52 protein-coding genes (1 of these 52 running past the window's edge) are annotated in these 56780 nt (G+C 68.9%); 35 read left to right on the top strand and 17 right to left on the bottom strand.

The features are described from left to right. The first annotated feature begins 41 nt into the window (after positions 1 to 41). Complete coding sequence (gene polA / locus HNR01_RS08200) at positions 42 to 3185, top strand: DNA polymerase I (RefSeq protein ID WP_183667323.1); 3144 nt, start codon at positions 42 to 44, stop codon at positions 3183 to 3185. A 282-nt stretch (positions 3186 to 3467) separates the two neighbouring features. Here polA and nfi read toward each other — a convergent pair whose 3' ends face one another. The 5 genes from nfi to HNR01_RS08175 form a co-directional block, all read right to left on the bottom strand. Then, on the bottom strand, positions 3468 to 4130 hold the full coding sequence (nfi, locus tag HNR01_RS08195) for a deoxyribonuclease V (RefSeq protein ID WP_183667322.1): 663 nt from the start codon (positions 4128 to 4130) through the stop codon (positions 3468 to 3470). A 12-nt stretch (positions 4131 to 4142) separates the two neighbouring features. Continuing rightward, positions 4143 to 5240: a redox-regulated ATPase YchF gene (ychF, locus tag HNR01_RS08190; RefSeq protein WP_012454294.1), complete on the bottom strand. Its 1098-nt coding sequence runs from the start codon at positions 5238 to 5240 to the stop codon at positions 4143 to 4145. Between the two features lie 79 nt (positions 5241 to 5319). Continuing rightward, positions 5320 to 5952, bottom strand: coding sequence for an aminoacyl-tRNA hydrolase (gene pth / locus HNR01_RS08185; protein WP_183667321.1), 633 nt, complete (start codon positions 5950 to 5952; stop codon positions 5320 to 5322). 103 nt (positions 5953 to 6055) lie between these two features. Then, positions 6056 to 6742 carry a 50S ribosomal protein L25/general stress protein Ctc gene (locus HNR01_RS08180; protein ID WP_096485431.1) on the bottom strand — a complete coding sequence of 229 codons (687 nt, stop codon included), beginning with the start codon at positions 6740 to 6742 and terminating at the stop codon, positions 6056 to 6058. A 170-nt stretch (positions 6743 to 6912) separates the two neighbouring features. Next, positions 6913 to 7395, bottom strand: a complete 483-nt coding sequence (locus HNR01_RS08175; protein ID WP_183667320.1) for a pilus assembly protein N-terminal domain-containing protein — start codon at positions 7393 to 7395, stop codon at positions 6913 to 6915. 374 nt (positions 7396 to 7769) lie between these two features. Between HNR01_RS08175 and HNR01_RS08170 the strand changes: the two genes are divergently transcribed. From HNR01_RS08170 to HNR01_RS08115, 12 genes are all read left to right on the top strand, one after another. Continuing rightward, the gene (locus HNR01_RS08170) at positions 7770 to 7964 is read left to right on the top strand and encodes a Flp family type IVb pilin (protein WP_026105712.1); all 195 of its coding nucleotides are present in this window, start codon (positions 7770 to 7772) and stop codon (positions 7962 to 7964) included. 237 nt (positions 7965 to 8201) lie between these two features. Next, positions 8202 to 8711, top strand: coding sequence for an A24 family peptidase (locus HNR01_RS08165; protein ID WP_017485750.1), 510 nt, complete (start codon positions 8202 to 8204; stop codon positions 8709 to 8711). A gap of 192 nt (positions 8712 to 8903) precedes the next feature. Next, on the top strand, positions 8904 to 9689 hold the full coding sequence (gene cpaB, locus HNR01_RS08160; RefSeq protein WP_183667319.1) for a Flp pilus assembly protein CpaB: 786 nt from the start codon (positions 8904 to 8906) through the stop codon (positions 9687 to 9689). Between the two features lie 11 nt (positions 9690 to 9700). Then, positions 9701 to 11200 (top strand): type II and III secretion system protein family protein, encoded by a 1500-nt coding sequence (locus HNR01_RS08155; RefSeq protein WP_017485752.1) that lies wholly within the window; start codon positions 9701 to 9703, stop codon positions 11198 to 11200. Between the two features lie 128 nt (positions 11201 to 11328). Continuing rightward, positions 11329 to 12075, top strand: coding sequence for a CpaD family pilus assembly protein (locus HNR01_RS08150; protein ID WP_183667318.1), 747 nt, complete (start codon positions 11329 to 11331; stop codon positions 12073 to 12075). 89 nt (positions 12076 to 12164) lie between these two features. After that, positions 12165 to 13409, top strand: coding sequence for a CpaE/TadZ family protein (locus HNR01_RS08145; protein ID WP_017485754.1), 1245 nt, complete (start codon positions 12165 to 12167; stop codon positions 13407 to 13409). A gap of 47 nt (positions 13410 to 13456) precedes the next feature. Further along, a complete protein-coding gene (locus HNR01_RS08140) occupies positions 13457 to 14905 on the top strand; it encodes a TadA family conjugal transfer-associated ATPase (RefSeq protein ID WP_183667317.1) in 1449 nt (482 codons plus the stop codon). Beyond that, on the top strand, positions 14902 to 15873 hold the full coding sequence (locus HNR01_RS08135; protein WP_183667316.1) for a type II secretion system F family protein: 972 nt from the start codon (positions 14902 to 14904) through the stop codon (positions 15871 to 15873). Before HNR01_RS08140 ends, HNR01_RS08135 begins: the two co-directional genes overlap by 4 nt. A 105-nt stretch (positions 15874 to 15978) precedes the next feature. Then, a complete protein-coding gene (locus tag HNR01_RS08130; protein ID WP_153875749.1) occupies positions 15979 to 16950 on the top strand; it encodes a type II secretion system F family protein in 972 nt (323 codons plus the stop codon). Positions 16951 to 17048: 98 nt separating this feature from the next. Then, the gene (locus tag HNR01_RS08125; protein WP_183667315.1) at positions 17049 to 18047 is read left to right on the top strand and encodes a MaoC family dehydratase; all 999 of its coding nucleotides are present in this window, start codon (positions 17049 to 17051) and stop codon (positions 18045 to 18047) included. Continuing rightward, a complete protein-coding gene (locus HNR01_RS08120; RefSeq protein WP_183667314.1) occupies positions 18044 to 19312 on the top strand; it encodes an MFS transporter in 1269 nt (422 codons plus the stop codon). The genes HNR01_RS08125 and HNR01_RS08120 overlap by 4 nt, the downstream gene beginning before the upstream one ends. Before the next feature lie 145 nt (positions 19313 to 19457). Then, positions 19458 to 19883, top strand: coding sequence for an organic hydroperoxide resistance protein (locus tag HNR01_RS08115; RefSeq protein WP_017485760.1), 426 nt, complete (start codon positions 19458 to 19460; stop codon positions 19881 to 19883). A gap of 55 nt (positions 19884 to 19938) precedes the next feature. Here HNR01_RS08115 and HNR01_RS08110 read toward each other — a convergent pair whose 3' ends face one another. Continuing rightward, positions 19939 to 20502 (bottom strand): CoA-binding protein, encoded by a 564-nt coding sequence (locus HNR01_RS08110; protein ID WP_183667349.1) that lies wholly within the window; start codon positions 20500 to 20502, stop codon positions 19939 to 19941. A 44-nt stretch (positions 20503 to 20546) separates the two neighbouring features. Between HNR01_RS08110 and HNR01_RS08105 the strand changes: the two genes are divergently transcribed. After that, on the top strand, positions 20547 to 20978 hold the full coding sequence (locus HNR01_RS08105; RefSeq protein WP_026105715.1) for a PaaI family thioesterase: 432 nt from the start codon (positions 20547 to 20549) through the stop codon (positions 20976 to 20978). 36 nt (positions 20979 to 21014) lie between these two features. Here HNR01_RS08105 and HNR01_RS08100 read toward each other — a convergent pair whose 3' ends face one another. Continuing rightward, entirely contained in the window at positions 21015 to 22343 is a 1329-nt protein-coding gene (locus HNR01_RS08100) for an MFS transporter (RefSeq protein WP_183667313.1), read from the bottom strand. A 372-nt stretch (positions 22344 to 22715) separates the two neighbouring features. On the opposite strand from HNR01_RS08100, the gene HNR01_RS08095 reads away from it, so the two are divergent. Further along, positions 22716 to 24308, top strand: coding sequence for a sensor domain-containing diguanylate cyclase (locus tag HNR01_RS08095; protein ID WP_246417432.1), 1593 nt, complete (start codon positions 22716 to 22718; stop codon positions 24306 to 24308). Between the two features lie 57 nt (positions 24309 to 24365). Here the strand turns inward: HNR01_RS08095 and HNR01_RS08090 are convergent, their stop codons facing one another. From HNR01_RS08090 to HNR01_RS08080, 3 genes are all read right to left on the bottom strand, one after another. Continuing rightward, positions 24366 to 24785, bottom strand: a complete 420-nt coding sequence (locus tag HNR01_RS08090; RefSeq protein ID WP_183667312.1) for a BA14K family protein — start codon at positions 24783 to 24785, stop codon at positions 24366 to 24368. Positions 24786 to 24943: 158 nt separating this feature from the next. Further along, a complete protein-coding gene (locus tag HNR01_RS08085) occupies positions 24944 to 25855 on the bottom strand; it encodes a PhnA-like protein (RefSeq protein WP_183667311.1) in 912 nt (303 codons plus the stop codon). 45 nt (positions 25856 to 25900) lie between these two features. Next, positions 25901 to 26233 (bottom strand): CsbD family protein, encoded by a 333-nt coding sequence (locus HNR01_RS08080; RefSeq protein WP_183667310.1) that lies wholly within the window; start codon positions 26231 to 26233, stop codon positions 25901 to 25903. 305 nt (positions 26234 to 26538) lie between these two features. On the opposite strand from HNR01_RS08080, the gene HNR01_RS08075 reads away from it, so the two are divergent. From HNR01_RS08075 to bchI, 10 genes are all read left to right on the top strand, one after another. Then, positions 26539 to 26904, top strand: coding sequence for a ComEA family DNA-binding protein (locus HNR01_RS08075; RefSeq protein WP_017485768.1), 366 nt, complete (start codon positions 26539 to 26541; stop codon positions 26902 to 26904). A 98-nt stretch (positions 26905 to 27002) separates the two neighbouring features. After that, on the top strand, positions 27003 to 27632 hold the full coding sequence (locus HNR01_RS08070; RefSeq protein WP_183667309.1) for a ribonuclease D: 630 nt from the start codon (positions 27003 to 27005) through the stop codon (positions 27630 to 27632). A gap of 270 nt (positions 27633 to 27902) precedes the next feature. Next, positions 27903 to 28661 (top strand): hypothetical protein, encoded by a 759-nt coding sequence (locus tag HNR01_RS08065; protein ID WP_017485770.1) that lies wholly within the window; start codon positions 27903 to 27905, stop codon positions 28659 to 28661. After that, the gene (locus tag HNR01_RS08060; protein WP_183667308.1) at positions 28658 to 29425 is read left to right on the top strand and encodes an LptA/OstA family protein; all 768 of its coding nucleotides are present in this window, start codon (positions 28658 to 28660) and stop codon (positions 29423 to 29425) included. The genes HNR01_RS08065 and HNR01_RS08060 overlap by 4 nt, the downstream gene beginning before the upstream one ends. 17 nt (positions 29426 to 29442) lie before the next feature. After that, positions 29443 to 30312, top strand: a complete 870-nt coding sequence (lptB, locus tag HNR01_RS08055) for an LPS export ABC transporter ATP-binding protein (RefSeq protein ID WP_183667307.1) — start codon at positions 29443 to 29445, stop codon at positions 30310 to 30312. 378 nt (positions 30313 to 30690) lie between these two features. After that, on the top strand, positions 30691 to 32226 hold the full coding sequence (gene rpoN, locus HNR01_RS08050; protein ID WP_183667306.1) for an RNA polymerase factor sigma-54: 1536 nt from the start codon (positions 30691 to 30693) through the stop codon (positions 32224 to 32226). 113 nt (positions 32227 to 32339) lie between these two features. Next, complete coding sequence (gene hpf, locus HNR01_RS08045) at positions 32340 to 32942, top strand: ribosome hibernation-promoting factor, HPF/YfiA family (protein WP_026105716.1); 603 nt, start codon at positions 32340 to 32342, stop codon at positions 32940 to 32942. 195 nt (positions 32943 to 33137) lie between these two features. After that, positions 33138 to 33605, top strand: coding sequence for a PTS IIA-like nitrogen regulatory protein PtsN (ptsN, locus tag HNR01_RS08040; protein ID WP_017485775.1), 468 nt, complete (start codon positions 33138 to 33140; stop codon positions 33603 to 33605). A 2-nt stretch (positions 33606 to 33607) separates the two neighbouring features. Then, a complete protein-coding gene (locus tag HNR01_RS08035; protein WP_017485776.1) occupies positions 33608 to 33937 on the top strand; it encodes a hypothetical protein in 330 nt (109 codons plus the stop codon). A 192-nt stretch (positions 33938 to 34129) separates the two neighbouring features. Next, the gene (gene bchI / locus HNR01_RS08030; protein ID WP_183667305.1) at positions 34130 to 35167 is read left to right on the top strand and encodes a magnesium chelatase ATPase subunit I; all 1038 of its coding nucleotides are present in this window, start codon (positions 34130 to 34132) and stop codon (positions 35165 to 35167) included. Between the two features lie 10 nt (positions 35168 to 35177). On the opposite strand, the gene HNR01_RS08025 is transcribed toward bchI, so the two are convergent. From HNR01_RS08025 to HNR01_RS08010, 4 genes are all read right to left on the bottom strand, one after another. Next, entirely contained in the window at positions 35178 to 35816 is a 639-nt protein-coding gene (locus HNR01_RS08025; protein WP_017485778.1) for a 2,3-bisphosphoglycerate-dependent phosphoglycerate mutase, read from the bottom strand. A gap of 143 nt (positions 35817 to 35959) precedes the next feature. Further along, positions 35960 to 36763, bottom strand: coding sequence for a 4-hydroxy-tetrahydrodipicolinate reductase (gene dapB / locus HNR01_RS08020; RefSeq protein ID WP_183667304.1), 804 nt, complete (start codon positions 36761 to 36763; stop codon positions 35960 to 35962). 81 nt (positions 36764 to 36844) lie between these two features. Continuing rightward, positions 36845 to 37534 (bottom strand): MarC family protein, encoded by a 690-nt coding sequence (locus tag HNR01_RS08015; RefSeq protein ID WP_017485780.1) that lies wholly within the window; start codon positions 37532 to 37534, stop codon positions 36845 to 36847. Positions 37535 to 37573: 39 nt separating this feature from the next. Beyond that, positions 37574 to 38308 carry a class I SAM-dependent methyltransferase gene (locus HNR01_RS08010; protein ID WP_017485781.1) on the bottom strand — a complete coding sequence of 245 codons (735 nt, stop codon included), beginning with the start codon at positions 38306 to 38308 and terminating at the stop codon, positions 37574 to 37576. 304 nt (positions 38309 to 38612) lie between these two features. Between HNR01_RS08010 and gloB the strand changes: the two genes are divergently transcribed. The 5 genes from gloB to HNR01_RS07985 all read left to right on the top strand — a co-directional run bounded on the left by gloB (position 38613) and on the right by HNR01_RS07985 (position 44439). Further along, positions 38613 to 39392 (top strand): hydroxyacylglutathione hydrolase, encoded by a 780-nt coding sequence (gloB, locus tag HNR01_RS08005; RefSeq protein ID WP_153875761.1) that lies wholly within the window; start codon positions 38613 to 38615, stop codon positions 39390 to 39392. Positions 39393 to 39559: 167 nt separating this feature from the next. Further along, on the top strand, positions 39560 to 39712 hold the full coding sequence (locus tag HNR01_RS08000) for a hypothetical protein (protein ID WP_017485783.1): 153 nt from the start codon (positions 39560 to 39562) through the stop codon (positions 39710 to 39712). Continuing rightward, on the top strand, positions 39709 to 40680 hold the full coding sequence (locus tag HNR01_RS07995) for a site-specific tyrosine recombinase XerD (RefSeq protein ID WP_017485784.1): 972 nt from the start codon (positions 39709 to 39711) through the stop codon (positions 40678 to 40680). Before HNR01_RS08000 ends, HNR01_RS07995 begins: the two co-directional genes overlap by 4 nt. Positions 40681 to 40868: 188 nt before the next feature. Further along, positions 40869 to 42080: a GGDEF domain-containing protein gene (locus HNR01_RS07990; RefSeq protein ID WP_183667347.1), complete on the top strand. Its 1212-nt coding sequence runs from the start codon at positions 40869 to 40871 to the stop codon at positions 42078 to 42080. Between the two features lie 130 nt (positions 42081 to 42210). Further along, positions 42211 to 44439, top strand: a complete 2229-nt coding sequence (locus HNR01_RS07985) for a glycoside hydrolase family 3 N-terminal domain-containing protein (RefSeq protein ID WP_183667303.1) — start codon at positions 42211 to 42213, stop codon at positions 44437 to 44439. 7 nt (positions 44440 to 44446) lie between these two features. Here the strand turns inward: HNR01_RS07985 and HNR01_RS07980 are convergent, their stop codons facing one another. From HNR01_RS07980 to HNR01_RS07970, 3 genes are all read right to left on the bottom strand, one after another. Next, on the bottom strand, positions 44447 to 45649 hold the full coding sequence (locus tag HNR01_RS07980; protein WP_183667302.1) for an ABC transporter permease: 1203 nt from the start codon (positions 45647 to 45649) through the stop codon (positions 44447 to 44449). Positions 45650 to 45686: 37 nt separating this feature from the next. Further along, positions 45687 to 46124, bottom strand: coding sequence for a DUF4112 domain-containing protein (locus HNR01_RS07975; RefSeq protein ID WP_017485788.1), 438 nt, complete (start codon positions 46122 to 46124; stop codon positions 45687 to 45689). Between the two features lie 77 nt (positions 46125 to 46201). Then, positions 46202 to 47386, bottom strand: a complete 1185-nt coding sequence (locus HNR01_RS07970) for an aminotransferase (protein WP_183667301.1) — start codon at positions 47384 to 47386, stop codon at positions 46202 to 46204. A gap of 435 nt (positions 47387 to 47821) precedes the next feature. Between HNR01_RS07970 and HNR01_RS07965 the strand changes: the two genes are divergently transcribed. The 5 genes from HNR01_RS07965 to HNR01_RS07945 all read left to right on the top strand — a co-directional run. Next, positions 47822 to 47995, top strand: a complete 174-nt coding sequence (locus HNR01_RS07965) for a hypothetical protein (RefSeq protein WP_017485790.1) — start codon at positions 47822 to 47824, stop codon at positions 47993 to 47995. Positions 47996 to 48151: 156 nt separating this feature from the next. Continuing rightward, positions 48152 to 49534, top strand: coding sequence for an MdtA/MuxA family multidrug efflux RND transporter periplasmic adaptor subunit (locus HNR01_RS07960; protein WP_183667300.1), 1383 nt, complete (start codon positions 48152 to 48154; stop codon positions 49532 to 49534). 12 nt (positions 49535 to 49546) lie between these two features. Continuing rightward, on the top strand, positions 49547 to 52684 hold the full coding sequence (locus HNR01_RS07955) for a multidrug efflux RND transporter permease subunit (RefSeq protein ID WP_183667299.1): 3138 nt from the start codon (positions 49547 to 49549) through the stop codon (positions 52682 to 52684). After that, positions 52681 to 55992 carry an efflux RND transporter permease subunit gene (locus HNR01_RS07950; protein ID WP_183667298.1) on the top strand — a complete coding sequence of 1104 codons (3312 nt, stop codon included), beginning with the start codon at positions 52681 to 52683 and terminating at the stop codon, positions 55990 to 55992. Before HNR01_RS07955 ends, HNR01_RS07950 begins: the two co-directional genes overlap by 4 nt. A gap of 73 nt (positions 55993 to 56065) precedes the next feature. Next, positions 56066 to 56780 carry the 5' portion of an efflux transporter outer membrane subunit gene (locus tag HNR01_RS07945; RefSeq protein WP_026105718.1) on the top strand. 773 nt of this gene lie beyond the right edge of the window, so only the first 715 of its 1488 coding nucleotides appear in the window; the start codon lies at positions 56066 to 56068; the stop codon falls past the right edge of the window.

Here is a 56780-nt window from a genome sequence, read left to right as displayed (position 1 = left end):
GCCCGCCTCCGGGTCTCCGCTCGCCGATGGCTGTTCGACCGATGACCGCTGAGACCCAACCGCAACCGGACAAGCCCGTCGGCGCCGAGGACCGGGTGATCCTCGTCGACGGCTCGTCCTTCATTTTCCGAGCGTACTTCCAGTCGATCAATCAGGACCAAAAGTACAACACGCGGCCCTCCGACGGACTGCCGACGGGTGCGGTACGCCTGTTCTGCACCAAGATCGCCCAGTTCCTTCAGGACGGCGCGGCGGGGGTGAAGCCGACCCATCTCGGCATCGTCTTCGACAAGTCCGAGGGCTCGTTCCGTAAGGAGCTGTTCCCGGACTACAAGGGCCATCGGCCCGACGCGCCCGACGACCTCAAGCGCCAGATGCCGCTGATGCGCGACGCGGTGCGCGCCTTCGGACTGCACGCGGTGGAGCTGGAGCGCTACGAGGCCGACGACCTGATCGCGACCTACGCGCGCCAAGCCGAGGCGCGGGGTGCCGAGGTCATCATCGTGTCCTCCGACAAGGACCTGATGCAGCTCGTCTCCGACAAGATCCGGTTCTACGATTTCGAGTCCGGCGCCAAGGGCAAGCCCGGCTACCGGCCCGAGCGCAACCTCGACCGCGAGGCGATCATTGCCAAGTGGGAGGGGCTGACTCCGGAGCAGATCGGCGACGCGCTGGCGCTGATCGGCGACACCTCCGACAACGTGCCGGGTGTGCCCGGCATCGGCCTGAAGACGGCCGCCGCCCTGATCAAGGAGTACGGCAGCCTGGCCCAGCTTCTGGAGCGTGCCGCCGAAATCAAGCAGCCCAAGCGCCGGGAGACACTGCTCGCCAACGTCGATCAGGCGAAACTCTCGCGTCGCCTCGTCGCGCTTGAGGAGAAGGTACCGGTACCTGTGCCGCTCGACGAACTGGGCGTGCCGCAGCCCGATCCGGAGAAGCTCGTCGGCTTTCTCAAGGCCATGGAGTTCAATACGCTCACGCGGCGCATCGCACAGATGCTGCACGTCGATCCGGAGGCCGTGAAGCCCGATCCGGCGCTGTTGCCGGGCGCACAGCCCCACGCCTACACCAACGCCGCCGGCGGCAGCGATGCCGTGCCGTTCTTCGGCGACGCCGTGCCGGTCGACCCCGAGACCGAGGCCGCCCCGGAGCGAACGGACGGCGCGGCCCCGCCCGAGGTTGATGAAGCCGATCCCTTCGCTGATCTCGGCCTGCCGGATCAGGCGCCGGCGAGAAAGCGCGCGCCGACCGAGCCAACGCCGGCCACGCTCGTGGCGGCCCGCGCCGCGGAGGCGGTCAAGCCGTTCGACACGGCGGCCTACGAAACGATCTCCACGGTCGAGCAGTTGGAGGCCTGGATCGCCGAGAGCTACGAGGCCGGCGTAATCGCGGTCGATACCGAGACCGACGCGCTCGACGCGGCCAAGGCCGGGCTCGTCGGCGTCTCGCTCGCTACCGCGCCGGGGCGCGCCGCCTACATCCCGCTCGCCCATGTGAAGCCCGAGGTGAAGGGCGGCGACCTGTTCGGCAACGGCGGCGCGGGCGCGGACGATTCCGACAAGCAGCCCGGCCAGATCGATTTCGACACGGCCCTGAAGCTGCTGAAGCCGCTGCTGGAGGATCCCGGCACGCTCAAGGTTGGGCAGAACCTGAAATACGACCTCTCGGTGCTGCACCGCTACGGCATCGACGTGGCGCCCTTCGACGACACGATGCTGATCTCCTACGTGCTCGATGCCGGCAAGGGCGGGCACGGCATGGACGAACTCGCCCGCCGCCATCTCGGCCACCAGCCGATCACCTTCGCCGACGTCGCCGGCACCGGGCGCAACAAGGTCACCTTCGATCGCGTCGCGATCGACAAGGCGACGGCCTACGCGGCGGAGGACGCCGACGTGACCCTGCGCCTGTGGCGGATGATGAAGCCGCGCCTCGTCGCCGAGCACCGGGTGACCGTCTACGAGACCCTGGAGCGTCCGCTCGTGCCGGTGCTGGCGCGGATGGAGCGGGCGGGCATCGCCATCGACCGCAACATGCTGAGCCGCCTCTCCGGCGACTTTTCGCAGATCCTGGCGCGCCTCGAAGAGGAGATCCAGGAGGACGCAGGCGAGAAATTCCAGGTCTCATCGCCGAAGCAGATCGGCGACGTGCTGTTCGGCAAGATGGGCCTGCCCGGCGCCAAGAAGACGCCGTCCGGCCAGTGGGCCACGCCCGCGACGTTGCTCGAAGAGCTGGCTCAGGCCGGCCACGACCTGCCGAAGAAGATCCTTAACTGGCGCCAGCTCTCCAAGCTGAAATCGACCTACACCGACTCGCTGCAGGAGCATGCCGACCGGGGGACCAACCGCGTCCACACCTCGTTCGCGCTCGCGGCCACGACGACCGGCCGGCTCTCCTCCTCGGACCCGAACCTGCAGAACATCCCGATCCGCACCGAGGAAGGGCGGCGCATCCGCCGCGCCTTCGTCGCGCCCGAGGGCAAGAAGCTGATCTCGGCGGATTACAGCCAGATCGAGCTGCGCCTGCTCGCCCACATCGCCGACATCCCGCAACTGCGCGAAGCGTTCGAGCAGGGACTCGACATTCACGCGGCGACCGCCTCCGCGATGTTCGGCGTGCCGCTCGACCAGATGACCGGCGACCTCCGGCGGCGCGCCAAGACCATCAATTTCGGTATCATCTACGGCATCTCGGCCTTCGGTCTGGCCGACCGCCTCGGCATCGGCCGCGAGGAGGCGTCCGCCTTCATCAAGCAGTATTTCGAGCGGTTTCCCGGCATTCGCGACTACATCGACACCACCAAGCGCTCTTGCCGCGAGAAGGGCTACGTCACGACCCTGTTCGGGCGCGTCTGCCACTATCCGCAGATCCGCTCGAACAATCCGTCCGAGCGGGCGAGCGTGGAACGCCAAGCCATCAACGCACCGATCCAGGGCACTGCCGCCGACATCATCCGCCGCGCCATGACGCGGATGGAGGACGCGCTCGACGCGCAGAAGCTCACCGCGCGGATGCTGCTGCAGGTGCACGACGAACTGGTGTTCGAGGTGCCGGACGACGAGGTGGAGGCGACGATCCCGGTGATCGCGCGCGTAATGGAGGAGGCGCCGGCGCCTGCCCTGTCACTCAGCGTGCCGCTGGTGGTCGAGGCGCGGGCGGCGGGGAACTGGGAAGAGGCGCACTGACCGCCGGTTCGGCTGCGCTGTCACGGCTGATACGGTCTCCGCTGGATCGCTTCGGCTTCGCCTCGCGATGACGGTGTCGGGCAAAAACTGAAGCGATCAACCGGAACCGGTATGACACGACAGTCCTCATGCTGAGGCGCTGCGTCAGCAGCCTCGAAGCACGCCGCGACGCTTCTCCCAGCAAAGGGGCGTCACGGACTCGACCGTTCCGGCGTGCTTCGAAGCCGAGCTTCCGCTCTGCGACTCAGCATGAGGAGCGTCGAGGTTACCAAAGTCGGTCGATCAAAAATCGCCCGCCGTCCTGTGCGCGAGCCGGATCGGCTCCGGCAGGCGGTATTTCGGCGAGCAGGCCAGCACCAATTCGACCGCGCTCGGGATGTCGGCGAGGTGGCCCGGCGAGATGAAAAGCGGGAGTGTGGCCGTGCGCGTACGGACCACGGCGCCGACGGTCTCGCCGCGGTCGATCAGGGGAACGTGCGCACCCTTCTCCTCGGAGAGCGGCGCATTGGTGCCGACGAGCCGGGTCTTGCCGACGCCGATGGTCGGGCGCTGCAGCCACAGGCCCATATGGCTGGCGATGCCGATGCGGCGGGGATGGGCGGTGCCCATGCCGTCGAACAGGAAGACGTCCGGCTCCGCCCGCAGGCGCCCGAACGCTTCTTCGAGAACCGGCCCTTCGCGGAAGCTGAGAAGGCCGGGAATGTAGGGGAAGGGCGTTGGCCGCTGGGCCACTGCCGTCTCGACGAGCAGGAACCCCGGAAAGGTCACGACGACGACGGCCGCGCGGGAACGCTCGTTCTTCACGCTGACATCGACGCCGGCCACCAGCCGCACCGCGCCGAGATCGATCGGCCGATCGGCCACGATCTCGGTGCGAAGCCGGCGCTGGAGCGCGACGGCCTCGGCCGGCGTCAGGTCCCAGGCATGGCGCGGGTGAAGCTCCATGCCCGGTCCTCGTCAGTTGGCGAAGCGGAAGTGCAGCACGTCGCCGTCCTGCACCACGTAGTCCTTGCCCTCCAACCGCAGCTTCCCGGCGTCGCGGGCGCCGGCCTCGCCGTTCAGCGCCGTATAGTCCTTGAAGGCGATGGTCTCGGCGCGGATGAAGCCCTTCTCGAAGTCGGTGTGGATCACGCCTGCCGCCGCCGGGGCGCGCGTCCCCTTGGTGATGGTCCAGGCGCGGGCCTCCTTCGGGCCGACGGTGAAGTAGGTCACGAGGCCGAGCAGGTCGTAGCCGGCGCGGATCACCCGGTTGAGGCCGGGCTCGGTCAGGCCCACGGCTTCCAGGAACTCGGTCTGGTCGGCCGGCGGCATCACCGCGATCTCGCTCTCGATCTTGGCCGAGACGACGACGGCGACCGCGCCCTCCGCCTTCGCCCGGTCGAACACCGCCTGCGACTTGGCGTTGCCCTTGTCGGCGTCGCCCTCGTCGACATTGCAGACGTAGAGCACGGGCTTGGCCGTCATCAGGCCGAGCTGCTGGAACAGCCGCTCCTCCTCGGGCTTGCGCTCCACGAGCCGGGCCGGCTTGCCGTCGCGCAGGAGCGGCAGGGCGCGGTTGACGAGGTCCAAAAACTCCTTGGCCTCCTTGTCGGAGCCCTTGGCGCGCTTCTCCAGGGCAACGACCCGCTTCTCCAGGCTGTCGAGATCGGCCAGCATCAGCTCCGTCTCGATCGTCTCGATATCGGCGATCGGATCGACCTTGCCCTCGACATGGGTGACGTCGCCGTCCTCGAAGCAGCGTACCACGTGGGCGATCGCATCGACCTCGCGGATATTGGCAAGGAACTGGTTGCCGAGGCCCTCGCCTTTCGATGCACCGCGCACGAGGCCGGCGATGTCGACGAAGGTCAGCCGCGTCGGGATGATCTCCTTCGAGGAGGCGATCTTGGCCAGCTCGTCGAGGCGCGGATCGGGCACCGCCACCTCGCCGACATTCGGCTCGATGGTGCAGAACGGGTAGTTCGCGGCTTGGGCCGCGGCGGTCTGCGTCAGCGCGTTGAAGAGGGTCGACTTGCCGACGTTCGGCAGGCCGACGATGCCGCATTTGAAGCCCATGGCTGGTCCTAGAAATCCGTTGTGATCGGTCGGGGGCCGCGCCCGGAAGCCCGCTCCATCGGGGTCCGGTGGGCTCGTGTCAATTCGCGTCGCGCGCTTTCGCCTTTCCGGCCTCCGCCGGCGTCTTCACCGCGTCCCAGCCGCGGCCGGCCATGGCCAGATGCACCTTGTTCTGGAAGCTCGCATCCTCGCCGGCCGCGAGCAGCGGCGCATGGTCGGCGGTGGCACGGCAGAGATCCTCGACCCAGGGCTCCTCCGACTTGGCGAAGTCGTTGAGGACATAGGCGTGCACCAGCGCCTTGTCGCCGGGATGCCCGATGCCGAGGCGGACCCGGCGGTAATCGTTGCCGCACAGAGCGGTGATCGAGCGCAGGCCGTTATGGCCGGCATTGCCGCCGCCGAGCTTCATCCGCAGCTTGGCCGGCGCAAGGTCGAGTTCGTCGTGCAGCACGATCACGTCGGCGAGCGGGATCTTGAAGAAGCGCTGCGCCTCGCCGACCGAGCGGCCGGATTCGTTCATGAAGGTCTGGGGCTTCAGCAGGATGGCGCGCTCGGAGCCGAGCAACACCTCGGCGGCCTCTCCCTGGAAGCGGCGCCGGAACGGGGCCGCCCGGTGGACGCGGGCGATCTCGTCCACGGCCATGAAGCCGATGTTGTGGCGGTTGCGCGCGTAGCGCTGCCCAGGATTTCCCAATCCGACGATGAGCCGCATGCGTGCTCCCGATACGATCCCCGACAAACGGAAAATGCCCCGGCCGGGCGGCCGGGGCATCGAGCGTTGCGCAAGACGGGTGCGCGCGGCACCCGCCCGTGGCTTACTCCTCGGTCTCGTTCTTTTCGTTGGTGGCCTCGGCCTCGGCTTCCGCCTTCTCCTCGGCGGCCTCGGCGGACTGCGCCTCGGCGATCGCGGCCTCCTCGGCCTCGACCTCGGCGCCGAGCACCGTCGGCGGCAGGATGTTGGCGACGGTGTCGGTCGGCTCGCCGGTATAGGTGCCGGCCGGCAGGCGCAGGTCGGAGGCGTGGATCACGTCACCGATCTCGCGGCCGGTGAGATCGACCTCAATCGCGTCGGGGATCTGGTCGGGCGCCACGTCGAGGGACACCGTGTGCAGCGCGACGTTGAGGGTGCCGCCCTTCTGCTTGATGCCCGGGGCCTTCTCGTCGTTCAAGAAGTGCACGGGAACGTCGACCGTGACGGTCTGGCCGGAGACGACGCGCAGGAAGTCGACGTGCAGCGGCACGCCGGAGACCGGGTCGAGCTGGTAGTCGCGCGGGATCGCGCGGGTCTTCTTGCCGCCGACGGTGATGTCGAACAGCGTGGTCTTGAAGCCGCCGGCGTAGATCAGCGTGCGGGTGCGGATGAGGTCGACGGCGATGGCTTCCGGGGCCTGGTTGCCGCCGTAGATGACGGCGGGAATCTGGCCCTGGCGACGAACGGCCCGGGCGGCCCCCTTGCCGACCCGGTCGCGTGCCACGGCCTCAAGCGTCTTGGTGGCGCTCATGGCGTGATCCTTTTGCAAAAAAATGGAGCCGGGCCAACGACAAAGGCCGCCCGAAGCGGACGGCCCAACCGTTTCCCAGCGCGCCCGTGCCTCCAAGGGTGTCTCAAGGGCGCGGGCGGGCCTTACACGCTTCGACGCCGCGTGGCAACGGCCGGCCGGGCAACGAGGGTCTACCGGTTCGCGGTCGCCATGCCGCGGCGGGCCTCGGCCTGCTTGCTGGTCTCGTCGAAATACTTGGTGGCATCGCCGAGCTGCACCGAGGGCTGGCAGTTCGGGGTGCAGGAATAGGATTCGCGGTCCAGGCCGCGCTGGACCGTGATGATCGAGGCCTGCGGCGCCTGCACGCTGATGGTCGATTCGGCGATCATCGCCCCCTTGCCGTCGAGCGCGATGAGATTGGTGGTGCCGAAGCTCTTGCCCGTGAGCACGACCACGCCGTTCTTCTGCAGGGTGATGTCGGCGATCATCGGATTGCCCACCACCACGGTCTGCGTCTTCTCCGGGAGGCGGATCACCTTGGCGTTGTCCACCTGCACCGAAACCGTGCCCTGTGGCACCGGCTCGTTCGCGTGAGCGGGCGCCGCCAGCACGAGGAGCGCGAGGACCGCCGGAATGGTGTGGAGCGACAAACGGTGGAGGCGCAGGCGGGGCATGGAGGGTCGGTCCGTTCGCGCGGAGTGCGGGACCTGCCGCCGGATGCCGTGCCGTATCCGCGGCACAGGTCCGGAGCGGGCGCATCTCCCGTCGCGGCACGGAACAGGAAACTGATGAAGGAAGCGCTAACCGTACTCGACGCGGGGGCCTTCACAGGCCCGTGCCGCGCCCCGCGCGACCCTGTGCGGATCATTCGAGCGATCTTTGCAATACGTCATTAACTGACCGCCGCAAACGCCGGGTCAGGGGCTTGGTTGGAAGATCGATTTAACGCAAATGCAACGCGTCGGGACTACATCTCGACCTGTCGCCGATCGGGGCCTCTACAGACTTCCGACGGTCGTCCATTAGATCAAGACAAGTGGAGATCATCGTGAAGAACATTGCCAAGCACTTCATCTCTGACGAGTCCGGAGCTACCGCGATCGAGTACGGTATGGTCGCGACCATGGTCGGTATCGCCATCGTCGGCATCTTCGCCAGCTTCGGCAGCAAGCTGTCGACGGCCTTCGCGACCCTCGGTGACGGCCTGAATACGCAGGCTACGAAGCTCGGCACGAAGAACTAATCTTTCAAAGAGGCGACAACTGCTCTCGGGAGCGTATCGGTCATTATCCATCCCGCTCTCCTGGCGGTGCCCCGTTCCAACGGGGCACCGTCGCCCGGCGTTGACCTCGGACGAAGTGATCCCGCCGACGAGTGATGTCCTTGGGATGTACCTGCCCCACAACCGGAATGCCGGATGGTCTGTGGGAGCTGATCAGGGCGACGAGCAGATCGCGAGGGAACCGTAACGGTGTCGGATATGGCGTCCTACCTTCTTCTGTGCGTCGTCTTCCCCTTTCTTATGGCCTACGCTGCCGCCAGCGATTTGCTGACGATGCGGATTTCGAACCGGATCACCGGTCTCGTCTTGGCGGGGTTCGTTCTCTACGCCTTCGCATCCGGAATGACCTGGGACGACTTGGTCTGGCATCTGGCGGCCGGTGTGCTCACTCTGGTCATCACCTTCGCCTTCTTCGCGCGGGGATGGATCGGCGGTGGCGATGCCAAGCTCGCCGCAGCGACCGCTCTCTGGATCGGGCTTGCGCATCTCCCGGAATACCTCGTCGTGGCTTCGATCCTCGGGGGGCCTCTGACGCTCTCGATCGTGTCGGCGCGCAAGTATCCGCTGCCGAAGCTGGCACACAAATTCCCGTTCGCGGTTCATCTGCACGACACGAAGACTGGCGTTCCCTATGGCATCGCCCTGGCCGCGGCCGCACTGCTCGTGCTGCCGAACGCCGTCGGTCTGGAGCAGCTTGCGTGGCCTTAAACGACGGTGACGAGTCGGATCGAACGAGCCGCCTTCACGGCGGCCTTTCTGTTTCGGAAAGTCAGGCGCGAATGTCTGCTGGGACAGCACTGAAAAATCCGCGGTGACGCTCGGTTAACCCTAACTTGACGAATCCCGGGCAAGTCTCGGAACCGGACGGCGCCGGAGCCGTCGCCACGGTTCCAAGCCCCCATGAAGCCAGCCCGTCTCGCCGTTCTGGGAATCGCACTCGTCGCGGGCTGCGGCGCTGCCCTGCTGATGCGGGGCGAGGAAAGGGCGCCCGAGCCTGCACCCGTCGCCAAGGCCGAACCCGTTGCGCCCATTGCGATGAGCGAGGTTCTGGTCGCCGCCGCCGAGCTGCCCATGGGTCAGACCCTCAAGCCCGAGGATCTGCGCTGGATGCCCTGGCCGGAACAGGCGCTGGCACCCGGCCTGATCGACCGCCGAGCGGCCCCGAAGGCGCTCGAGGACGCGGTCGGCGCGATCATTCGCACCGGGTTCTCGGCCAACGAGCCGATCCGGCCCGAGCGCCTCGTCAAGGCCGGCAGCGGGTTCATGTCGGCCATCCTGCCTCCGGGCATGCGGGCGGTGGCGATCACGACCGACACCCGCGGATCGAGTTCGGCCGGCGGTTTCATCCTGCCCAACGACCATGTCGACGTCATCAAGACCAGCAACGAGGGCAGCGAGCAATTCGCCGAGACCCTGCTGACGAATGTGCGCGTGCTCGCCGTCGGTCAGATCGTGCAGGAGAAGAACGGCGCCAACGTCGTCACGGCGGAGACGGCCACCCTGGCTCTCACGCCGGCCCAGGCCGAGACCGTCACGCTGGCGCAGAAGGTCGGGCAACTCTCGCTCGTCCTGCGCAGCATCCAGGATTCAGCGCGGACCGCCGCCATCTCCGATGAGGCGGACATGCCGCCCGAAGGCCCGTTGACCGTGGTGCGATTCGGCGTCGCCAAGCAGCAGCGCCGGTGAGGACAGGACCGATGACGACCCCCGCTCGCTTCCGCGGCTTCGCTGTCTCCCTGCTCGCGGGAGCCTGTCTCGCCTCGGCGCTCCTGTGCAACCCGGTTGCCGCCCAGCCCGGGCCCGTTGGCGCCTCCCCGGTCCTGACGATCGGGCCGAACGAGGCGGCGGTCTCCCGGCGCGTCGAGTTGAGCAAGGGCCGGTCGCTGATCGTCGACTTGCCCCGCGACGCCAAGGAGGTGTTCGTGGCCAACCCGGCGGTGGCGAACGCGGTCGTGCGGTCCAGCCGCAAGCTCTTCCTGATCGGCATCGACAACGGCGCCACCTCGATCTTCGTGATGGATGCCGAGGGGCGACAGATCGCGGCGCTCGACGTCACCATCGCCCGCGACATCAATGTCCTGCGCCAGTCGCTGCAGCAGAGCCTGCCCGGCGGCCGCTTCGACGTGAAGGCGGTGGGTGAATCACTCGTCCTCTCGGGCAGCGTGAGTTCCGCCTCGGAGGCGCAGCAGGCGCTCGACATCGCCAATGCCTTCGTTGGCCTTGCCGCCACTGGCGCCGTGGGAACACGCGGCGCCGTCATCAACAACCTGACGATCCGCAACAAGGATCAGGTGATGATCCGTGTTACCGTGGTCGAGGTGGCACGCACGGTTCTGAAGCAGTTCGGCATCAACGTCACCGGAAACTGGGCGGCGCTGAATCCCCTGGGTTCCTCTGGCAACGTTCTGACGAACAACACGCTGTTTCCGATCACCGGTGCCTACACGCCGGACGGCAACGCCCTGTCGGCCTCGATCCGTTCCGGCGGCGCCTCGCTCCAGGCGACGCTGCGCGCCTTCGAGCAGGCCGGCGTCTCCCGCATCCTTGCCGAGCCGACGCTGACGGCGATCTCGGGCGAGTCGGCCAAGTTCACGGCCGGCGGCGAGATCCCCGTTCCCTCGAACTGCGCCGCCGGTGTGACCGGCGCCGCCTGTACCGTCGCGCTCGAGTTCAAGCCCTACGGCGTGAGTCTCGCCTTCACGCCGGTAGTGCTGGCTGAGAACCGCATCTCGATCCGCGTCGCGACCGACGTGACCGAACTCGACCGGCAGAACAGCTACAGCTTCAACTTCCCCGGCTCGAACCGGGTCACGCCGGTGCCGGCCACGACGCGTCGCAGCTCCGAGACGACGGTGGAACTCGCCTCCGGCGCCACGATGATGACCGCCGGCCTGATCCAGCAGAAGAACCGGGCGGCGATCGGCGGCCTGCCCGGGCTGATGAACCTCCCGATCCTTGGCGCCCTTTTCCGCTCGCGCGACTACCAGCGCGACGAGACCGAGCTGATGATCATGGTCACGCCCTTCATCGCGCAGCCGATGGAGGCGCGGCAGGTGCAGCGGCCCGACGACGGCTTCGTCGATGCGCCGGACGGACAGGCGGTGCTGCTCGGACGCCTGAACAAGATCTACGGCACGGTCGGCGGCGGCACCCTGGGGCCGGCCTATCGCGGCCGGGTCGGATTCATCGCCGACTGAAGCAGACTGGGGCCGATCGCGACCGCACAGCGGGCGAGATCAGCCTCAGCACCGTGTTTGAACGCGCAGTTCCACGCCGGACCGCTGTCCATCCCGGCGATAGAGCGCTCCTGCAGGATCGAAGCCCGATGTCGTTCCCCGCTCGCAATCTCGTTTCCCGCACCCGGCCTATCGCCGCCGCCGTGCTGGTCGCCGCCCTGCTCGGCGCCTGCCGCGCCGATCGCGTCGCCACGACCGGCTCGACCTACCCGATCGATGTCCGCACCCGGCACCCGATCGTGCTGGCCGACGCCGACCGCAGCCTCGACATCTTCCCCACGGGAATCGGCCATGTCGATCCGCGCCAGCGCGCCGACCTCGAAGCCTTCTTCGTGGAGTATCGACGCTACGGGCGGGGTCTGCTCGTCGTCGAGGTACCGCGCGGCGTCGCGCCCGCGCTGGTCGGGCCCGTGGCGCAAACGGGCGAAGCGATCCGGCGCCTTGCGGCGGAGATGGGCGTCCCGCCCGGCGGCCTGCGCGTTGTCAGCTACCCGATCGCCAGCCCGACGCTCGCCTCGCCGCTGCGTCTGAGCTTCCAGCGCATGCAGGCGAAGGTTGCGGACAAGTGCGGGCTCTGGCCGCGCGACCTCGGCGTCAGCGATCTGCGCGCCGACTGGTCGAACGAGCCGACATGGAACCTCGGCTGCGCGATGCAGGCGAATGTCGCCGCCCAGGTCGCCGATCCGATCGACCTCGTGCGGGGCCGGCCCGAGGGCCGCATCGATACGATCCGGCGCACGCAGGATATCGGCCAGCTGCGCGAGGGCAAGGATCCGTCAACCCGTTGGCGTCAGGATGGAAAGGCGAATGTCAGCAGTGACGTGAAGAGCCAGTAGCCGCGCCGGCCCCCTGTTCGCTGCCCTCTCGAACCCCTCTCGATCACCGGCCGCGCCCTCCTCGGCACAAGAACCGGAAACCACGCACCATGCCGGACACTCACGAGGCCTCAGAGCGAACCATCGCCCCGGTGCCGCGCATCACGATCCAGGCCTTCTGCGAGACGCCGGAGACCGCGGCGATGATCGAGGGCACCGCGTCCGATCGGCGGATGCAGAAGGCCCACGTCAAGGTGCAGATGGGCGGGGGCGCGGCGGCCCTCGAGGCCTACCGGCACGCGCCGACGCCCAATGTCATCGTGATCGAGTTCGTGGGACTGAAGTCGCGGCCGCTCGAATGCCTCGACCAGCTCGCCGAGGTCTGCGACGAGGGCACCAAGGTACTGGTCATCGGACACGTCAACGACGTGCTGCTCTACCGGCAGTTCATTCAGCGCGGGGTCAGCGAATATCTGATGGCGCCGGTCGAGCCGGTCGATCTGATGGCCGCGATCTCCGATCTGTTCGCGGCGCCGGGGGCCAAGCCGGTCGGGCGCACCATCGCCGTCTACGGCGCGCGCGGCGGCGTCGGAAGCTCGACCATCGCTCACAACCTCGCCTGGACGGTGGCGCGGGAGCACGGCACCGCAACCGTGATCGCCGATCTCGACGTGGCCTTCGGCACGGCGGGCCTCAACTTCAATCAGGACCCGCCGCAGGGCATCGCCGAGGCGGTGTTCGCGCCCGAGCGCCTGGACGCCAACCTCCTCGACCGGCTGCTGTCGAAATGCGCCGACAATCTCAGCCTGCTCTCGGCACCGGCCACCCTCGACCGCACGGTCGACCTGACCGAACCCGCCTTCGACGCGCTGACCGACCTGCTGCGGGCAACCGTGCCCTGCATCGTTCTGGACGTGCCGCATCAATGGAGCGCCTGGAACCGGCGTGTGCTGGTCGGCGCCGACGAGATCCTGATCGTGGCCGCGCCCGATCTGGCGGGGTTGCGCAACGTCAAGAACCTGCTCGCGCTGCTGCACCAGCAGCGTCCCAACGACGCGCGGGCCCGAGTCGTCCTCAACGGTGTGGGCATGCCGAAGCGGCCGGAGATCGCCGCCGCCGAGTTCGCCAAGGCGCTCGACGTGCCGCTTCAAGCCGTCATCCCGTTCGAGCCGGCCCTGTTCGGAACTGCGGCCAATAACGGCCAGATGATCGCCGAGGTGCAGGCCGGCTCAAAGCCTGCCGAGATCTTCTCCGAACTGGCCGCGGCCGTGACCGGCCGTTCCGAGATCCGCCGCGCCAGGGCGAACCTCCTGGAACCGCTGCTCGCCCGCCTGACCCGCAAGAAGGCGTCCTGACGGTGGCCCGCCTTCTCTCCTCCCAATATCGCTGAGGGCGCGGCGCCATGTTCGGTCGACGCTCCAACGCCGCATCGGCTCCCACCCCGGCCACCGCCGCAGCCGGGCCGACGACGGCTGCCCCGCCGGTTCTCCAGCAGGAGATCGTGCGCGCCCATCCCGAGCCGCCGCGCAATCCGGTGCCCCAGGCGCCGCTCCCGAAGTCGGAGGATTACTTCCGCACGAAGAGCATGATCTTCGGCGCGCTGATCGAAGCCATCGATCTCGCGCAACTCGCCCGACTCGAGGGCGAGGCCGCGCGGGAAGAGATCCGCGATATCGTCTCCGAGATCATCGGCCTCAAGAACATCGTGCTGTCGATCGCCGAGCAGGAAGAGCTGCTCGACGACATCTGCAACGACGTCCTCGGCTACGGTCCGCTGGAGCCGCTGCTGGCCCGCGACGACATCGCCGACGTGATGGTGAACGGCGCAGACCGGACCTTCATCGAGGTCGCCGGCAAGATTCAGCTCACCTCGGTGCGCTTCCGCGACAATCAGCAGCTGATGAACATCTGCCAGCGGATCGTCAGCCAGGTCGGCCGGCGCGTGGACGAGGCCTCGCCGATCTGCGACGCGCGCCTGCCCGACGGCTCCCGCGTCAACGTCATCGCTCCGCCGCTCGCCATCGACGGGCCGGCGCTGACGATCCGTAAATTCAAGAAGGACAAGCTCACCCTCGATCAGCTCGTGCGCTTCGGGGCGATCTCGCCCGAGGGCGCGAAGATCCTGCAGATCATCGGCAAGGTCCGCTGCAATGTGGTGATCTCGGGCGGCACCGGCTCGGGCAAGACGACGCTCCTCAACTGCCTCACCGCCTTCATCGAGCACGACGAGCGCGTGATCACCTGCGAGGATGCGGCCGAGCTCCAGCTCCAGCAGCCGCACGTGGTGCGCCTCGAGACCCGTCCGCCGAATCTGGAGGGGCAGGGTCAGGTCACCATGCGCGACCTCGTCAAGAACTGCCTGCGCATGCGCCCCGAACGCATCATCGTCGGCGAGGTGCGCGGACCGGAAGCCTTCGACCTGCTGCAGGCGATGAACACCGGCCACGACGGCTCGATGGGCACGCTGCACGCCAACTCCCCGCGCGAGTGCCTGGCGCGTATCGAATCGATGATCACCATGGGCGGCTTCTCGCTGCCCTCGCGCACCCTGCGCGAGATGATCACCGGCTCGGTCGACGTCATCATCCAGGCCATGCGCATGCGCGACGGCTCCCGGCGCATCACCCACATCACCGAGGTGATGGGGATGGAGGGCGACGTCATCATCACACAGGACCTGTTCGTCTACGACGTGCTGGGCGAGGATGCGAACGGGCGCCTGATCGGCCGTCACCGTTCGACGGGGATCGGCCGGCCGCGCTTCTGGGAACGGGCGCGCTACTACGGCGAGGAGCGGGCGCTGGCCGCCGCCCTCGACGCCGCCGCCGACACCGTGGAGCAGCCCCTGTGAGCGCGCTCAACGCTCCCCTCGCGGCCGGCCTCGTCGCGGTGGCCGCCGGCGCGCTCGCCTACGTCTTCCTGATGCCGGCCCTCTCGGGGGAGCGGCGGGCCGAGCAGCGGCGCAAGGCGCTGGGTCAGCCGCGCACGGCGCTCGCCGAGCGCGGCGCCGCCGCCAACCGCCGCGAGCAGGTCGCCAAGAGCCTCAAGGAGCTGGAGGCCAAGAAGGACAAGACCAAGGTCACCCTGGAACTGCGCATCGCACGCGCCGGCCTCGATTGGAGCCGGCAGAAATACTACGTCGTCTCCGGGATCATGGCGGCCGTGCTCGCGCTCGTCGCCGTCCTCGTCTCCCACAACGTGATCGTCGGTCTGCTCGCCCTCTTCGCGGGTGGGTTCGGCCTGCCCGCCTGGATGCTCAAATGGCGGCAGAAGCGGCGCGTCGCGGCCTTCGTCGAGGAATTGCCCAACGCCATGGACGTCGTGGTGCGCGGTCTGCGCTCCGGCATCCCGTTGGGCGATTGCCTGCGCATGATCTCGCGTGAAGCGAAGGAGCCGCTGCGCAGCGAGTTCCGGGTGGCGATCGAGGCACAGGCGCTCGGCCTGCCGATGGCGGACGCAATCCTGCGCATGTACGAGCGGGTGCCCGTGACCGAGGTGAACTTTTTCTCGATCGTGATCGGCATCCAGCAGAAGGCCGGCGGCAACCTTTCCGAGGCGCTCAGCAACCTGTCGCGGGTGCTGCGCGAGCGCAAGAAGATGGCTGGCAAGATCGATGCGATGAGTATGGAGGCCAAGGTCTCGGCGGGGATCATCGGTGCTCTGCCGTTCCTCATCGGCGGCGGCACCTATCTCTCGAGTCCGGACTACACGTCGCTGCTGTGGACGACCTCGGTCGGCAAGATCGCCCTGGTGATATCCGGTCTGTGGATGCTCGCGGGGGTCCTGGTGATGAAGAAGATGATCAGTTTCGACGTCTGATCCGGCTCTGCGACCGGGAGCCGAACGCCCCGCTCTGAGGGGCGATGTCGAGGGGAACGGGGCAGCGCGAGCCGCGCCGCGAGAAATGGGCTGGACCGGACTGACATGCTGGATGACTTCGTCAACACGGCGCTGGCCCCGCGCACCGTCGCCGCGGTGCTGACCGGCATCGCCGCGGCGGCCACGGTCTTCACCTTGGTCCAGCCTCTGCTCGAGGGGGACCAGCTCGCCAAGCGGATGAAGCTCGTCAGCGACGAGCGCGAGCAGATCCGGCAGCGCGAGCGCGAGCGGCTCAACAGCCGCGCAAGCCTGCGCGTCGAGCCGAAGGCCTACATGAAGCGGGTCGTCGAGCAGTTCAATCTCAACCGCTGGCTCGGCACGGAGACCGCCAAGGCGAAACTGGTTCAGGCCGGCTACCGGGGGGCCGGCGCCGAGACCGCCTTCCTCTTCTTCCGCTTGGTGATGCCGATCGTCCTCACGGCCGTCGCCCTGTTCTACCTGTTCGTGCTGCAGGTGCTCGACCAGCCCCTCGCCATCCGGGCTGGCCTCGTCCTGGCCGCCGGCTTCTTCGGCCTCAAACTGCCGGAAGTGTATCTGTCGAACGTCACCACCAAGCGCCAGGCCGAGATCCGCCGGGCTTGGCCCGATGCCCTCGACCTGTGCCTGATCTGCGTCGAATCCGGTATGTCGGTCGAGAACGCCTTCCGGCGCGTCAGCGTGGAGATCGCGACCCAATCGACGGTGCTCGCCGAGGAATTGGCGCTGTTGACCGCCGAGCTGTCCTTCCTCCCCGAGCGGCGCGTGGCTTACGAGAATCTCGCCCTGCGCACGGGTCTCGAGATCGTCAAGTCGCTCACCACGGCGCTGATGCAGGCCGAGCGCTACGGCACGCCGGTGGGTCAGGCGTTGCGCGTGCTGGCGCAGGAGAGCCGGGACTTCCGCATGACCGAGGCGGAGAAGAAGGCGGCCGCGCTGCCCCCGAAGCTCACCGTGCCGATGATCCTGTTCTTCCTGCCGGTGCTGTTCGTGGTGCTCCTGACGCCGGCCGGGATCCAGGCCTACGCGCTGATGAAGTGAGGCGGATCGCGGGGAACGGCCTGCGGGCTCATCCCCGGATGCGTTCGGCCGTTCGATGATGTAGCCACGCGCGGACTTCTCCCGCGATGCGGCATCCGATGGCTCTGCTTTCTCTCGACGACCTTGCTCCCGGCCAGGAGTTCACGGCCGGGCCGATCACGGTGAGCCGGGACGAGCTCGTCGCTTTCGCCCGGGTGTACGATCCCCAACCCTTCCATCTCGACGAGACCGCCGCGAAGGACACCTTCGTCGGCACCCTGATCGGCTCCGGTTGGCAGACGGCGGCCCTGGGCATGCGTCTGTTGGCGCAGGCGCTGATCTCGCACTCGACCTCGATGGGGTCCCCCGGCATCGCCAGCCTGCGCTGGATGAGGCCCGTCCTGCCGGGCGATGCCCTGAGCGCCGTCGTCCGCGTCGAGGAGGTTCGCCCGTCGTCCTCGAAGCCCGACCGCGGCATGGCGCGGCTCGCGATGACGCTCACGAACGGGCGCGGCGAGGCCGTGATGACGCAGGCATTCGCGGTCCTGTTCGCGCGCACCGGCGCCGTTCCCGCACCGCGTCCGGTCGAACTCGCGGTGGTGACCGGCTCCGTGCCGGAGCCGGACGACGCGTTGCCGCTCCCCTACCTCGCGCGAGCCGAGCTCGGCGCCACCCGTGACCTCGGTGCCCATCGCTTCGAGGCGGACGACATCATCACCTTCGCGCGCGCCTACGACCCGCAGGTCTTCCATCTCGATGCGGGGGCCGCGCGAGCCACGCATTTCGGCGCGCTCTGCGCTTCGGGCTGGCAGACCGCGGCCGTCTGGATGAAGCGGCTCAACGCGACCTTCGCCCGCGACATCGCGCTGACCGCACGCTCCGGCCCTGTGCCGCAGCTCGGCCCCTCGCCGGGCTTCAAGGACCTGAAATGGCTGCGGCCGGTCTATGCCGGCGACACGATCCGCTACAGAAGCACGCTCACGAACAAGCGCGCCTCCGCCTCGCGGCCCGGCTGGGGCATCGCCACCCACCACAACACCGCCGAGAACCAGCGCGGCGAGCCGGTCTTCGAGTTCACCGGCACGGTGTTCTGGCAGTGGGACTCTCCGGCCGCATGAGCGCTCCGTCCGCCCGCCAGATCCTGATCGCGAGCTTCGTCGGCACCGCGATCGAGTTCTACGACTTCTACATCTACGCCACCGCCGCGGCGCTGGTGATCGGGCCGATCTTCTTCCCGCAAGGCGAGCCCGGCGTACAGACGCTCCAGGCGTTCGCGACCTTCGCCATTGCCTTCCTCGCCCGACCGGTCGGGGCGGCGGCCTTCGGCCATTTCGGTGACCGGATCGGACGCAAGGCGACCCTGGTCGCCTCGCTGATGATCATGGGCCTCTCCACGGTCCTGATCGGATGCCTGCCGGGCTATGCCAGCATCGGTTGGTGGGCGCCGGCCCTGCTCTGCCTGCTTCGCTTCGGACAGGGGGTCGGTTTCGGCGGTGAATGGGGCGGGGCGGCCCTGCTCGCGGTCGAGAACGCGCCGCCGGGGCGCCGCGCGCTCTACGGCATCTTCCCCCAGCTCGGCGCGCCGATCGGCTTCATCGCGGCCAATCTGCTCTTCCTCGGACTCAGCGTGGCCCTGACCCCGGCCGATTTCGAGGCCTGGGGCTGGCGGCTTCCGTTCCTGGCCTCGGCCGCCCTCGTCGGCGTCGGGCTCTATGTCCGCCTCAAGCTTACCGAGACACCGGCCTTCCGCGCCGCCCTTGAACAGGCGCCTCCGGAGCCCGTGCCGCTCGCCACGATCTTTTCCAAGCACCTGCGCGCGACGCTGCTCGGCACGCTCGCCATGGTGGCGGCCTACGCCGTCTTCTACCTCTCCACGGTGTTCGCCCTGAGCTACGGCACGGCCACGCTCGGCTACCCGCGAAAAAGCTTCCTGCTGTTCGAGTGCGTGGCGATCCTGTTCATGGCGCTGGCGATCCCCCTTTCGGGCTGGGCCGCCGACCGTTTCGGGCGCAAGCCGGTTCTCGTCTCGGGCCTCGCGGTGACGGGCGCGCTCGGCGCCGTTCTGGGGCCGATGCTCGGCAGCGACGAGCCCGCCCTGGTGCTCGGCTTCCTCTGCCTCGCGCTCTTCGCCATGGGCTGGATCTTCGGGCCGATGGGCGCGCTCCTGCCCGAACTGTTCCCGACCCGCGTGCGCTACACCGGTGCCTCCGTGACCTACAATCTCGCTGGCATCGTCGGTGCCTCGGGCGCGCCTTTCGCGGCTCAGTGGCTCGCCGGTTGGGGCGGCATCGGCCTCGTCGGTCTCTATCTCGCGGCCGCGGCCGGGGTCAGCCTCGCCGCCGTCGCCCTCATGCCGGAAACCGGGCGCGACGCCTCACGCTGAGGGAGCATTCGCCGCGTGAAGAGCCGTCACACGTCGGGCGAATGGATTGTGCACGATTTAGATTGCGCGCAATCCAGTTTGCCGATATCCACATTCTGAGCCGAACGGATCGGCCTCGTTCAACCCCGATCACGAGGACAGACCCATGACCGTCGATGTGAAGTACCGCACCACCGCCTCTGCCACCGGCGGCCGCGACGGCTCCGCCCGGACCGAGGACGGCAGCTTCCAGGTCCAGCTCTCGACCCCGAAGGAGCTCGGCGGCGCCGGCGGCCCGGGCGCCAACCCCGAACAGCTCTTCGCGGCGGGGTACTCGGCCTGCTTCATCGGCGCCCTGAAGGTCGCCGGTGGTCAGCTCAAGCTGAAGGTGCCCGCCGACACCACTGTCACCGCGACCGTCGGCATCGGCCCGCGCTCCGAGGGCGGCTTCGGCATTACCGCCGACCTCAAGGTCAGCCTTCCGGGCCTCGACCGCGCCGAGGCCGAGCGCCTCGTCGAGGCGGCCCACCAGATCTGCCCCTACTCCAATGCCACGCGCGGCAATGTCGATGTCGGTCTGACGCTGGCCTGAGCGTCATCCGCCTGACATGGACGCCCTCGGCTCCATCGCCGGGGGCGAACGCGTTTCAGGGCCCCTCGATCGTCCGCTTCTGCAGCCCGCCCTTCGCCATCTGCGGCTTCTTCGCGCTGAGGATGCGGGAGTTCACCCCGGTCCAGCCGATCTCGCCGGAAAGCCGGCCGTACTCGATCTTCGGGCAGCGGTTCATGATCACCGTCACGCCCGCCGCCTCGGCCCGCGCCGCCGCCACATCGTCGCGCACGCCGAGCTGCATCCAGATCACCTTGGGCGGGACCGGCAGCGCCAGCGCCTCGTCCACCAGAGGCCCCGCCGCCGCGGAATTGCGAAAGATCTCGACCATGTCGACCGGTCCGGTGAGATCGGACAGCCGCGCGATCACCGGACGACCGAGCAGGCTCTGGCCCGCCAGCCCCGGATTGACCGGCGTGACCGCGTAGCCGCGCTCACTCAGATACTTGAAGACGATGTAGCTCGGCCGCGCCGGGTTGGCCGAGGCGCCGACCAGAGCGATCGACCGCGCCTCCCTGAGCACGGTGCGGATCTGCGCGTCCGGATAGCGGTCGTGCCGGGTGGCGATGCCTTCGGGCGCGATGTCGATCGTCGGGATCATGCCGCTCTTGTCCGCCATGCGCCGGCATGCTGCAAGGCTCAGTCATGAGCGAGACCGTGATGAGCCTGGAGGAAACCGCTGCCTTCCTGGAGCGCGATTTCCCGCAGATGAATGCGGGCGGGCGCCACTTCCACCTGGAGGCGGTGGGGTCGCTCTCGGCGCGGATGCGGCTCGATTATCACGAGCGCCATCTGCGCCCCGGCGGCACGGTCTCCGGTCCGTCGATGATGGCCTTGGCCGACTACGCGCTCTACGCGGCGATCCTCTCGAATATCGGCCCGGTGGCACTCGCCGTGACGACGAACCTGAACGTCAACTTCCTGCGCCGGCCCGGCCCCGCCGCTCTCGTGGCGGAGTGCCGGCTGTTGAAGCTCGGGCGGCGCCTCGCCGTCGGGGAGGTCGCGATTCGCAGCCAGGGCGGCGAGGCGATCGTCTGCCACGCCACCGGCACCTACTCGATCCCGCCGGAGCGGTGAGGCGGTCGAGGCCGGTGAGCGGCTCGGCGCTCGGCGCTACTCCGCCGGTGCTGCGAGGGGCGCTGCGGGATTCCTCGGCGGCGCATCGGTCGAGCGGGGCTGGTAGCCGAGCGTTTCGGGCATGAACAGCAGGTAGAGCGCGAAGCCGACCGCCGCGATCGCCGCCAGCACGAGGAAAGCCGCCGAGTAACCCGCGCCGACGATGACCACGCCGGCCAATGTCGCGCTCAGCGCTGCGCCGAGGCCCTGGGCCGTCGCCGCCGCGCCCTGGGCGACGTTGAACCGTCCGGTGCCGCGGGTGAGGTCGGCGACGACGATCGGAAACAGCGCGCCGTAGATTCCGGCGCCGACGCCGTCGAGGCACTGCACCGCCACGAGGTAGAAGGGGTTGTCGGAGAACGTGTAGAGCACGCCGCGCAGAGCCAGGACGCCGAAGGCGACGAGGAAGATCGGCTTGCGCCCGAAGCTGTCGGCCTTGGCACCGACCAGCACCGCCATCGGCACCATCACGCATTGGGCCGCGACGATGCAGATCGCGATCAGCGACGTCGCGTTGTCCTTGCCGACGACCTTGGTGAGCAGCTGGCCGACCGAGGGCAGCATCGCCGCATTGGCGAGGTGGAATGCGGCGCAGAGAAGCGCGAACAGCATGAGGTGCCGGTTGTGCAGCAGCAGGCTCAGGCCCGAGGGCTGCTCGCAGTTCCGGTCCGCGGCGCAATCGAGGCCGCGGGCGAGATCGTCGTCGATCTCCTCGGCCGGCACCATGAGCATCGCGACGATGGAGCAGGCGGCGAGAAGTCCCATCAGCCAGAACACCACCACGGGACCGAATAGGTAGGCCAGCCCGCCCGCCAGCATGGCCGAGACCGCGTTGCCGGCATGGTTGAATCCCTCGTTGCGGCCGATGCGCTTCGAAAACAGTTTCGGGCCGACGAGGCCGAGCGTGATGCCGGTCAGCGCGGGCGCGAAGACGGAGCCTGCCATGCTGGCGAGAGCTTGCGTGCCGGCCACCAGCGTGAAGTTCGCGATCCAGGGCAGGACGAGGCAGCTCAGGGTCACGACGACGGCCGCGGCGATCACCACGCTGCGCTTGGCATTGGTGCGGTCGATCAGTGCTCCCGCGGGCGTCTGGGCCAGCAATCCGGCAATGCCGGCGATCGTCATCACCAGACCGATCGTGGCCTCGTTCCAGCCCTGCTCCGGCCCACGCACCGCGAGCAGGTAGATGGCGAGGTAGGGGCCGAGCCCGTCGCGGACGTCGGCGAGGGTGAAGTTGAGCAGATCGAGACCGCGCAGGGCGCGCCGGGAGGGGTCGCGCTCGGCGGAGTCGGGGGAGGCGACCGAGGATGGTGCGTCGACGGGCATCGGCAGTCCCCACGGGCAAGCGCGACGTCTCGAGGCTGGGCGTGCAGCCTCGGGAAGACGACGGCCCGAGAAATCCAGGTTTCGAGGGTCGAGCGCCCCGATCGATCTCTCTCAAGTGACCGAGGTCCGACGCGATCCCGGCGCTAAGTCTCGCTCGACCCATTCGTTCCGCGACCGCGATTTCATAATCCCCAGGCCCAGATCACATCTTTGTGCGGTGCGGAGAACTCCGGGTATCGGTCAGCGCCCCGGAGCAACGGTAACGTCGCTTTAGCCATGGGGGGATCGGATTTCGGCATCGCGGCGCCGGCGAAAGGTTCAGTTAGCTTGGCGCGCCGAGAGAGGAGCGCCGACAATCAAGAAACGAAGCCGATGCCCACCTCCGATGACGAGATGAACCGGGCGACGGACAGGGAGAAGCCGACGAGATCCCAGGGGTGGCTGCGATCTCCCCTGGTCCGGCACCTTCGCTCGGCCCGGAACTGGATCGCCCTCGGCGTTCTCGCGCCCGTCGGCATGCTGGTGGTCTCGGCCATCATGCTGCTCGATCTGCGGCGCGACGCCTGGGAGAAGGCCGAGCAGACCTCGAGGAACCTGCTTCAGGTGATCGAGCGCGACATCGCCCGCAACGTCGAGATCATTGATCTGTCGCTGCAAGCCGTCGCCGACAACATCAAGGCGCCCGGCGTCGCGGAGATCAGTCCGGCCCTGCGCCAACTCGTCCTGTTCGACCGCGCCACGACGGCCCGCGACATGGGCGTGATGCTCGTTCTCGACGAGAACGGCGACAGCATCCTGGATTCCGGTTCGGTGCCCGCCCGCCGCGTCAACAACGCCGACCGTGCCTATTTCCAGCTTCACAAGGCGCGCGGCGATCTCGGGCTCCACATCAGCCCGCCGCTGATGTCACGTCTGCTCGGCGAATCGGTGATCGTGCTGAGCCGCCGGATCGACCGGCCGGACGGCTCCTTCGGCGGCGTGGTGCTGGCGAGTCTCAAACTCTCCTACTTCAGCACCCTGTTCGACCGGATCGGGCTGGGGCGGGAGGGCGGCATCAACCTCTACCTGCGGGACGGTACGCGCCTGATGCGCTATCCCGCCGTGCAAGCCGATATCGGGGCGAACATCGGCGGGGCGCCGACCTTCCAGCGCTTCCTCGCCGAAGACAGCGGCAGCTTCAGGGGTATCTCCGTCCGCGACGGCGTCGAGCGGTATTACGCCTTCACGCGCGTCGGGGACCTGCCGCTCATCCTCAACGTCGCGCTCGGTACCCATGAGATCGAGGCGGAATGGAAGGCCAAGGCCGCGGTGCTCGGTTTGGCCGTCCTCGTCCTGTGCGGCTTGACCGTGCTGCTCTCGCTCCTGTTCGGACGGGAGCTGCGCCGGAGCGCGACGATGCAGGGCGCGTTGGCCAAGCTCGCCTGGACCGACACCCTGACCGGGTTGGCGAACCGGCGTCAGTTCGAGGAGGCTTTCGAGCGGAGCGCCCGCGCTTCGGCCCGCACGGGGCGTCCGCTGTCGCTGCTCGTCATCGATGCCGATCACTTCAAGACCTACAACGACCGTTTCGGGCACGCGGTCGGGGATGCCGTGCTCCAGGGTCTGGCCGAAGTCCTGATGCGGAGCGTGCGCCGGCCGGGCGATCTCGTCGCCCGTGTCGGCGGGGAGGAATTCGCCGTCTTGATGCCGGACACCGACCGAGAGGGGGGGCTGCAGGTCGCGGCCGCGATCCACGGCGCCACGAGAACGCTCACCGTGCCGTCCGCCGGGATCGGGCCGGGCTCCGTGACCGTGAGCATCGGCGTCGCCGTCGCTACGACGGGCGGTTCGGCGGATCTCTACCGTCGCGCCGACGCCGCGCTCTACGAGGCCAAGAGCGGCGGCCGGAATCGGACCCGATGCGCTCCCGACGGATCGGGTGTTCCGCCGTCCCACCATCGAAACCTCCGGCTCGGTACCATCTGAAGGCCACCCGCGCGCCGATTCCACCGGCGCGCGGGTGAGCCTGAGACGATGCTTCCCTTACGGACAGGGATGACGGGCGCCGTCATTGCCGAGATAGGTGCCGCTTCGCGCGTCGTAGGAACGGAAGCGGCGGGCGCAGGCCGCCACGGCCTCCGGATCCGGGCCGCCCTGGACCACGACGGGGGCGGCTTGGGCCTGGGAATTGGCGAGAGCGCCGCCGAGGATCGCCCCGGCCGCGAGCCCCGCGACGCCCGCGCCGACGGCCGCCCCGACACCCGGACCCCTGCGATAACCCCGGCCGTAGCCGTAGCGGCGATGCCCGTAATGGCGGTGGCCGAAGCGGCGGTACTGGACGTAGCCGGTTGGCAGATCACCCCGGACCAGGGCCTCCACGGGAGTCTGCGGCGCCGGAGCGGCCGACGCGGGTGCGCCGATGAGCAGGGCGGCAACGGCGGTGAGGGCGAAGGTCGACTTCATCAGTTTGGCAGCTCCTCGCTGATCGATGTTTGGCGGCCTGGAGTGAGAAAGCCGGTTCAGTCCGCGCTCTCCTGGATAGACGTTCGAGCGGCATGTCCGCATCCGGCCGCCCCGGCCCGATGGCCGGGAGGGCGGATTAAGCGCTCACGGCCTCGATGTCAGTCGCGGAAGGTCAGCGGGGCCGGCTTCGGCGCGGCGATCAGCCCGCCGAGGAAGGCGGCGATCGCACCGAGGACCAGTGCGACCGATGCGTAGAGAGCGCCCTGGGTCGCGACCGACTTCGCGGTTCTGGCTGCCTCTTCCGCCTGCTTCCTGGCGCTGGCCACAGCCTGTTCGTACTGCTTTCGATAGTCCTGAACCTGCTGACGGGCCTGATCGACCGGGATGTTCTGCGCCTTGGCCAGGGCGTCGGCGGCACGATTTTCGGCCTGCTGCTTGTCGGCGGCGTCGCCCGAGAGCAGGGCGCGTATCGCCGAGACTGCCGCGTCGCGGGCGGCCTGCGGATCCTGGCCCGCCGACTGGTCCTTCACCCGCTGCTCGATCCGATCCAGCGGGTTGGGGATCTTGCTCAGCGACGGCGCGGCGGCCTGCGCCGCGGTCTGGACCGTTCCCCCGACGAGATTGCCCGCGCCGCCAAGGGCCGAGCCCACGGTGCTGACGGCACTGCCGACGACGCCGCTCGCGGCGGAGGTCAGCAGGTAGAGAACGACGAGCGTGGTGACGACCCACGATACGAAGCCGTGGAGTCCGGCAATGCCGCGCAAGGGCTTTCCCGCAAGACGGCCGGCGACCAGTCCGCCGATAAGCGAGGCCACGATGCCCGAGGCGACGAACCAGACGCCGGCCCCGAGGGAAAACGTCGACGCGGTGGGATTTTCGGCCGTGTCGAGCCCCACCGAGGCGAGGCCGGCGGCCACGCCTGCGAGGTTGATGACGACTTGCGTCACGAGCGCCGTCGCGGCGCCGGCGAAGACGGCCCCCCAGGAGACCTGGTTCAGGGCGACCGTCTCGTGTGCGACGCTCCGGGCGCCGTCCACGATCGAGGGCTGAAATCCGGAAGGATAGGTCACACTGATGCTCCGGGTCTGGGGCCGTTCGCGGCGGAGCGCCGGGCTTCAGTTGCGCCCGCGGACGAGGAGGCCGAGGCCGAAGCCGATCAATCCGGCAACGAGCAGGGAGGCGTGGGGCCACTCGACCGAGCGCTCGTGACCCTCCTGCAGCGTGCGGCGTCCGCGATCGTAGATGTCTTCGGCGACGTCGTAGGCTTCATCCGCCGCGTGGCGCGCGGTGTCCTTGGCTTGCCCGTACACGCCCTCGGCCCGACCGGCGGTCTCGCGCAGCCGGCCCGCGGCGGAATCCTCGTGGGAGTCGGTCAGGTCGCCGAAAGCGCCCTGAACCTTGCCGCCCAGCTCCCGCGCAGCACCTGTGATTCTGTTGGCATCGACCATGGTCGCGACCCTCGCTCCAAAATGATGTCATCGGGCCGCCCGATGCGGGCGGAGCACGTTCCTTCCTGCCGGCGGTCGGCTCGACCCGGCAGCGGTGCACGAACGGATTGCGAACACGCTTGTTCCGGTGCTGCCGAACGGATTCACAGTCACGATCGCGACAGGACGTCCCACAGTCTCAACGGGTGCGACCGCGTTGGGTGCCCGTTGGGCGCGCGAATACGTTCAATGACGGTTCAACCAGCGCGCTCTAAATCTTGAGAACCGGCGCGGCGCCCCGCCGCCCGAGATGTCGGGAGATCGACATGCGTTCTTCTCTTCTGCGCACCTTCACGATCCTGATCGGGCTCGCTGCGGCCCCTGCACTTGCGCAGGCGCCGAGCCCGGCCGCACCGTCCACCGCCACGAAGCCACCCGCGACCGCACCGGCCGCACCGCCTTCGGCCGCGCCCAAGGCCGACGCGAAAGCGGATGCGAAGGCCGACCTCATCGACATCAACTCGGCCAGCGCCGAGGAGCTGAGCCGGCTCAAGGGGATCGGCGAGGCCCGCTCGGCGGCCATCGTCAAGGGCCGCCCCTACCGCGGCAAGGACGAATTGGTCCGCAAGAAGATCCTGCCGGAATCAGTCTATGCCGGCATCAAGGATCAGATCATCGCCAAACAGAAATAGAGTTTCACGCCTCCGCGGGGCGGGGGCGGGCCTATCGGGACGGCGCGCGCGGTGCTACGCGCCGCCGGACCCCAGCTTCGAACACGCTCGATCAAGCCATGTCCGCCGCCCATCCCCGGATCCGACTCCATCACGGCGACCTGCCGCCCGATTTCGAACCCGGCGCGGCCATCGCCATCGATACCGAGACACTGGGGCTCAACCCGCACCGCGACCGGCTCTGCGTCGTGCAGGTCTCCCGCGGGGACGGCAGCGCCGATGTGGTCCAGATCCGGCCCGGTGATCCCGCGCCCGAGCACTTGGCGGCCATCCTCGCCGACCCGCAGGTGATCAAGATCTTCCACTTCGCCCGCTTCGATCTCGCCGTGCTGTTCAAGGCGTTCGGCGTGATGCCGGCGCCGGTCTACTGCACCAAGGTCGCCTCCAAGCTCGCACGCACCTACACGGACCGGCACGGCCTCAAGGACGTCGTGCGCGAACTCGTGGGCGTCGATCTCTCCAAGCAGCAGCAATCGTCCGACTGGGGCGCGGCCGCCTTGAGCCAGGCGCAGATCGACTATGCGGCCTCCGACGTGCTCTACCTGCACGCCGCCCGCGAGCGACTCGACGCGATGCTTGCCCGCGAGGGGCGAACGGCGATGGCGCAGGCCTGTTTCGACTTCCTGCCGACCCGGGCCAAGCTCGACTTGGCCGGCTGGCCGGAGGTCGACATCTTCGCTCACGCCTGAGTCGTGGCGGCTTCCTGAAGCGCGCCTGAGACCGGGGGCGAGAGTATCGCGGCCCGACGAGCGAGATGAGACCCGTTCCGGAGGCGGTGCCGGTCGGCAACGCCCGCGCGGAAGAGTGCCGAGACGCAGCGTTTCGCGCCGCTTTCGGTGCGGGGGCGCACGCGGGTGACGTTGATCATTCGTCGAAGACGAGGCCATAACTTCGCCACCGCACCGGGGCATCCGGCCGGCAGGGCGCGACCACGTTCGCGCCGACCCTTCAGGAACGCGATGCAGGCGGCCGACACCATCCAGACGGAGACGGATCTCCTCGCGCTCGCCGCGAACGAGAACGCGCGTCGCAGGCGGGCGCACGGGCGGGCACGCCGGCACAGCGCGCAGGTGCGCACGCTGCGCCGGGTCATTCCCGTCACGGCCGGCCTCGCCGTGCTCGGCCTCGCCGCCATCGTGCTGTGGAGCCCGCTCTCCGGCAGCATCCCCAACGTCTCCATCGGTCCGATCAGCGTGTCCGGCACCAAGGTGACGATGGAGAGCCCGCGTCTGTCCGGCTACCGCAAGGGCGAACGCGGCTACGAGGTGATCGCCGAGGCCGCGCAGCAGGACGTGCGCAAGCCCAGCATCATCGAGCTGCAGGCCATGAAGGGGCACGTCGCCACCGACGACAAGGGCGGCCGGGCCTATCTCCAGGCCCAGGGCGGCGTGTTCGACTCCACCCGCGAGTCGCTCAATCTCGAGAACGACATCCGCCTCTGGACCGACAAAGGCGAGGAAGTTCGCCTCTCGGTCGCCACCGTTGATTTCAAGACCGGCAGCCTGCGTTCCTCCAAGGCCGTCACCGTGACGGTGCCGTCGGGTTCCATCGTCGCCGACAGCCTCGACGTGGTCGAGAATGGCCGGGTCATCTCCTTCGTCGGCCGCGTCCACGCCGTGTTCCACGGTGAGGATGGCGAGACGGCGGGCGGTGCCAAGGTCGCCGCGCGGGCCGACGTCGAGCGCATCCACACCTCCGCGGCGGAACCCACGCGATGAAGCGGTGTCTCGGTCCAGCGCTCGCCGCCGGCCTCGCTCTCCTCCTCGCCCCGCTCCCGGGTCACTCCGTCGCCGCTGCACCGGCCAAGGATGTCGCGAAGGAGAAGTCCGCGCCGCTCGGCACCGTCGGCGGCGGCAAGGGGCCGATCAAGATCGATGCCGACCGGCTCGACGTGTTCGACAAGGAGAACAAGGCGATCTTCGCCGGCAATGTCGTGGCGGTGCAGGGCGAGAGCACGATCCGCTGCTCGGCCATGACGGTCCACTACAAGCGCGACAAGGACAAGGATCCGGGCAAGGACGCCGCGAAGGGTGATGGGAAGACCGAGGCCCAAGCGGCCGAGGACGCGAAGGCCAAGGCGGCGATGGGCGGCAGCGGCATCCGCAAGGTCGAGTGCGCCGGACCCGTCACCGTCGCGCAGAAGGACCAAGTTGCCACCGGCGACAACGCGGTGTTCGATCAAGAAGCCAAGCGCATCGTGCTGACCGGCAACGTCGTGCTCAGCCAGTGCCAGAACGTCACCCGCGGCTCGCGGCTCGTCTACGACATGGCGACCGGCCGGGCGAACATGGATCCGGTGGCCGGCGGTCGCGTCTCCGCGATGTTCGTGCCCGGCGAGGGGGGCGAGACCAAGGGTGGGCAGGCCGGCGGTCAGCCGAAGGGCTGCGCACAGCCGCCCGTGGCCGCCAAATCGGGTTCCAAGGCCGCCGAGAAGCCGGCCGCCGAGAGGCCGGCCGCCAAGACGCGGGCGCAGGCGAACTGACCGTGGCGGAAGCCGGGATGCCTGCGGGCGTGCCGCTGCGGGCGGTCGCCGAGCCGAGGCCGGCGGGCCGCGGTCGCAAAGGCTCGTGGCTCGGTCGCAAGTTCGGGCGCGGTGGATCCGCGCCGCAGGTGGCGCCCGACGCTGCCCTCGCCGAGGGCAGCGGTCCGGGCGTGCTGCACGTGCGAGGCCTTCGCAAGAGTTACGGGGCGCGCACCGTCGTCCACGAGGCGGGTCTCACCGTTCATAACGGCGAGGCGGTGGGATTGCTCGGCCCGAACGGCGCGGGCAAGACGACGATCTTCTACATGATCACCGGCCTCGTGCCGGCCGATCGCGGCTTCATCAGCCTCGACGGCATGGAGATCACGCACCTGCCGATGTACCAGCGCGCCCGGCTCGGCATCGGCTACCTGCCGCAGGAGGCCTCGATCTTCCGCGGGCTGTCGGTCGAGGACAACATCCGTGCCGTGCTGGAGGTGGCCGAGCCCGACCGCAAGGCCCGCGAGCGCAAGCTCGACTCGCTGCTGGAGGAGTTCGACATCGCACGCCTGCGCAAGTCGCCGTCGATCGCTCTGTCGGGCGGCGAGCGCCGCCGCTGCGAGATCGCCCGGGCGCTGGCCTCCTCGCCGACCTTCATGCTGCTCGACGAGCCCTTCGCCGGTATCGATCCCATCGCGGTCGGCGATATCCAGGATCTGGTGAAGCACCTGAAGCAGCGCGGCATCGGCGTGCTCATCACCGACCACAACGTCCGCGAGACGCTCGGCCTGATCGACCGCGCCTACATCGCCCATTCCGGCCGAATCCTCACCGAGGGCACGCCCGAGCAGATCGTGGCGAACGAGGATGCCCGCCGCCTCTATCTCGGCGAGGATTTCCGGCTCTGAGGCCGGCCGCCGGAACGACGGCGACCGCCAGGTGGCGTCGATCGCTCGCCCCCGAAATGAGGCGAGCAGGGTAACACCCCCTGAACCACGCGCGTCGATGGCCGGATCGAGCGTAAGGTCTTCTTGATCCTTGAAGTGCAATCCATCGGAAACCGCTCACGCCCTGCGTGTGCGTGCCGCAACCTGTCGGCGCGGTCAGGGTCTGTGGCAATGCTGCCCGCGCGGATGAAATTCAGGGTGCGGGCGCCAATCAGACTTTGACGGGCGGTCCGGATGGAGCTAGACCTAAACAAAGGAGAAGCAAAGAACGTGCCGAACGCGGCGCGGCTCGCGCCTGGGCTGCGATTTGTGAACGAATTCTGAGGGTTGGATGTCGCGATGAGTCTGCTGCAACGGCTCGAAATGCGCCAGGGGCAAGCCCTGGTGATGACGCCGCAACTGCTGCAGGCGATCAAGCTTCTACAGCTCTCCCAACTCGATCTCGCAGCGTACGTCGATGCCGAATTGGAGCGCAATCCGCTCCTGGAGCGCATCGAGGCCGAGGGTGCGCCCGAGCGCGAGGCATCGGAGGCGCCGGCCGACGGCGAGTATGACGGCGGCGACGGAGCGGAGCCCGAGTCGTGGCTCGCTTCCGACATGACGCCGAGCCGCAGCGAGATCGAGGGCGATCTCGATACGCGCCTCGACAACGTCTTCGCCGACGAGAATCCGGTACCGCGCGAGGCGGGCTCGGGCGACATGCTTTCCCTGACCCCGGCGCCCTACGGCAATACCGGGGGCAGCTTCGATGGCGAGCTCCCCGATTTCGAGTCGACGCTCACCGCCGAGACGTCCCTGCGCGAGCACCTCGCCGCGCAGCTCGACCTCGCGACGCAGAGCCCGTCTGACCGGCTGATCGGCAGCTTCCTCATCGATGCAGTGGACGATGCCGGTTACCTGCGCGAGGACATCGACGGCGTGGCCGAGCGGCTCGGTGCCTCGCTCGACGACGTCGCCCGCGTCCTGAAGCTCGTCCAGAGCTTCGATCCCCCGGGCGTGGCCGCGCGCGACCTCGCCGAGTGCCTCGCGATCCAGCTGCGCGAGCAGGATCGGTTCGATCCGGCGATGCAGGCGCTGGTCTCGCGCCTCGACCTCGTGGCCAAGCGCGATTTCCCGGCCCTGCGCCGTCTCTGCGGCGTGGACGACGAGGATCTCGTCGAGATGCTGGCCGAGATCCGGCGGCTCGATCCGAAACCCGGCCGCGCCTTCGGCGCGCATGCCGTCGAGGTGCTGATCCCGGATGTGTTCGTCCGCCCGGCGCCGGACGGTTCCTGGCTGGTGGAGCTGAATTCCGAGGCACTGCCGCGGGTGCTGGTCAACCAGACCTACTATGCCCGCGTTTCCAAGGGCGCCGTCGCGGACGGCGACAAGGCGTTCCTGTCGGAGTGCCTGCAGACCGCCAACTGGCTCACCCGCAGCCTGGAGCAGCGGGCCCGCACGATCCTCAAGGTCGCCACCGAGATCGTGCGCCAGCAGGACGCCTTCTTCCTGCACGGCGTCGCCCACCTGCGCCCGCTCAACCTGAAGACCGTCGCCGAGGCGATCGGCATGCACGAATCGACCGTCTCGCGGGTCACTTCCAACAAGTCGATCGGCACCAGCCGCGGCACCTTGGAGATGAAGTACTTCTTCACCGCGGCGATTCCCGGCGCCGCGGGCACGGCCGCCCATTCCTCGGAAGCCGTGCGTCACCGCATCAAGCAACTCGTGGATGCGGAAGCCTCGGATGTCCTGTCCGACGATGCGCTGGTGCAGCGCCTGCGCGACGAGGGCGTCGACATCGCCCGCCGCACCGTCGCGAAGTACCGCGAGTCGTTGCGCATTCCCTCGTCGATCGACCGCCGCCGGGCGAAAATGGCCTCCGCCGCCCGCTGACACCGGGCGCGGAGAGGCTACGCGAAAGCCTTGTGCCGGCTCGCCTTCGCGTTGACTTGACCCGTCCCCCTTTCTAACTCTCGAAGCCCTCGGGAGGAAAAGCGGAGACGTCGATGGCAGGTTTGCGGGTGACGGGGCATGGCCTCGATCTCGGTACGGCTCTGCGGGGCCGGGTCGAAGACCGCATGGCGGCGACGCTCTCGAAGTACCTCGATCCGCATATGAGCGGCACCTGCACCGGGCATGTGACGCTGCGGCGCGACGGCACCGCCTACCGCACCGACTGCGTGCTGCATCTCGTCACCGGCCTGACACTCGAAGCTTCGGGCGCCGCGCACGACGTGCATGCGAGTTTCGAGCAGACCGCCGACAAGCTCGAGAAGCGCCTGCGTCGCTACAAGCACAAGCTGAAGACGCACAGCGCACCGAGTCACAACGGGGCGGATATCGAGGCGGCCTACGCCGTCTTCGCCGCGCCGGACGATGAGGTCGACGACGAGCCGTTGGAGGCGGAGGAGGGCGACCATCCTCCGGTCGTGGCCGAGAGCACCCGCACGTTGAAGCGCCAGTCGGTCAGCGAGGCGGTCACCGCCCTCGACATGACCGGGGCTCCGGTCGTCGTCTTCGTTCACGCTGGCACCGGGCGCATCAACGTCGTATATCGGCGCAGTGACGGCGCGATCGGGTGGGTCGATCCTCCCGCCGACCGGGGTTGAGGCACGGCCCCGTTTCGGATCACCTCGGGCGGGGTCGCGAGCGTCCCTCACTAAGCTCCGGCAGCCCTCCCGCCGCCGGACGAGGGACGCCAGCGAGGCGCGTGAGCTGCTGTTTGCCGGAGCCACCCGCCCCGGGAGCGTGCATGGGAACGCGGGACCGCCGGATGGATCCCGCCGACGAGGCGTTTAGTTTTCATGCCGATGCTCGAATTCCTGAACCCGGACTCGGTCGTCTCTGCCTTGCGCGTGCGGGATAAGAAGCACGTGCTCCAGGAACTGGCCGTCCACGCCGCCCGCCGCCTGCCGGGCCTGTCCGACCGGGACATCTTCGAGACCCTGCTTCAGCGCGAGCGCCTCGGCTCCACCGGTATCGGCGACGGCGTCGCCATTCCCCACGGCAAACTGGCGCAGCTCGACCGCCTGTTCGGCCTCGTCGCCCGGCTGGAAAAGCCCGTGGATTTCGATGCCCTCGACGGCCAGCCGGTCGATGTCGCCTTCCTGCTGCTCGCTCCGGAGACGGCCGGTGCCGACCACCTCAAGGCCCTGGCCCAGGTCGCCCGGCTCCTGCGCGAGCCCGGCATGCTGGAACGGATCCGCAGCGCCCGCGATGCGACCGCGCTCTACGCTCTGCTGGCCAACGGCCCGACGACTCAGGCCGCCTGACCATGCTCGCATTCCCTTCGCGTACCGCCCTGGTTCTGGCGGTGCTCCTGGCTCCCGGCAGCCTGCACGCCCAGAGCGATGCGGCCTGTGCCCGCGACGTGCTGGTGGCCGGCTCAATGCAGCGGCAGGCGATCGAGCAGCTCGAGGGCGGCGGCGATGACGAGGCGAGCCTCTGCCGCGTCTGGCGCCGTCACGTCGAGACCATGCGCCGGATCGCGGGTGTCTACGGCCGCTGCCTGTCCGGTCCCGAGCGGACCGAGCGCCTGTCCCAGGTCCAGAGTTCGGAGAAGGAATTCGCGGGCCTCGTGCGCAGCCGCTGCCGCGGCCTGTAAAGCGAGCCGCTGTCGCCCGACGCGCTCACCGTATCGGCCGGCACGATCTTCTGCGCGACGCCGACGATCGGACGTTGTGCGAGCGGCCTAATAAGGCGAGCGCGGCTGTTCGCGCCGGGCAATTCGTGCATGATCGCCGCATCCGCCCGTGAGCCTCGTCCCGGGCCTCTCCGGTCCGGAAGCTGATCGAGCGTGCCTCCCTTTCCCTTTACCGCCATCGTTGCCCAGGAGGAGATGAAGCGGGCGCTGCTGATCGCGGCGGTCGATCCCTCCATCGGCGGCGTCCTGATCTTCGGGGACCGAGGCACCGGCAAGTCTACCGCCGTGCGGGCTCTGGCGGCGCTGCTGCCGAAGATCCGGGCGGTGGCGGGCTGCCCTTATTCCTGCTCGCCCGAAAGCCCGCCCGAAGCCTGTCCGCACTGTGCCGGGCAGAGGGGGCCAGGCAGGGATGGAAACAAGGTCAAGACCCACCTGATCCCGGTTCCGGTGGTCGATCTGCCCCTCGGTGCCACCGAGGACCGCGTCGTCGGCGCCCTCGACCTGGAGCGGGCCCTGATGCGGGGCGAGAAGGCCTTCGAGCCGGGCCTGCTGGCGCGCGCCAATCGCGGCTTCCTCTACATCGACGAGGCGAACCTTCTGGAGGACCATCTCGTCGACCTCCTGCTCGACGTGGCCGCCTCCGGCGTCAACACGGTGGAGCGCGAGGGCTTGTCGCTGCGCCACCCGGCGCGCTTCGTTCTCGTCGGCAGCGGCAATCCGGAGGAGGGGGAGTTGCGCCCGCAGCTCCTCGACCGGTTCGGCCTCGCCTGCGAGGTGACGACGCCCACCGAGATCGCGACCCGGATCGAGGTCGTGCGGCGGCGCGACGCCTACGAGCGCGACGGTGAGGCGTTCTGCGCCGCGCAAGGAAAGGTGGAGAAGGCGCTGCAAAAGACGATTCTGTCGGCCCGCGAGCGACTCGGCGACGTGAGCGTGCCCGACGCGGTTCTGGAGAATGCGGCCCGGCTCTGCGTCGCCCTCGGCACCGACGGCCTGCGCGGCGAACTCACGCTGATGCGCACGGCCCGTGCGCTCGCGGCCCTTGAGGGCGCGGACACTGTCACGCTCGCCCATCTGCGGCAGGTCGCGCCGAGCGCGCTGCGCCACCGCCTGCGCCGCAACCCGCTCGACGAGTCCGGCTCCACGGCGCGCGTGGCGCGGGCCGTGGAAGAGGTGTTGGGACCGGGCTGAGCCGAGCGCCTCAGTCGTCCTGATCGATGTCCTTGTCGAGGATCAGCTTCGACTCGACCGTGGTGTCCGCCTTGAGCCGGTAGACCAGCGGGATGCCCGTGGCGATCTCCAGGCTGGCGATGGTCTTGGTGGTCATGCCGTCGAGCACCATCACCAGCGCCCGCAGCGAGTTGCCGTGAGCCGCCACCAGCACCCGCTCGCCCGACATGACACGCGGCAGGATCGTCTGGATGTAGTAGGGCAGCACCCGCGCGGCGGTGTCCTTCAGGCTCTCGCCGCCGGGCGGAGGCACGTCGTAGGAGCGGCGCCACTCGTGGACCTGGGCATCGCCCCAGCGCTCGCGGGCATCGTCCTTGTTGAGGCCGGAGAGATCGCCGTAATCGCGCTCGTTGAGCGCCTCGTTGCGGATCGTCTCAAGGCCGCCCTGGCCCATCTCCTCGAGGATCAGCGCGCAGGTGTTCTGGGCGCGCCTCAGGTTCGAGGTGAAGGCCACGTCGAACTGCGTGCCCTGGGCCTTGAGCCAGCGTCCGGCCCGGCGTGCCTCGGCAACGCCGAGCTCCGTCAACTCCGGGTCGCGCCAGCCGGTGAACAGCTTCTTCAGGTTCCACTCGCTCTGGCCGTGCCGAGCGAGGACGAGCAGGCGCTCCATGGGACGGGTCTCTCCGGAGAAGGTCAAGGCGAGGCCGCCACGTCACGGGACCTCGCCAGCATGGGCCGGGCCTCTACCAGAGGCGGCGACACCTCCCAAGCCCAAGCCTGACGTTCCGCCGGAATCGTTATTCCGACGAAGGTCTAATCCCTCAGCCCCAGAACGTCGTCCATGCCGTAGAGGCCCGGGGCCTTGTCGAAGGCCCACTGCGCGGCCCGCACGGCGCCGCGGGCGAAGATTGCCCGGTCCTCGGCGTGGTGGGAGAGGGTGATCCGCTCGGAGGGACCGGCGAAGATCACGCTGTGATCGCCGACCACCGAGCCGCCGCGCAGAGTCGCGAAGCCGATATCGCCGGGCCGCCGCGCGCCGGTATGGCCATCGCGGGTCGAGACGCGGGTCTCGGCGAGAGTCACGCGCCGGCCCTCCGCCGCCGCCTCGCCGAGGAGCAGGGCCGTTCCCGAGGGCGCATCGACCTTCATGCGGTGGTGCATCTCCAGCACCTCAATGTCGAACTCTTCGCCCAGAGTCGCGGCGACCTTGCGCACGAGGCCTGCGAGCAGGTTGACGCCGAGCGACATGTTGCCCGAGCGCACGATGCGGGCATGGTAGCTGGCTGCCTCCAGCCGCTTCAGGTCGTCCTGCGACAGCCCCGTGGTGCCGACGATGTGGACGATCCGGGCCTGCGCCGCGAGTTCGGCGAAGGCGACCGTCGCCGCGGGCGCGGTGAAGTCCAGGACCCCGTCGGCGGCGACGAACAGGGACAGCGGATCGTCACTGACCGTGACGCCGAGATCACCGATTCCGGCCAAGCGTCCGGCGTCCTGGCCCAGGGCGGGTGATCCCGGACGCTCGACCGCGCCGTGCAGGGTGCAGCCCTGGGCCTCGGCCACCGCCCGGATCAGCATCCGCCCCATGCGCCCCTCGGCGCCGACAACGACGAGCTTCATGATGGTCGACTTTCCGCTTCGATGGATGTCCGGCCCTCACCGGGCCGCTTGTCGCCCGGAAGGCCACCCTCAACCGTCCCTCTAGACCCGTTGCGACGCGATCAGCGGCCCCAGGACGTCCGACACGCCGTTGACGGTGATCTGCGTGCCGACACACAGCAGCAGGAACGCCGAGAGCCGTCCGAGCACCCGCGCCCGCACCGGCCCGATCAGGGTCACGACCCGGTCCGCCGATCCGTAAGCGAGGCGGATCATACCGGCAATGGCCATGGCGGCCAGGGAGGCGCCGATGAAGAAGCCGGCGAGGTCGCCCGGTTCGGAGGGGCGGTTGGCGCCGAGCGCGATGGCGACCGCGATGGTGCCGGGTCCGGTGGTGAAGGGGAGGGTGAGCGGAAAGAAGGCGACTTCGGCGAGGTTCTCGCCGGCCTCCGGTTCCGCCTCGGCATGTTTGCGCGCCTCCCGCGTTTCAGGGGCGTTGAGCAGGGTCCAGGCGAAGGCCGCCACGAACAGGCCGCCGGCGATGCGGAGCGCTGCGAGCGACACGCCGAAGAAGTTGAGGATCGGAGCACCGGCCCAGAGGGCGGCGAGCATCACCAGGGCGGCGTAGAAGCCGATCCGGCGCGACAGCTCCGCCCGCTCCGCCTGCGAGCGTTCCGCAGTGATCTGCGCGAACATCAGCGCCGAGCCGACCGGATTCACGATGGAGAACAGTCCGGACAGCGCGAGCAGGAAGCTCGTCAGCACGGTCTCGAATCCGATGGATGCCAGCATGCGGGCCCGGCTCGGCAAAGCGTGAGAGGGTCGGGGGCTTTAGCCCGGCTGTCCCGCCGGCACCAGCACCCGCGCCGGCACGCGGCTCTCCAGGCGACGGACCTGCCGCACCGCGATCGGCCGGTAGAGCTGCTTGGTCGCGTCGACCACGTGGAGGCCGGCGAAGGGCATGGCGAGACCAGTGCCGAACCGCTCCCAAGCCGCGGCGGTGCGCAACCAGAAGCGGCTGCGAATCGGCGGCATGTACAGGGTCTCGGCCCAGCCCTCCGGCGAGAACAGCGTGTCGCGCATCAGCCGCGAGAGCTGCGAGCGGCTGTAGGGCTGGCCGTGCCCGAAGGGTGTCGCGTCGCGCCGCGCCCAGACGCCGGTGCGGTTGGGTACGACGAGGATCAGGCGCCCACCCGGTGTCAGCACGCGCCAGACGTCGGCCAAGAGTTCGCTCGGGCTCTCGACCGCTTCCAGCGCGTGAACGAGGATGACGCGATCGACCGCCGCCTCGGGCAGGGGCAGCATGGTGAGATCGGCCAGTGCGGTCACCGAACGGCCGCTGGAGGGCCAGTTCACCACCCCCTGCGTCGCCGGCATGAAGGCCAGCGTGCGCTCGGCGATGACGTGGACGGGGCCGAGATAGGGCGTGACGTAGCCGAGGCCGAGCACGCGCAGACCCGAGACCGAGCCGAGGAAGCCGTGAATGGCTCGGCCGACGACGCGGTGGGTGACGACGCCGAGCGGAGAGGCGTAGAAGGCGCGCAGGTCCGTGACGTCGAGGCGCATCGGATGGGGTGCCGGCACGGCCGGTTGTCCTCCACGAGACGGATGTCGCAAGGCTGATGCGGCATCAATGGGGATCGCGGGCCCGTCCGGCAAGCGGGGGCGGCGCGTGGGGGCGGAAAGCCGGTCCGGCAACTCCACCGCTGGGCCGCGCGCAAGCGTGGCGGTACTCCGGTTTCGGAACCGTGACGATCCTGCAACGGTTCCGCAGCCGGCGCGTCCCGCGCTCGGCTCGTCCTTGGCTTGTGCCACCGGTCCGGGCGAGAACGCCGGCCGAGAGAAGTCAGTTCTGGCGAAAGGGTCTTCGATGACGAGAGCGGCCCCCGAAATCCGCACCTTCCTGTGCCGGAGCGACAATATCGGCGTACTGATCCGCGATCCCGCGAGCGGCGCCTGCGCCGCCATCGACGTGCCGGAGGCTGGGCCGGTGCTCGCCGTCCTCGACGCGGAGGGTTGGCAGCTCACCGATATCCTCGTCACCCACCGCCACGCCGACCACATTGAGGGAATCCCGGAGGTGGTGGAGCGCACCGGCGCGCGGGTCACCGCGCCGGAGAAGGCCCGCTCGGCGGTGCCGGGTGCGGCCCGCTACGTCGGGGAGGGCGACACGGTGACGGTCGGCGGCCTCTCAGGACAGGTGTGGGAAACGCCGGGCCACTGCGCCGACCACGTCACCTATTACTTCGCCGATGCCGGCGTGGTGTTTGCGGGCGACACCCTGTTCACCCTCGGTTGTGGCCGGGTGATGGAGGCCGAGCCGGCGACGCTCTGGCGCTCCCTCGCCCGCTTCCTCGACCTGCCCGACGCGACGGCGGTCTATAGCGGCCACGATTATGTGCTCTCGAATGGTCGCTTCGCCCTTGCCGCCGATCCGGACAACGCCGACCTGAAGGAGCGCGTGGCCGAGGCCGGGCGGCTCGCCGAGACGGGCGGCTTCCTGATTCCCTCGACCATCGGCGAGGAGAAGGCCACCAACCCGTTCCTGCGCGTGGGCGAGCCGGTTCTCGCCCGCTCGGCCGGTCTGGAGCCGGGCTCCGATCCGTCGGCGGTGTTCACCGCGTTGCGGGCCTGGAAGAACCGGTTCTGAACGCCGGGCAGGGGGCGGGCGGCGGTCTCGCGGCCGATCCATTGACCGGACCGGCTGTGTTCGGCGAGACCTTGCCTTTGCCTCGGGGCCGTGTGATCGAAGCCCACGGTTTGCGCATCGCAACACGACCCGCTCGTCCGCGTATCCTCGGCGAAAGGCCGGTTCCCTTGCCCACCCTGTTTCGTTTCCTCGCCACGATCGCGATTCTCGCGGGTCTCGTCTTCGCCGGCATGTTCGCCTTGGCGACCTTCGTCCAGCCGACGCCGCGGGAGATGAGCGTCACGATTCCTCCCGCGAAGCTCCAGCCGGGCGGCCGATGAGCGCGGACGGTTCCGCGCCCTCGGGCGGGGCGGAGGATCCGGGCCAACTCTTTCTCGAAATGCTCGCCGCCGAGCGGGGCGCGGCAGCCAACACCCTGGCGGCCTACCGGCGCGATCTCGACGATTATCTCGGATATCTCGCGAACGGCGGGATCGATCCCGAGGAGGCGAATGCCGACCAAGTCCGCGCCTACATCGCCTCTCTCGAGCCTCGTGGGCTGAAGGCGTCCTCGGCCGCCCGGCGCCTCTCCTGCATTCGCGGCTTCCATCGCTTCCTCTATGCCGAAGGCTATGCCGAGACGGACCCGACCGCGCCGGTCGCCGCCCCGCGCCGCGCCAAGGGCCTGCCGAAGATCCTTTCGGTGGAGGAAGTCGACCGTCTGCTCGCGACGGCGCGCGAGCGGGTCGATGCGGCGGGCGACAACCGGTCGGAGGCCCGTGCCGCCTCCCGGATGCTCTGCCTGCTCGAACTGCTCTACGCCACGGGCCTGCGCGTCTCAGAACTGGTGGCGCTGCCGCGCTCGGCCGCCGCGACCCGCGAGCGCTACCTCGTGGTCAAGGGCAAGGGCGGACGCGAGCGCCTCGTGCCGCTGACCGATCTCGCGCGGGATGCGATGCGCGCCCATGTCGCGCTGCTGCCCGCCGACGGTCCCTGGCTGTTTCCGGCCGAGAGCGAGAGCGGCCATCTGACCCGTCAGGCCTTCGCCCGCGACCTCAAGCACGCCGCCGCAGCCGCCGGCCTTCGCACGGATCGGGTCAGCCCGCACGTTCTGCGCCACGCCTTCGCCAGCCACCTGCTCCAGAACGGCGCCGATCTGCGCGTCGTCCAGGAATTGCTGGGGCATGCCGACATCTCGACGACACAGATCTATACCCACGTCCTCGACGAACGGTTGAAGGGCATGGTGCGCGACCTCCATCCGCTGAACGATGCAGGCGATTACATCGAGGTCGGAACTGTTTCCTGAGAAGAACTGTATCGAATTATACCACATTGCCTAATTTCTGGCAGGTATGTGAGCGCGTTGCTGCCGAATTCGAAGGCGAATTCCTGTAATACCGTTGACATCGAGGTCGTAGTCTGACCCTCTGGGTTGGATCAGGACGGGGAGAGGAGGCGCAAAGGTTCGCTCGGCCGGACCTTTGCCAGAATATGATGCGCCTCGACCCTCCCACGCTTTTCATGATGACGGCCGCCGTCACCTTTACGGTCGGTGTGCTGTTCCTGCTGTCGTGGAGCCAGGCTCGCCGCGAGCGCGCCCTGGTGGTTTGGGGCATCGCGCATATCGTCGGGAGCGGCGCCTCGCTGCTGCTGTCCATGCGCGGTCAGATTCCCGACAGCTTGTCCATCGGCATCGCGAACGCGCTGATGATCGGTGCCTACGGTCTGATCTGGAGCGGCGTGCGGGCCTTCGAGCGCCGTCCGCCGCGACTCGACTGGGCTCTGGCCGGCGCGGTCATCTGGCTCGCCGCCTGTGCCGTTCCCGCCTTCTACGAGTCGCTTCCCGCCCGGGTCATCCTCGCCTCACTGAGCGCAGGTTTGTATTGCGGCGTCGGCGCGGTCACGATCTGGCAGGGCCGCGCCGAGTCGCTGGTGTCGCGCTATCCGGCCCTCGTCCTGCTCGCGACCTACGCCGCACTCTACGGACTCCGTGTGCCGCTGGCGGTCACGACGCCGCTCCCGGCATCCGTGGGGACCGCCTCGCCCTGGTTCGCCATCCTCTGCTTCACCGGAACGCTGTTCTCGGTGGCGATCGCCTTCACGTTCATGGCGCTGACCAAGGAGCGGGCCGAGCGCGAGCAGCGGCTGGCTGCCGAAACCGATGCCCTGACCGGGATCGCCAACCGCCGGGCCCTGGTCGCAGGGGCCGAGCAGCGCCTCGCGGTTGCACCCGCCGCGCTTCTGCTGTTCGATCTCGATCACTTCAAGATGATTAACGACCGCCACGGCCACAGTGTCGGCGATGCGGCTCTGGCCGCGTTCTGTCACATCGCGGCTCCGATGCTGCCGCCCGGAGCCTTGTTCGGACGAATGGGCGGTGAGGAGTTCGCCTGCCTGCTTCCGCGCTACGACGAACGGGCGGCGGCGCGCATCGGCGAGCGGATCCGAGCCGGCGTCGCCCGTTTCACCCACCCGGACTATCCGGATCTGGCGATGAGCGTGAGCGTCGGCGTCGCCGTCGAGAGCCAGATCGGCGGCAGCCTCGACTATCTGTTGCGCCGCGCCGACGACGCCCTCTATCGCGCCAAACGGTCCGGTCGGGACCGTGTGGTCACCTCGCAGGACTATCCGCTTCCCCTCGCCGACGAGCCCGCCGGTACCGCTCTGCATGCGGCCGCCGGGCGACGCCGGATGCGCCCGTCGTGAGCGCCTTCCACACCGATTGGGCCGCTGCCCTGAAATGCCCGCCGACGGCGCATCGACGGAACGCCCCTGACTGAGGCATCGTCGCGCCCCGGCAGAGGGCGGTCGAATCCGCTCCCGGGGAGCGGTGACGATGCGGCGGCTGGCTCGGGAAATCCTCTACGGTATCGCGTGCTGCGTTCTCCTCATCGGTCCGGCCCGGCCCGCCGAGCCGGTCGAGCCCCGGATCGAGGCGCTGCTCTCGCGCATGACGCTGGAAGAGAAGGCCGGTCAGCTCAACCTGATCTCGCACGAGCCGATCCTCGATCTCGACAGCCTCCGCCGCGGCGAGGTCGGGGCGGTCATCAACTTCAACAATGCCGGCCTCATCGCGCAGGCCGACCGGCTCGCGCGCTCGTCGCGGCTCGGGGTTCCGCTGCTCGTCGGCCTCGATATCGTCCACGGCTACCGCACCATCTTCCCCCTGCCGCTCGCTCTGGCCGCGAGTTTCGATGCCGGCCTCGTGCGCCGCGCCGCCGCCGCGCAGGCACGCGAATCCGTGGGCGTCGGCCTCAACTGGACGTTCTCGCCGATGGCGGACGTCGCTCGCGACCTGCGCTGGGGCCGGGTGGTCGAGGGGCTCGGCGAGGATCCGTGGCTGACGGGGCGGCTCGCCGCCGCGCAGGTCGAGGGTTTTCGCGACGGTGGCCTCGCGAGCACGCTCAAGCATTTCGCGGGCTACAGTGCGGTGCTGGGTGGACGCGATTACGACGCCACCTTCGTCGCGCCCACCGAACTGCACGACCTTCACCTGCCGCCGTTCCGGGACGGCATCCGTGCCGGTGCCGATGCGGTGATGACGGCGCTCACCGCGATGAACGGCCTGCCCGCCACCGCCGACCCGGCGTTGCTGGCGGGGCTGCTCCGCCGGCAAATGGGATTTTCCGGCCTCGTCGTGGCCGATTGGCAGGCGGTCGCGAGCCTGATGAAGCATGGCGTCGCCCGTGACGGGGCGGAGGCGGCACGCAAGGCGCTGCTGGCCGGTGTCGATATGGATATGACGAGCGGGCTCTTCCTGCGCCACCTGCCCGACGAGGTGCGGGCGGGGCGCATCTCCGAGACCGTGGTCGATGCCGCGGTGCGCCGGGTGCTGCGGCTGAAGTTCGGGCTCGGTCTGTTCGACCGCCCGGTGATCGATCCGGCCGGCGCCGAGGAGAAGCTGCTGCGGCCCGAGACACGGCGGCTCGCCCGTGAGGCGGCGCGGGCCAGTCTCGTTCTGCTGCAGAACCGCGAGGATCTGCTGCCGGTCGATCCGGCTCGCGTGCGCCGCATCGCCGTCATCGGTCCCTTCGCCGATTCCGCCTGGGATCAGGTCGGACCGCACGAGGGCGCCGGGCAGGAATGGGACGCGGTGACGGTCCTGGCGGGCCTGCGCGAGCGCGCCGCCGCGGCCGGCGTCGCAATCGACTTCGCACCGGGCTGCCCGCGGGTCTGCGACAGCCGCGCGGGGTTTCCCGAAGCCGTTGAGGCCGCGGAGAGGGCCGATCTCGTCGTCGCGGTGATGGGCGAGCCGCGGGATCGCTCGGGCGAGGGGTCGTCGAGCGCGACCCTCGCCTGGCCGGGCCTGCAGCACGACCTTCTCGCCGCGATCTCCAGGCCGGGCAAGCCGGTCGCGCTCGTCGTGGTCGGCGGACGCCCAACCGAACTCGGCGATGCACTGGAGCAGGCGCAGGCGGTGCTGATGGCGTGGCTTCCGGGCCTGGAGGGCGGACCGGCCATCGCCGAGACGCTGTTCGGCGACGCCAGCCCGTCGGGCAAGCTTCCGGTCTCCTGGCCGCGCAAGGTCGGTCAATTGCCGCTGACCTACGACGCGCTGCCCGGCGGGCGCCCGCATATCCCGAATTCGCGCTGGACCATGGGCTACGCCGACGAATCGCCGCTGCCGCTGTTCCCGTTCGGCTACGGCCTCTCCTATACCCGCTTCACCTACGGCGAGCCGGAGATCGTGAAGCCGCATGTCGGCGTCGGTGATCGCCATGAGGCGGTGCTGGATGTGCGCGCGGCCGTGACCAATCACGGCACGCGGCCGGGCCGGGCGGTCGCGCAACTCTACATCAGCCAGCCGGTCGCGGGCCGAAGCCGGCCCAGGCGCCTGCTGAAGGGGGTCGCGCTCCTCGATCTCGCCTCCGGCGAGACCGGCACCGCGAGCTTCCGCGTCCCTGCGCGCGAGCTCGGCTACCACGAGCCGGACGGGACGCTGGTCGTGGAGGCCGGCGTCTACCTCGCCCATGTCGGCGGCGATTCCGTTGCCACCCGCAGCGCCGGCTTCACCGTCGAGACCGGCTGGCGCGGCTCGCCGGGCAGCGATGAGGCACGGCGCTGATTCCGCGTCAGCCGAACGTCTTCCTCGGATCGAACGCATCGCGCACGGCTTCGCCCGCGAAGACGAGGAGACTCAGCATCGTCGCCACCACGAAGAAGCCGGTGAGCCCGAGCCAGGGGGCGTTGATGTTGTCCTTGCCCTGCGCCAGCAGCTCGCCGAGCGAGGGTGAGCCCGGCGGCAGGCCGAAGCCGAGATAGTCGAGGGAGGTCAGGGTCGTCACCGAGCCGTTCAGGATGAACGGCAGGAAGGTCAGCGTCGCCACCATGGCGTTGGGCAGGAGGTGGCGCGTCATGATGCGCACGTTCGACAGGCCGAGCGCGCGGGCCGCCCGCACGTACTCGAAGTTGCGTGCGCGCAGGAATTCCGCGCGCACCACGCCGACCAAAGCCGTCCACGAGAACAACGTCAGGATGCCGAGCAGGGTGAAGAAGCTCGGCACGAGGAAGGCCGACATGATGATGATGAGGTAGAGCGTCGGAATCGCGCCCCAGATCTCGATGACCCGCTGGAAGATCAGGTCGGTCCAGCCGCCGAAATAGCCCTGGACCGCGCCCGCGATCACGCCGATGACCGACGAGATGCCGGCGAGCACGAGGCCGAACAGGATCGAGATGCGGAAGCCGTAAATGACGCGCGCCAGCACGTCCCGGGTCGCGTTATCGGTGCCGAGCCAGTGCCACTCGATGTCGCGGCAGCCAAGTTCGCGCCCCTCGGCCTTCACCCCCGCCCGTTCGGCCACGGGGCGGCACTGTTCATCGCTGAGCATCCAGGTCGGCGGCGAGGGCGCAGGGGTCGGCAGATCCCGCATGTAGGTGTTGTCGGCGTAGGGGATCGGCGGCCAGAGTGCCCAGCCGTTCTCCTCGATCTCCTTGCGCGTCTCGGGGGCGCGGTAGTCGGTCTGGGCGAGGAAGCCGCCGAACTTCTCGTCCGGATAATCGATCAGGACGGGGAACAGCCACTCGCCCTTGTACTGCATCACGATCGGTCGATCGTTGGCGATGAGCTCGGCAAAGAGGCTGAGTACGAACAGGACGGTGAAGATCACCGCCGACCAGTAGCCGCGCCGGTTGGCCCGGAAGTTCGCCAGGCGCCGACGGTTGAGCGGCGAGAGACCGCGGCGGGTGGCAGTCGGCAGGACTTGCATCTGCGGCGCGTTGCCCGGCGCGGTGACGGGCACCGCATCGGGTTCGGGTCGCAGGTGCTCGTTCATCGGCTCCAACCCTCACGCTCGGGCGGCCGATGCCGGCTCAGTCGAGCCGGACTGCGGTGCCCTCGATCTCGCTCGGCCGCAAGCTGCCCTTGCGCTCGAGATGGCGGCGCAGCAGGCGCACGTTGCGACGGTTGGCCTTGAAGGCCGCGTCGAGCAGGTCGCCGGCCAGCGGCACCGAGCCCACCGCGCCGTCGAGGGCGACGTTGGCCATCATGCGCCAGACCAGCCAGCGCGGCGCGCCGAGCCGTTTCGCCTCGTAGACGATGTACGAGGCGATCGCCATGCCCGCGATGTCGCCGAGCACGGGGACGAGGCCGATCACCGCGTCGAGGCCGACGCGGCGGTTGATGCCCGGCAGGAGAAAGGCCGAGTCCATCAGATGAGCAAGCTGCTCCAGGCGCTGGAGGCTCGCCTCCGTGCTGGTGTCGGTGAAGCGGCGCAGCTGCGCCGCCCCGGCGGGCTCGCGATAGGCCATGCTGGGGGTATGGGCGGAGGTGGTCATGGCAGAGGATGTGGCCCCGCCCCGAGCGTTGCACAAGGAAGCGCGCCCGCTCACCCCGCGCGAAACAATTCCGCCAGCCGCTCGACCGCCGCATCGAGGGTGGCGTCCGTCTTCGCGAAGCAGAAGCGAACGAGGTGTCGCACGTTTCCCTGGGCGTAGAAGGCACTGACGGGAATGGCGGCCACGCCGTGCTCCCTCACGATCCGCTCGCAGAAGGTGACGTCGTCATCGGCAAGCCCGGCGACATCGACCGTGAGGAAATAGGTGCCGGCACTCGGCAGCACCGTGAAGCCAATCCGCGACAGGCCCGCCGCCAGCCGGTCGCGGGAACGGGCGAGGTCGGCACGCATGCCCTCGAAATAGGCGTCGTCCTTGGAGAGCCCGTAGGCGACGGCCTCCTGGAGGTTCGGCGGCGTGGTGAAGGTGAGGAACTGGTGCGCCCGCGACAGGACGCGCATCAGCGGCTGGGCTGCCATGACGAAGCCGACCTTCCAGCCGGTGAGGCTGAAGATCTTGCCGGCCGAGCCGATCTTCACCGTCCGCTCCCGCATGCCGGGGAGCGCCATCAGCGGCAGGTGGCGCCGTTCGTCGAAGATCACGTGCTCCCAGACCTCGTCGCAGACCGCCACCGCGTCGAAGCGGCGGCAGAAACCGGCGAGCAGGCCGAGGTCGTCCGATCCGAAGACCGTGGCGCTCGGGTTGAGCGGGTTGTTGAGGAGCACGACGCGGGTGCGCTCGGAAAAAACTTCGGCGAGCGCCGCCGCCTCGATCCGGAAATGCGGCGGCTGGAGCGTGACGAAACGCGGCACACCGCCCGTGCGCCGCACCAGGGGCAGGTAGGCGTCGTACATCGGCTCGAACAGCACGACCTCGTCGCCCGGCCGCACCAGCGCCATCAGTGCTCCGGCCAGCGCCTCCGTCGCCCCCGAAGTCACCATCACCTCGCGCTCGGGGTCGAGGTCGAGACCCTGATGGTGCCAGTAATGCGCGGCGATGGCGCTGCGCAGGGACGGCAGCCCCATCATCGGCGGATACTGGTTGCTCACGCTCTCCAGCGCCCGCGCGGCGGCAGCGCGCACGTCGTCGGGCCCCTGTCCATCGGGAAAGCCCTGGCCGAGATTGATCGCGCTGTGCTGCCGCGCCAGCCGCGACATCGCTTCGAACACCGTTTCCGGCAGCTCGGCAAAGACGGGATGAGCGGTGTGGGCGGGGATGCGATTCGCGGCGGGATCCATGGCGATGTCTTCGCAGAGCCGGTGCTTCGCTCCAAGCGTCCTCCCGCAAGCAGGGAGCGGAGAGGAAACTTGCGTGCGACTGGTCGCTCCACGCTCGAAGACAAGGGTGTCTTGCGGAACCTTTGCGGAACACTTCGCATCTCAGTCGATGCGACGTGCGATCACGCACACCGGTCTGCAGATGGCCCGCCAAATCCGGCTTTTGCGACGCGGCGAAGGGGTGACGAATGTTGACGATCATCAGTCGTAAGCGCATGTTCACCCCACGGTCGGACCGGCCGCCGCGCTGAAGGGACTTCGCCCCCTCGTCTCTTGGGTGTGGCAGGCCGGTCCGGTCGTCCTCATGAAAAGGCCGCCGCTCGACACGGCGGCTTTTTTCATGTCCGGTCGGGCCGCGCGCCTCGCGCTGCTTCGGTCTCTCGCCATCGGCGGAACATGCGTCTGGGAACCTGTCTGCTGCTGGCCGCCCTTTCCGCCGGCCTTGGGCTCGGCCTGCGTCTCGTTCTGCCGGTGACGCCTGTTGACGCATCGTTTCGCGACGTGATGCGCCTCTATCAGTCGCAGGGCGAGCCGGGGCGCAGCAACATGCCGGAAACGTCGGCGCCGTAGGAACACCGCATTGCCAGGCGACGCTCGCCGGCCGTACCGAGGCGGGACCTATCGGGTGCCCGGTCTCGACGGGATCGGACCTCCGGCCATCTGACGCGTTCCTGCGGACCGGCCCGGACCCGGTGGCCGTGAACGACATCGACGAGTGTGTGAGGGATGAACGAGAGTTCGCCGATACGCAGGGAGACCGCCCGGGAATACCGGACGGCGGACCCGGTGCCGACCGCGCCGGTCCGCCGACGGCGGAAGTTCGGCCGCTGGATGCTCGCGCTGCTGATTCTCGGCGGAGCCGGCGCGGTGGCCCATCGCACCTACGACGCCCGGCAGAAGCCAACGGAGCAGACGGCGCAGGCGCCGGGATCGGGCGGTCACGGCCGCGGCGGGCGGCCCGCCGAGATGAAGCAGGCGGTCGGCATCGCGCCGGTCGTGACCGGCGACATGCCGGTGGTGCTGCAGGGGCTCGGCACCGTGACGCCGCTCGCCACCGTTTCGATCCGCTCGCAGATCAGCGGCTACCTCACCAAGATCGGCTTCCGCGAGGGGCAGATGGTGAAGGAGGGCGATTTCCTCGCCCAGATCGACCCGCGCCCCTACGAGGCGCTGCTCGCCCAGTATCAGGGCCAGCTCGCCCGCGACCAGGCGCTGCTGCAGAACTCGAGGCTCGACCTTCAGCGCTACCAGACCCTGAACCGGCAGGATTCGATCTCGAAGCAGAACGTCGACACCCAGGCCGCCCTGGTGAAGCAGAACGAGGGGACGGTCGCGGCCGATCAGGCGCTGGTCGATCAGCAAAAGCTCAACCTCACCTATGCCCGGATCGTCTCGCCGGTGGAGGGCCGGGTCGGCCTGAGGCAGGTCGATCTCGGCAACTACATCACCGCCGGCTCGACCAACATCGTCGTGGTCACGCAGCTCCGCCCGATCTCGGTGGTGTTCACGCTGCCGGAGGACGACGTGGCGCGGGTGATGCGCCGGCTGCGCCAGGGGGCGAAGCTCACCGTGCGCGCCTACGACCGCAGCGACCAGCACGAGATCGCGACCGGCCGGCTCGAAACCATCGACAACCAGATCGACACGACGACCGGCACGGTGAAGCTGCGGGCGATGTTCGAGAACGAGGAGGAAACCCTGTTCCCGAACCAGTTCGTGAACGCCCGCCTCACGGTCGAGACGATCCAGAACGCGGCCCTGGTGCCGAACGCCGCGATCCTGCGCGGTACGCCGGGCACCTACGTCTACCTGATGGACGGCGACGAGAAGGTCACGGTCCGCCCGATCAAGACCGGCGAGACCGACGGCGTGAACACGGTGGTGGTCTCGGGCCTCGCCCCGGGCGACCGGGTCGTCACCGACGGCACCGACCGCCTGCGCGAGGGCGCCCCCGTGCGCGTCGTCGGCCACGCGAACGGCCCGCAGGCCGCCGCACCGGCCGCGGGCGCGCCCGGCGCGACGCTCCCCGCGACGCCGGCCGCCGGTGCGGCGGCGGGCTCGACGGAGAATGGACAGGAGCGCCGGGGACGCCGGCGCCCGGCACCGTAAACGGATGCGGCCATGAACCCGTCCCGCATCTTCATCCTGCGGCCCGTCGCGACGACCCTGTCGATGCTGGCGATCCTGATCGTCGGCGCGGTCTCCTACCTGAACCTGCCGGTCTCGGCCCTGCCGGCCGTCGATTACCCGACGATCCAGGTGCAGACCTTCTATCCGGGGGCGAGTCCGGAGGTGATGACCTCGGCGGTCACCGCGCCGCTGGAGCGGCAGTTCGGCCAGATGGCCAACCTCAACCAGATGTCCTCGCAGAGTTCGGCGGGGGCCTCCGTCATCACGCTCCAGTTCAACCTCGACATCCCCCTCGACATCGCCGAGCAATCGGTCCAGGCGGCGATCAACGCGGCGGGAAACCTGCTGCCGACCGATCTGCCCGCCCCGCCGATCTACGCCAAGGTCAATCCGGCGGACGCGCCCGTGCTGACCCTGGCGCTGACCTCGGCGACGATGCCGCTGACGCAGGTGCGCGATCTCGCCGAAACGCGGCTCGCTCAGAAAATCAGCCAGATCGCCGGCGTCGGTCTCGTCAGCATGGGCGGCGGGCAGCGGCCGGCGGTGCGGGTGCGGTTCAATTCCCTGGCGATGGCCGCCTACGGCCTCAACATCGACGATCTGCGCACGACGATCGCCAACCTCAACGTCAATACGCCCAAGGGCAACATCGACGGGCCGACCCAGTCCTACGCCATCAACGCCAACGATCAGGTCCGCGACCCGGCCGTCTACGCCAGCGCGATCATCGCCTACCGCAACGGCTCGCCGGTCCACCTCACCGATGTGGCGCAGGTCGTGGACGGGGCCGAGAACACCCGGCTCGGCGCCTGGGCCGATCGCACGCCCGCGGTCATCCTGAACATCCAGCGCCAGCCCGGCGCCAACGTCATCGACACGGTGGACCGCATCAAGCGGCTGCTGCCGCAGCTTCAGGCGACCATGCCGGCCGCGGTCTCGATCGCGACGCTGACCGACCGCACGACGACGATCCGCGCCTCCGTCCACGACGTGCAGTTCGAGCTGATGCTCGCCATCGCGCTGGTCGTGATGGTGATCTTCCTGTTCCTGCGCAGCTTCTCCGCAACGCTGATCCCGAGTCTGTCGGTCCCGCTCTCGCTGATTGGCGCGCTCGCGGCGATGGATGCCTGGGGCTTCTCCCTCGACAACCTCTCGCTGATGGCGCTGACCATCGCCACCGGCTTCGTCGTGGACGACGCCATCGTCGTCATCGAGAACATCGCCCGCCATGTCGAGGAGGGCGACAGCCCGTTCGAGGCGGCGCTGAAGGGAAGCCGCGAGATCGGCTTCACCATCATCTCGCTCACCGTCTCGCTGATCGCGGTGCTGATCCCGCTGCTGTTCATGGCCGACGTGGTGGGGCGCCTGTTCCGCGAATTCGCGATCACGCTGGCGGCGACCATCGTCATCTCGGCGGTGGTCTCGTTGACCCTCGTTCCGATGCTGTGCGCGCGGCTCTTGAAGCCCGTCGCCCACGGCGCCGACACGCCGGCCGCCCGCCGGGAGGGGCCGATCGCCCGCTTCGGCCGGCGGCTGAACGACGGCGTCATCGCCCTCTACGGCCGGGCCCTGCGCGTCGTGCTGGCGAACCAGGGCCTGACGCTCATCGTCACCCTCGGCACGGTGGCCCTCACCGCCTACCTGTTCGTGGTGATCCCCAAGGGCTTCTTCCCCGTGCAGGACACGGGCGTGATCCAGGGCATCTCACAGGCCGACCAGAGCGTCTCCTACGAAGCCATGGCGGAGCGCCAGCAGGCGCTGGCCGACGTGGTGCTGAAGGATCCGGACGTGGCCAGCCTGTCGTCCTTCATCGGCGTGGACGGGCAGAACGTCACCCTCAATTCCGGCCGCTTCCTCATCAATCTGAAGCCGCGCGAGGTCCGCAGCGCGGATGCGAGCGCGATCATCCGTCGGCTCAACGCGGCGACGAGCGGCGTGCCCGGCGTGCGGCTCTACATGCAGCCGGTGCAGGATCTGACGATCGACACCGCGGTTTCGGCGACGCAGTACCAAGTCATTCTCGAGAACCCGAATCTCGGCGACTTCGAGACCTGGGTGCCGCGCTACGTCGAGGCCCTGCGCCGCTCGCCCCTGCTCGCCGACGTCACCAGCGACTACCAGGGCAACGGGCTGGCGGCCTACGTCACGATCGATCGCGCCACCGCCGGCCGTTACGGCATCACGCCGGCCACCATCGACAACGTGCTCTACGACGCCTTCGGCCAGCGCATCGTCTCGACCATCTTCACCCAGTCGAACCAGTACCGGGTGATCCTGGAGGCGGACCCGAAGCTGCACACGTCGCTCGCCTCCCTCGACAACCTCTACCTTCCCTCCTCCACCGCCCCCTCGGGGCAGGTGCCCCTCTCGGCAGTGGCGAAGGTCGAGGAGCGGCGCGCGCCGCTGCTGATCGGCCATCTCGGCCAGTTCCCGGCCACCACCGTCTCGTTCAACCTCGCGCCGGGCGTGGCGCTGGGCCAGGCGGTCGAGGCACTCGAGGTCGCGCGACAACAGATCAACCTGCCGGCGAGCTTCAACGTGGTGCCGCAGGGCTCGGTCTTCGCGTTCGAGTCGGCGCTCTCCAACGAGCTGTTCCTCGTCTGCGCCGCCATTGTCACCGTCTACATCGTGCTGGGCGTGCTCTACGAGAGCTTCATCCATCCCATCACCATCCTCTCGACGCTCCCGTCGGCGGGGATCGGCGCTCTGCTCGGGCTGATGTTGTTCGGGCTCTCCCTCGACATCATCGCGATCATCGGCATCGTGCTCCTGATCGGCATCGTGAAGAAGAACGCGATCATGATGATCGACTTCGCGCTCCAGGCGGAGCGCGAGGAGGGCAAGACGCCGCGCGACGCGATCTACGAGGCCTGCCTGCTGCGCTTCCGCCCGATCCTGATGACGACGCTCGCCGCCCTGTTCGCGGCGGTCCCGATGATCATCGGCTCCGGCGTCGGCTCGGAGCTGCGACAGCCGCTCGGCATCGTCATCGCCGGCGGCCTCATCGTCAGCCAGGTGCTGACGCTGTTCACGACGCCGGTGATCTATCTCGCCTTCGACCGGCTTGAACGGCGGATCACCCGGCGGCGGGAGCAGGACGGGCTCGCGCCGGGCGGGGCGGTCCCTTGAACCTCTCCGAACCCTTCATCCGCCGCCCGGTCGCGACGACGCTTCTCACCATCGGCCTGATGCTCGCCGGCCTGTTCGCCTATGTGCGGCTGCCGGTGGCGCCGCTGCCGCAGGTCGACTTTCCCGTCATCCTCGTCCAGGCGCAGATGGCCGGCGCCTCGCCCGAGACCATGGCGACGACGGTCGCCGCGCCGCTGGAGCGGCGGCTCGGGGCGATCGCCGACGTCAACGAGATGACGTCCACGAGCTCCACCGGCACGGTGCGGATCGTCCTGCTGTTCGGCCTCAACCGCGACATCGACGGCGCCGCCCGCGACGTGCAGGCGGCGATCAACGCCGCGCGCGCCGACCTGCCGACGGCGCTTCGCACCAACCCGACCTACCGCAAGTTCAACCCGGCCGATTCGCCGATCCTGATCCTCGGTCTCACCTCGGACACCCTGACGCCCGGCCAGCTCTACGATTCCGCCGCGACCATCGTGCAGCAGCGGATGAGCCAGATCGAGGGCGTCGGCAACGTCGATATCGGCGGCTCGTCGCTGCCGGCGGTGCGGGTCGAACTCGATCCGACCGCCCTGTTCCACTACGGCATCGGTCTCGAAGGCATCCGTGCGGGGCTGGCCTCGGCCAATGCCAACTCGCCCAAGGGCGACATCGTGGCGGGCGACCGCCGCTACCAGCTCTACGCCAACGACCAGGGCCGGCAGGCCTCCGACTACCGCGACATCGTGGTGGCCTACCGCAACGGTGCCGCCGTGCGGCTGGCCGATGTCGGCGAGGTGGTCGACTCGGTCGAGGACAAGCGCAATCTCGGCCTCGTCGACGGCAAGCCGGGCGTGATCCTGTTCATCTACAAGCAGCCGGGCTCGAACGTCGTCGAGACCGTGGAGCGGGTGCGCGCGGCGATCCCGCAGGTGAAGGCGGCGCTGCCGGGCGACATCGACCTCAACATCTCCGGCGACCGATCCGCCACGATCCGCGCCTCGCTGGCGAGCACCGAGGAGACGCTGATCATCGCGGTCATCCTCGTGATCTTCGTCACCTTCATCTTCCTGCGCTCGTGGCGGGCGACACTGATCCCGGCGGTGGCGGTGCCGATCTCGATCATCGGCACGTTCGGTGCGATGTGGATGCTCGACTACTCCCTCGACATCCTGTCGCTGATGGCACTCATCATCGCGACAGGCTTCGTCGTGGACGACGCCATCGTCGTCTTGGAGAACATCCAGCGCCACATCGAGGCGGGTAAGCCGCGGGTCGAGGCGGCCCTGCTCGGCGCCCGCGAAGTCGGTTTCACCGTGGTCTCGATGAGCCTGTCGCTCATCGCCGTGTTCCTGCCGATCCTCCTGATGGGCGGCATCGTCGGAAGGCTGTTCCAGGAATTCGCCGTCACCCTGTCGCTGGCGATCCTCGTCTCGCTCGTGCTCTCGCTGACGACGACGCCGATGATGTGCGCGATCCTGCTCAAGCCCGAGGCGGAGATGCAGGGCAGGCGCCCCAACCTCCTGCTGCGGATGCTGGAGGGCGGCTTCGACGCAATGCTCGCCGGCTACGAGCGGACCCTGCGCATCGCCCTCCATCACCGCCGATTGACCGCGCTCAGCGTGTTCATCGCGATCGGGCTCACGGTCTACGGCTACATCATCGTGCCGAAGGGCTTCTTCCCCGATCAGGATACCGGCCAGCTCATGGGCGGCATCCAGGCCGACCAGCGCATCTCGTTCCAGTCGATGAAGGACAAGCTGCAGCGGGCGAGCGCCATCGTGCAGGCGGATCCGGCGGTCGAGAGCATCGTCGGCTTCACCGGGGGGCGGGGGACCAACTCGGCCAACGTCTTCGTCGGGCTCAAACCCCTCGGCCAGCGCGATTCCATCGAGAAGGTGATGGCCCGGCTCAGGCCCAAGCTCGCCCAGGTGGCGGGCGCGCGCCTGTTCCTGTTTCCGCGCCAGGACCTGAAGATGGGCGGCCGCCAGAGCTTCGCTCAGTACCAGTACACGCTCCAGGGCGACACCGCGGCCGAGCTCTACGCCGCCTCGCCGAAGCTCCTGCAGGCGCTCCAGAAGCGCACCGACATCTTCGCCGACGTCACCTCCGACCAGCAGGAGGGCGGCCTGGAAAGCCGCCTCGTGATCGATCGCGCCACCGCCTTCCGCTACGGCATCACGCCCGACCAGATCGACAACACCCTCTACGACGCCTTCGGCCAGCGGCAGGTCTCGACGATCTACAACCCGCTCAACCAGTACCACGTGGTGATGGAGATCGCGCCGCGATACCTCCAGAACCCGGAGGTGCTGAAGACGATCTACGTCTCGACCACGGGCGGCCGGGCGCGGGGATCGGCGACCACCAACGCGGTCGCCGGCACGGTCGCGGGAGGCGGAACGACGACCGCCTCACAGGCGTCCACCTCCGGCACCTCGACCACCGATACGGCCGCGGCCATCGCTGCCGACTCGGCCCGCAACGCTGCGGGCAACGCCATCGCCGCGAGCAAGGGCGGCGCCTCGTCGAGCGCGCCGGTATCGAGCGCGAAGGAGACGATGGTCCCGCTCTCGGCCTTCGCGCATTTCGAGACCGGCAATGCGCCGGTTCAGGTCTCTCACCAGGGCCTGTTCGTGGCCACGACGATCTCGTTCAACCTCGTACCGGGCAAGAGCCTGAGCGAGGCGACCGCCGTGATCGAGCAGACCATGCTCGATCTGCAACTGCCGCAGACCATCCACGGCGAGTTCGCGGGCGCGGCCAAGAGCTATCAGGAATCGGCCTCGCGCCAGCCGCTGCTGATCCTGGCGGCGCTGCTGGCCGTCTACGCCGTGCTCGGCATCCTCTACGAGAGCTACATCCACCCGATCACGATTCTCTCGACGCTGCCCTCGGCCGGAATCGGTGCCATCGTCGCGCTGCTCACCACCGGCACCGAGTTCACCATCATCGCGCTGATCGCCGTGTTCCTGCTGATCGGCATCGTGAAGAAGAACGCGATCCTGATGATCGACTTCGCCCTCGACGCCGAGCGGACCCGCGGCCTGACGCCGGGCGAGGCGATCTACGAGGCCTGCATCCTGCGCTTCCGCCCGATCATGATGACGACGCTGGCCGCCCTGCTCGGCGCGGCGCCGCTCATCATCGCCGGCGGCGAGGGCGCGGAACTGCGCCGGCCGCTCGGCACGGCCATTGTCGGTGGACTCATCGTCAGCCAGATCCTGACCCTCTACACGACACCGGTCGTCTACCTGTATCTCGACCGTCTCCGGCTCTGGGCGAAGCGTCGCCGGGGCGGACCCGCGACGGTGCCGGCCGAGTGAGGATGGTTGTTTCGTGATCAGTGACCTGCGCGAAAGCCGCTCGCGGCGAGCGGGGAGGGGAGGGTTTGCGACCCTGCTCCGTCTCTCCGGCGTCGCCACCCTCGCCGCGACGACTTCCGGCTGCCTCGTCGGCCCCGATTATTCGCGTCCCTCCGTCGAGACGCCGCTTGCGTTCAAGCAGGGCGGCCTACGCGAGGACAGCCTCGCCTACGTCCAGGCGCAGAAGGGTTGGCGCCTCGCCGTGCCGAACGATGCGGCCGAGCGCGGCGACTGGTGGCGGGCCTTCAACGATCCGACCCTCGACCGGCTGATCCGCTCGATCGACGTCGACAACCAGAACCTCCGCGCCCAGATCGCGGTCTATGACCAGGCCCGTGCCCTGGTGGCGCAGGCCCGGGCCGCGCTGTTCCCCACGGTGATCGGCGCCCCCAGCATCACCCGCTCGCGGGCTCTGGGGACGGAGCGCACGACGGTCTCGCTCCAGGGGCAGGCGAGTTGGGAGCTCGACCTCTTCGGCGGTATCCGCCGCCAGATCGAGAGCGACGTCGCCTCCGCCCAGGCCTCCGCCGCGGACCTCGCCCTCGTGCGCCTCAGCCTTCAGGCGGAGCTGGCCACCGCCTACCTCCAGCTGCGCTATCAGGACGCGTTGAAGCGGGTGCTCCAGGAGAACGTCGAGGGGTTCAAGCGCAGCCTCGCCATCGCCGAGAATCAGTACAACGCGGGCGTGGCCGCCCGCTCCGACGTCATCACCGCGCAGACGCAGCTCCAGACCACCGAGGCCTCGCTGA

Source organism: Methylorubrum rhodesianum, assembly GCF_014199985.1.
Classification (GTDB): Bacteria; Pseudomonadota; Alphaproteobacteria; order Rhizobiales; family Beijerinckiaceae; genus Methylobacterium; species Methylobacterium rhodesianum.
The sequence above is the reverse complement of the archived record's forward strand: the minus strand, read 5'-3'. Positions and strand labels throughout refer to the sequence as shown.

Coding starts and splice junctions, on each gene's coding strand:
- polA (WP_183667323.1), top strand. CDS start 42: ATGACCGCTGAGACCCAACCGCAACCGGACAAGCCCGTCGGCGCCGAG.
- nfi (WP_183667322.1), bottom strand. CDS start 4,130: ATGGAGCTTCACCCGCGCCATGCCTGGGACCTGACGCCGGCCGAGGCC.
- ychF (WP_012454294.1), bottom strand. CDS start 5,240: ATGGGCTTCAAATGCGGCATCGTCGGCCTGCCGAACGTCGGCAAGTCG.
- pth (WP_183667321.1), bottom strand. CDS start 5,952: ATGCGGCTCATCGTCGGATTGGGAAATCCTGGGCAGCGCTACGCGCGC.
- HNR01_RS08180 (WP_096485431.1), bottom strand. CDS start 6,742: ATGAGCGCCACCAAGACGCTTGAGGCCGTGGCACGCGACCGGGTCGGC.
- HNR01_RS08175 (WP_183667320.1), bottom strand. CDS start 7,395: ATGCCCCGCCTGCGCCTCCACCGTTTGTCGCTCCACACCATTCCGGCG.
- HNR01_RS08165 (WP_017485750.1), top strand. CDS start 8,202: ATGGCGTCCTACCTTCTTCTGTGCGTCGTCTTCCCCTTTCTTATGGCC.
- cpaB (WP_183667319.1), top strand. CDS start 8,904: ATGAAGCCAGCCCGTCTCGCCGTTCTGGGAATCGCACTCGTCGCGGGC.
- HNR01_RS08155 (WP_017485752.1), top strand. CDS start 9,701: ATGACGACCCCCGCTCGCTTCCGCGGCTTCGCTGTCTCCCTGCTCGCG.
- HNR01_RS08150 (WP_183667318.1), top strand. CDS start 11,329: ATGTCGTTCCCCGCTCGCAATCTCGTTTCCCGCACCCGGCCTATCGCC.
- HNR01_RS08145 (WP_017485754.1), top strand. CDS start 12,165: ATGCCGGACACTCACGAGGCCTCAGAGCGAACCATCGCCCCGGTGCCG.
- HNR01_RS08140 (WP_183667317.1), top strand. CDS start 13,457: ATGTTCGGTCGACGCTCCAACGCCGCATCGGCTCCCACCCCGGCCACC.
- HNR01_RS08130 (WP_153875749.1), top strand. CDS start 15,979: ATGCTGGATGACTTCGTCAACACGGCGCTGGCCCCGCGCACCGTCGCC.
- HNR01_RS08125 (WP_183667315.1), top strand. CDS start 17,049: ATGGCTCTGCTTTCTCTCGACGACCTTGCTCCCGGCCAGGAGTTCACG.
- HNR01_RS08120 (WP_183667314.1), top strand. CDS start 18,044: ATGAGCGCTCCGTCCGCCCGCCAGATCCTGATCGCGAGCTTCGTCGGC.
- HNR01_RS08115 (WP_017485760.1), top strand. CDS start 19,458: ATGACCGTCGATGTGAAGTACCGCACCACCGCCTCTGCCACCGGCGGC.
- HNR01_RS08110 (WP_183667349.1), bottom strand. CDS start 20,502: ATGATCCCGACGATCGACATCGCGCCCGAAGGCATCGCCACCCGGCAC.
- HNR01_RS08105 (WP_026105715.1), top strand. CDS start 20,547: ATGAGCGAGACCGTGATGAGCCTGGAGGAAACCGCTGCCTTCCTGGAG.
- HNR01_RS08100 (WP_183667313.1), bottom strand. CDS start 22,343: ATGCCCGTCGACGCACCATCCTCGGTCGCCTCCCCCGACTCCGCCGAG.
- HNR01_RS08095 (WP_246417432.1), top strand. CDS start 22,716: ATGCCCACCTCCGATGACGAGATGAACCGGGCGACGGACAGGGAGAAG.
- HNR01_RS08090 (WP_183667312.1), bottom strand. CDS start 24,785: ATGAAGTCGACCTTCGCCCTCACCGCCGTTGCCGCCCTGCTCATCGGC.
- HNR01_RS08080 (WP_183667310.1), bottom strand. CDS start 26,233: ATGGTCGATGCCAACAGAATCACAGGTGCTGCGCGGGAGCTGGGCGGC.
- HNR01_RS08075 (WP_017485768.1), top strand. CDS start 26,539: ATGCGTTCTTCTCTTCTGCGCACCTTCACGATCCTGATCGGGCTCGCT.
- HNR01_RS08070 (WP_183667309.1), top strand. CDS start 27,003: ATGTCCGCCGCCCATCCCCGGATCCGACTCCATCACGGCGACCTGCCG.
- HNR01_RS08065 (WP_017485770.1), top strand. CDS start 27,903: ATGCAGGCGGCCGACACCATCCAGACGGAGACGGATCTCCTCGCGCTC.
- HNR01_RS08060 (WP_183667308.1), top strand. CDS start 28,658: ATGAAGCGGTGTCTCGGTCCAGCGCTCGCCGCCGGCCTCGCTCTCCTC.
- lptB (WP_183667307.1), top strand. CDS start 29,443: ATGCCTGCGGGCGTGCCGCTGCGGGCGGTCGCCGAGCCGAGGCCGGCG.
- rpoN (WP_183667306.1), top strand. CDS start 30,691: ATGAGTCTGCTGCAACGGCTCGAAATGCGCCAGGGGCAAGCCCTGGTG.
- hpf (WP_026105716.1), top strand. CDS start 32,340: ATGGCAGGTTTGCGGGTGACGGGGCATGGCCTCGATCTCGGTACGGCT.
- ptsN (WP_017485775.1), top strand. CDS start 33,138: ATGCCGATGCTCGAATTCCTGAACCCGGACTCGGTCGTCTCTGCCTTG.
- HNR01_RS08035 (WP_017485776.1), top strand. CDS start 33,608: ATGCTCGCATTCCCTTCGCGTACCGCCCTGGTTCTGGCGGTGCTCCTG.
- HNR01_RS08025 (WP_017485778.1), bottom strand. CDS start 35,816: ATGGAGCGCCTGCTCGTCCTCGCTCGGCACGGCCAGAGCGAGTGGAAC.
- dapB (WP_183667304.1), bottom strand. CDS start 36,763: ATGAAGCTCGTCGTTGTCGGCGCCGAGGGGCGCATGGGGCGGATGCTG.
- HNR01_RS08015 (WP_017485780.1), bottom strand. CDS start 37,534: ATGCTGGCATCCATCGGATTCGAGACCGTGCTGACGAGCTTCCTGCTC.
- HNR01_RS08010 (WP_017485781.1), bottom strand. CDS start 38,308: ATGCGCCTCGACGTCACGGACCTGCGCGCCTTCTACGCCTCTCCGCTC.
- gloB (WP_153875761.1), top strand. CDS start 38,613: ATGACGAGAGCGGCCCCCGAAATCCGCACCTTCCTGTGCCGGAGCGAC.
- HNR01_RS07995 (WP_017485784.1), top strand. CDS start 39,709: ATGAGCGCGGACGGTTCCGCGCCCTCGGGCGGGGCGGAGGATCCGGGC.
- HNR01_RS07990 (WP_183667347.1), top strand. CDS start 40,869: ATGCGCCTCGACCCTCCCACGCTTTTCATGATGACGGCCGCCGTCACC.
- HNR01_RS07985 (WP_183667303.1), top strand. CDS start 42,211: ATGCGGCGGCTGGCTCGGGAAATCCTCTACGGTATCGCGTGCTGCGTT.
- HNR01_RS07980 (WP_183667302.1), bottom strand. CDS start 45,649: ATGAACGAGCACCTGCGACCCGAACCCGATGCGGTGCCCGTCACCGCG.
- HNR01_RS07975 (WP_017485788.1), bottom strand. CDS start 46,124: ATGGCCTATCGCGAGCCCGCCGGGGCGGCGCAGCTGCGCCGCTTCACC.
- HNR01_RS07970 (WP_183667301.1), bottom strand. CDS start 47,386: ATGGATCCCGCCGCGAATCGCATCCCCGCCCACACCGCTCATCCCGTC.
- HNR01_RS07965 (WP_017485790.1), top strand. CDS start 47,822: ATGCGTCTGGGAACCTGTCTGCTGCTGGCCGCCCTTTCCGCCGGCCTT.
- HNR01_RS07960 (WP_183667300.1), top strand. CDS start 48,152: ATGAACGAGAGTTCGCCGATACGCAGGGAGACCGCCCGGGAATACCGG.
- HNR01_RS07955 (WP_183667299.1), top strand. CDS start 49,547: ATGAACCCGTCCCGCATCTTCATCCTGCGGCCCGTCGCGACGACCCTG.